The sequence below is a fragment of the Micromonospora sp. NPDC049049 genome (assembly GCF_040649115.1).
Classification (GTDB): domain Bacteria; phylum Actinomycetota; class Actinomycetes; order Mycobacteriales; family Micromonosporaceae; genus Micromonospora.
Window position 1 is genome coordinate 150576 of record NZ_JBEZEX010000002.1, and the last position, 54941, is coordinate 205516.

Below are 54941 nucleotides of genomic sequence, written 5' to 3' on the forward strand. Positions count from 1 at the left end.
GGGCGGTGAGGCTGCTTGAGCAGGCCCGATGGGGCAACACCGCCTGACGCGGCGGGGCGGCTCAGCCGGTGGGCTGGTCGTTACGGATCATCAGGGCACTGCGCAGGCCGGTGATGTCCAGTACGCGGATCAGGAAGTCGCCCACGTGCGTCAGCATCAGCAGGCTCTGCGCGTGGCTGGCTTTGCGGCTGAGCACGACAAGGGTGCCCAGGCCCTGCGAGTCGCAGAAGGTGACGCCGCCGAGGTCGAGGATGATCTTCGGGGGTGGGTCGGCCAGCACCTCGTTGACGACGGTGGAGAGCTGGGCCGCTGTGAGCATGTCGATCTCACCGGCCAGGCGCAAGACTGCTTCGTCGCCCGTCCGGTGTAGCGTGATGGACAGTTCGGCACGATCCACCCGGTCAGCCTAGCGCGATCCGACCGACCTGGCCTGTCGAGGCCGCGAGCCGTCACCGTCCAGGCCGCGAGGCCCCCCGTGTCCGCGCTGCTGACCGGCGCGGGTCACAGGTGAGCCGGGTAACCCCACCACGGGGTGGCTGCTGGTTGACCGTCCGGCGCTGTCACAATGGCGGCATCGTGACCGACATCTTCTCCGCCGGATCCGGCCGCTACCCAGCCGACGCGCCGGCCTCCGAGGCCCTGTTCGACCGCGCCCGCGCCATCGTGCCGGGCGGGGTGAACTCCCCTGTGCGCGCCTTCCAGGCGGTCGGCGGCACCCCGCGTTTCATGGTCCGTGGTGAGGGCCCGTGGCTGTACGACGCCGACGGTCGCCGCTACGTCGACCTGGTCTGCTCCTGGGGTCCGCTGATCCTCGGGCACGCCCACCCGGAGGTGGTGGAGGCCGTCCAGGCCGCCGCCGCCCGGGGCACCAGCTTCGGCACGCCCACCCCCGGTGAGGTGGAGCTGGCCGCCGAGATCGTCGCCCGGACCCCGGTCGAGCAGGTCCGCCTGGTCAACTCGGGCACCGAGGCGACAATGTCGGCGATCCGGCTGGCCCGCGGCTTCACCGGCCGCTCGAAGATCATCAAGTTCGCCGGTTGCTACCACGGCCACGTCGACGCGCTGCTCGCCGCCGCCGGCTCCGGCGTGGCCACCCTGGGCCTGCCCGACTCGCCCGGCGTGACCGGCGCGGCGGCCAGCGAGACGATAGTGCTTCCGTACAACGACATCCGGGCCGTCGAAGAGGCCTTCGCCGCCGAGGGCCCGCACATCGCCGCGGTGATCACCGAGGCCGCCGCCGGCAACATGGGTGTGGTGGCCCCCCGCGACGGCTTCAATCAGCAGCTCGCCCGGATCGCGCACGCCCACGGCGCCCTGCTGGTGGTGGACGAGGTGATGACCGGATTCCGGGTCTCCCGCGCCGGGTGGCACGGCCTCGACGCCTCCGACGCGGACCTGTGGACGTACGGCAAGGTCATGGGTGGCGGCCTGCCCGCCGCGGCGTTCGGCGGGCGCGCGGACATCATGGCGCGGCTCGCGCCGGCCGGCCCGGTCTACCAGGCCGGCACCCTCTCCGGTAACCCGCTGGCCTGCGCCGCCGGCCTGGCGACCCTGCGGCTCGCCGACGACGCGCTGTACCAGCGCCTCGACGAGACGGCCGCCGTGGTGGGCAAGCTCGCGTCCGACGCGTTGGCCGCCGCCGGGGTCCCGCACCAACTGTCGTACGCGGGCAGCATGTTCTCGATCTTCTTCACCGACGCCGACGTGGTCGACTACGACAGCGCGCGCACCCAGCAGGTGCCCGCGTTCAAGGCGTTCTTCCACGCGATGCTCGCCGCCGGCGTCTACCTGCCGCCGAGCGCGTTCGAGTCGTGGTTCGTCTCGGCGGCGCTCGACGACGCCGCTCTGGAGCACATCGCCGCCGCGCTGCCCGCCGCAGCGAACGCGGCGGCAGCGGCTGGTCACGGGGGGTAGACAACCTTGAGCAAGACTGTGGTTCACGTGCTGCGGCACGGCGAGGTGCACAACCCCGATCAGATCCTCTACGGCCGGCTGCCCGGTTTCCGCCTCTCCGAGCTGGGTGTGCAGATGGCCAAGGCCGCTGCGGAGGGCCTGGCCGAGCGGGAGATCGTGCACGTGGTGGCCAGCCCGCTGGAGCGCGCCCAGCAGACCGCCGAGCCGATCGCCGCCCAGTTCGGGCTGCCGGTCGGGGTGGACGAGCGGCTGATCGAGAGCGCCAACTGGTTCGAGGGCAAGAAGGTCTCTCCGGGTGACGGGTCGTTCCGCGACCCGCGCAACTGGTGGGTGCTGCGCGACCCGGTGACCCCCTCCTGGGGTGAGGCGTACCGGGTGATCGCCGAGCGGATGTTCGCCGCCGTGCACGCCGCCCGGGTCGCCGCCGAGGGACGCGAGGCGGTGCTGGTGTCGCACCAGCTCCCGATCTGGACGTTGCGCCGTCACGTAGAGCGCAAGCGGCTCTGGCACGACCCGCGCAAGCGGCAGTGCGGCCTGGCGAGTCTGACCTCGTTCCACTTCGACGGCGCGAAGGTGGCGGGCATCGGCTACAGCGAGCCGGCCGCGCACCTGATCGCCCTCTCCGCGACCGCCCGGACGGCCAAGGGGGCCTGATGAACGCCCGGAGGTGGACTGCCGGTCTGCTCGCCACCGTCGCCGCGGTGGCGCTGGTCGGCTGCACGTCCGGGGGCGGCGGGGAGAAGCAGTGCACCAGCGACGGCCTCACGATCACCTGTGCGCCGGACCAGCGGTCGAAGACGCCCAAGGTGGTCGGCGAACTGCTCACCGGTGGCCAGTACGACGTCTCCCAGGCACGCGGTCAGGTCGTCGTCGTCAACTTCTGGGGTTCCTGGTGCGCGCCCTGCCGCGCGGAGGCTGACGACCTGGAGGACACCTACCAGGCCACCAAGGCGTCCGGGGTGACCTTCCTGGGCATCAACGTGCAGGACAGCAAGGACAAGGCGATCGCCTTCGAGCGGGGGCGGGTCACCTACCCGAGCATCTTCGACCCGTCCAGCAGCCAGGCGCTGAACTTCGACATCCCGCCCAATTCCACGCCGGCGACGGTGGTCCTCGATCGCGACCGCCGGATCGCCGTGGTGATCCGTCGCGCCGTGACCAGGGACGAGCTACGGCCGATCGTCGAACGGGTCGCCGCCGAGAAGCCGGCGCCGAACTGATGGGCGAGACCTTCCGGGAGTTGGCCCTCAGCGGGCCGCTGCTGCTCGCCATCGGCGCGGCGGCGCTCGCCGGCCTGGTCAGCTTCCTCTCCCCGTGCGTCCTTCCGCTCGTCCCCGGCTACCTGTCGTACGTGACCGGTCTGGCCGGCGCGGACCTGGAGGGCCGGCGGCCGCAGGCCGATCCCGTGCCGGCCGGCGGGGGCGTCGCGGTCAAGGAACGGGTCGCGCGGGTCGGCGCGGTCAAGGGTCGGGTGCTCGCCGGGACGCTGCTCTTCATCGGCGGCTTCACAGTCGTCTTCGTGGCCACCGCGATCCTCTTCGCCAGCATCGGTCGGGTGTTCTTCGACTACAAGCGCGAGTTGCAGATCGGCGTTGGAGTGCTGGTCATCGTGGCGGGGTTGAGCTACCTCGGGATGATCCCGGCCCTGCAACGGGAGTTCCGGATCTCCCGGCTGCCGTCGGCGGGGCTGCTCGGCGCACCGGTCTTCGGGGCGGTCTTCGCGCTCAGCTGGGTGCCCTGCACCGGCCCCACCCTCGGCGCGGTGATGGGCATGGCCACCGCCAGCGGCCAGAGCGACCGGGCCGTGGTGCTCGCCGTGGCGTACTGCCTCGGGTTGGGGATACCGTTCATCGTCTTCGGGCTGGGTTTCGAACGCCTGCTCGGGGTCTTCCGCGCCGTCCGGCGCAACAGCCGCTGGGTCACCCGGGTCGGCGGCGCCCTGCTCATCCTGATCGGTCTGGCCCTGGTCACCGGCGGATGGCAGAGCTTCGTGATCTGGCTGCAAACCACCGTCGGGGTGGGCGAGGTGAGCATCTGATGACGGTCGTCGACGACCGACCGGAGACCGCGGCGCCCGCGCCACGCCGCCGGCCGAACCGGCTGCTGGCCCTGCTGCGCAACTCGTGGCGGCAGCTCACCAGCATGCGTACGGCGCTGATCCTGCTCTTCCTGCTCGCGATCGCCGCCATTCCCGGCTCGGTGCTGCCGCAGCGCGGAATCAGCCCGGAGAAGGTCAACGAGTACTTCGTCGACCACCCCGACTGGGCCCCCCGACTGGACCGGATCGGCGCGTTCGAGGTCTTCGGGTCGGTCTGGTTCTCCGCGATCTACCTGCTGCTGTTCACCTCCCTGATCGGCTGCATCACGCCCCGGCTGCGCGACCACGTCCGCACGCTGCGGTCCCGTCCGCCGGCCGCGCCGAAGCGGATGGCCCGACTGCCGCAGCACACAGTGCTGCCCGCCCCGCCCGGTGGGGCGGCGGCGATCGCGGAGGTGCTGCGCAAGCGGCGCTGGCGCGTCGAGGTGCGCGGCGACGAGGTCTCCGCCGAGAAGGGCTACCTCAAGGAGACCGGCAACCTGCTGTTCCACACCTCGCTGATCGCTGTGCTGATCGGGGTGGCGCTCGGTTCCTGGTACGGCTGGAGCGGCAACCGGCTGCTGGTGGCCGGCGCGGACAACGCGTTCTGCAACACCCGCCAGCAGTACGCCGAGGCGAAGCTCGGCCCCCAGGTGGACAGCGCCGACCTGCCCGGCTTCTGCCTGCGGCTGGACGACTTCCAGGCCCGGTTCCTGGCGTCCGGCCAGCCGGAGTTCTTCAACGCCAGGGTGACCGTCAACGGTCCGGACGAGCCGACCCGCAGCGCCGACTTCTCGGTGAACTCGCCGCTGCGCCTGAACGACGCGAGCGTCTACCTGCTCGGCCACGGGTACGCCCCGGTGATCCGCTACACCGACCGGTTCGGCAACAGCCAGATCAGTGACGAGCCGTTCCTGACCACCGGCGACATGGGCCTGACCAGCGAGGGGCTGGCGGCCTTCCCGGACGCGAACGTCGACCCGGCGACCGGCCAGCGCGCACCGGATCTGCAGATGGCGTTCACCGGCATCTACCTGCCTACCGCGCCCGAGCAGGCGCCGTTCGTCCGCTCGCAGTACCCGACCGAGCGCAACCCCGCGCTGAACCTGGTCGCCTACCGCGGCAACCTCGGGCTGGACGCCGGTATCCCCGGCTCGGTCTACCAGCTCGACCAGCGGCAGGTGCGGGCCGGCAAGGTCAAGGAAGTCGGCACCAAACTGCTCCGCAAGGGCGAGACCTGGAAGCTGGACGACGGCACGACAGTCGAGTTCCTGGGCACCGAGCGGTACGTCACCCTCTCCGTCCGGCACGATCCCGGCTCGACGATGCTGCTGGTCAGCTGCGGCGTCCTGCTGATCGGGCTGATGGGTTCGCTGTTCGGAAAGCGCCGCCGGGTGTTCTTCCGGGTGGTGCCGGCCGACCCCGGGGACGGATCTCCGACGAGCGGTAGTAGCTTGATGGAGGTCGGTGGGTTGCCGCGCACCGACTATCCAGGGTTTGCCGACGAGTTCACCCAGCTGGTCGCCGCCGTCAGCGGTGCCGAGCGGGCTGGTGCTGGCGCTGACTCCGCTGACCGGGCCGGCGTGCGAGAAGGAGCCGAGTGATGTCCGCACTCTCCGACAATCTGGTGACATTCGCGATCCTGGCGTACCTGGTCGCGATGATCGGCCACGCCGTCGAGTACGCGCTGGGCAACGCCCGTACCCGGGTCGCCACGGCGGCTCCGGTGCGCGAGTTGGTAGGTGCCGGTGGCGTCCCGACGCCGTCCGCGCCGGTCCCTTCGCCACCGACGGTCGACCGTTCGGCCGGGCGGGCCCGGCTCGCGGGCCTGATCGGGGTGGGCGCCACCGCGGTGGCCGCCGCGCTGCACCTGGGGGCACTGGTCACCCGTGGGCTCGCCGCGGACCGGATGCCGTGGGGCAACATGTACGAGTTCGTACTCACGGTGACGTTCATCGGGGTGGCCGCCTGGCTGGTGGTGCTCTGGAAGCGGCCGTCGCTGCGTAAGCTCGGGCTCTTCCTCACCCTGGTGATGGTGCTGCTGGTCGCCACCGCCGAGCTGGTGCTGTACGTGCCGATCGTGCCGCTGGTCCCGGCGCTGAACTCGTACTGGTTCATCATCCACGTCTCGACGATCGTCTTCGCGTCCGGCATCTTCCTGCTCGGCGTGGTGCCGGCGGTCGGCTTCCTGATGCGCAGCGGGTACGAGCAGGGCAAGCGGAGTTTCCCGTACATCCTGGCGAAGCGGCTGCCCGGTGCGGCCGGCCTGGAGCGGCTGACCTTCGCGCTGCACGCCTTCGCGTTCCCGATCTTCACCTTCGCGGTGATCGCCGGTGCCATCTGGGCCGAGGCGGCCTGGGGTCGGCCGTGGGGCTGGGACCCGAAGGAGACCTGGGCGTTCATCTCCTGGGTGGTCTACGCCGGCTACCTGCACGCCCGCGCGACGCCCAGCGTGAAGCGCAACGTGGCCACCTGGATCGCGGTGCTCGGCTTCCTCACCGTGCTGATGAACCTGTTCGGCGTGAACATCTTCTTCACCGGCCTGCACTCGTACGGCGGGCTGGACTGACCTGGACGTGGAGCGCGGGCCGGTCACGGATTCCGTCAGTGACCGGCCCGCGTCTACGGGGTGGGTCGCCAGGCCCGCATGGCCCGCTCGACCTGGACGGTGACCTGGTAGGACACCTCCGGTAGATCAGCCAACTCGATCCGCTCACCGCGCATCGCCAGTTGGGCGTGCAGCTCCCGGGCGACGGCGTCACGAAGCTCGACCAGCAGGGGCGACAACCCGTCCGGGTCGCCGACGACGTACGCGTCCGACATGAATCCACTCTGCTCCTGCGTCCCGCCGTTCGGCCAGGCACGGTGAGATGTGTCTGCCGGGCTTGACCCGGCCCTGGGCGGCGATATGGCGGTGTCCCGCGCGTGGTCGCCCGTTGATCCACTCGGCTTTCAGGAAGTCGGGGTGTCCTGCGGCCCGGGACGCCCCGACTTCGCGAAACCCGAGTAGATCTTGTCGTCGCCCGCCGCTCCCCGCGATCAGCCGCCGAACCAGCCGGGCACGTCGAGCCGGAACCAGTTGGCCGAGGCCATGGTGCCGAGGTCGTCTTCCATCGCGGTGACCCGTTCCGGGCCGAGCGTGTCCGCCCACTGTGCACGCAGCCGGTCGAAGATCTCGGCCGAGCGGCGTAGCCCGTCGGCGCCGCGCGGGGTCACCCGGACCAGCCGCCGTCGGGCGTCGGTGGGGTCGTCGACCCGCTCCAGGTAGCCGACGGCCACCAACCGGTCGACGGTCTTGCCGGCGGCCTGTTTGGAGATGCCCAGCCGTTGGCCCAGCTCGGTGGCGGTGGTGCCCTCCGCGCCGACCGCCTGGAGCACGAACCCGTGCAGCGGTCGCAGCTCCGGATGCCCCTCCCGGGCCAGCTCGGCGTGCAGATCGTCGATCAGCGTCCGGAAGCCGGCCAGCAGCAACAGCGGCAGCGCGAAGCCGGGGCGCGCGGGATCAGCGCTTGCCATGTTCGACAACCACGTTTACTATTTCGTCAACCACGTTGACCATCTTACGTCGTCCGATCCAAGCTCTGGAAAGTAGGCAGCTATGCCCGTCTTCACCGCTCACACCGCCGAGACCGCGCCCGCCGCCGCCCGACGAGCCATCGAGGGCGTACACGGCCGGTTCGGCTGGCTGCCCAGCGCGGTGGCGCTGATGGCCGAATCGCCGCAGTTGCTCACCGGCTTCCTCACCGCCAGCGCGGGCTTCGAACAGACCGACCTCGCCCCGCTGGAGCGGGAGGTGGTCATCCTGGCGGTCTCCACCAGTCACGAATGCCATTTTTGCGTCGCCCTGCACAGCGGCAAGCTCACCCAACTCGGCGCGACCGCCGAACTGATCACCGCGCTGCGTGCCGGCTCGGCGCTGCCCGAACCACGCCTGGAGGCGTTGCGTCGGTTCACACTGGCCGTGCTCGACCACCGGGGCGCAGTGCCGGACGACGAACTGGACGACTTCCTGGCCGCCGGCTACCAGCCCCGGCACGCGCTGGACGTGGTGCTCGGCGTCGGTGCGTACACCATGTCCACCTTCGCCAACCGGCTCACCCGGGCACCGCTCGACCCGCCACTGGCCGCCCACGCCTGGACGCCCGCCGCCTGACCGCTGACACCTGCGGCCCCCTGCTCAGGCCGCTTGGAGGAAGTCACGCAGCAGGGCGAGCATCTCGTCCGGACGCTCCTCGTACAGCCAGTGCCCGCAGTCCTCGATCACCTCGCCGCGGACCGTGTCGGCGTACCGGCGGACCTGCTCGGCGACCTGCCCGCCGAGGCTGGCCGCCGATCCGACGGCCAGCACCGGCATGGTCAGCTTCGTGCCCCGGTACGCAGCGTTGTCCGCGACGTCCTGCTCGAACGCCCGGAAGTAGGCGAAGCTGGCCCGCAGATGTGCCGGATCGCGCAGATGGCTTGCGAACTCCTCGATGTCGGGCGCGCTGATGCTGCCCTTGCGCACCATCAGCGCGTCGGTGAACCTGTCCACCCAGAGCGACTCCCGCCCGTCGACCAGTGCCTCCGGAAGCCCGTTGCCGAGAGAGAAGTAGCCGAAGTTCCACACCCCGGGCCCGGCCGAGGTGAGCGCGGGGAACGTGTAGATGCTCTCGTCGGGGATCGGCGCCTCGGTGAGCGCCAGTCGGCTCACCCGCTGCGGATGGGCGGCGGCGTACGCGTACGCCACCATGGTCCCCAGGTCGTGCCCGACCAGTCGAAGGTCACTGACCAGGCCGAGCTGGTCGAGTAGTCCGTGCAGGTCGGCGGCGACCGTCTTCTTGTCGTACCCGCCGTCCGGGGCGTCGCTGCCCCCGAAGCCGCGCAGGTCGGGCGCTACCACGTCGAAGGAGCGCCCCAACTCGGGCAGCAGGTGCCGCCACATGTACCAGCACTGCGGGTACCCGTGCAGCAGCACCAGCGGCGGGCCGGCACCCCCACGGACGTAGTTCATGGTGATCTGGCCGACCCGAGCCCGCTGCTCGGTGAACCCCGCCGGAACCCGTTCCACGCCCATCGCCGCCTCCGCCCGCCGTCCGTCTGCCCGGCTACCCGCTCAACCGCCCGCCATGCCCGCGAGGTTTGGGTTCTGCCGGTTGATCCACTCGCCTTCCTTGAAGTCGCGGTGTCTGGCGGCCTGGGACACCGCGACTTCCTGAAAGCCGAGTCGATCTAGGCGCGCCGCCCGCCGCCCGCCGCTGACAGGGGGGCGATCGCGAGCGTCACAGCACCCGGCTTGGGCCGTTCGGGAGCCCGTGCGGGAGACTGGGTGACATGGCGGCTCGTGGCTTCCCGTACACCGATCTCAAGGACTTCCTCGCGGCGCTGGAGCGCGCGGGGGAGTTGCGCCGGGTCGACGTCCCGGTCGATCCGACCCTGGAGATCAGCGAGGTGGTCACCCGGACGGTGCGGGCCGGCGGCCCGGCGCTGCTCTTCGAGCGTCCGACCCGGGGCGAGATGCCGGTGGCGATCAACCTGTTCGGCACCGAGAAGCGGATGGCGATGGCCCTCGGGGTGGAGAACCTCGACGAGATCGGCGCGCGGATCGGCGAGATGCTCAAGCCGGAGCTGCCGCAGGGCTTCTCGGGCATGATGGGCGGGCTCGGCAAGGTCATGCAGCTCAAGTCCATGCCGCCGAAGAAGGTCAAGACGGCCCCCTGCCAGCAGGTGGTCTACCGCGGCGACGACGTCGACCTCAACCGGTTGCCCGGGCTGCAGGTCTGGCCGGGCGACGGCGGGATCTTCCACAACTTCGGGCTGACCCACACCAAGCACCCCGAGACGGGCAAGCGCAACCTCGGGCTCTACCGCCTGCAGCAGCACTCGCACAACACCATCGGCATGCACTGGCAGATCCACAAGAACTCCACGGCGCACCACGCGGTCGCCGAGCGGCTCGGGCAGCGCCTGCCGGTCGCGATCGCCATCGGCGCCGACCCCGCGGTCGCCTACTCGGCCAGCGCGCCACTGCCAGCGGACATCGACGAGTACCTGTTCGCTGGTTTCCTGAGCGGCGAGCGGGTGGAGATGGTCGACTGCCTGACCGTGCCGCTACAGGTGCCGGCGCATGCGCAGATCGTGCTGGAGGGTTACATCGAGCCGGGCGAGCGACTGCCGGAAGGCCCGTTCGGCGACCACACCGGCTTCTACACGCCGGTCGAGCCGTTCCCGGTGATGCACATCGAAGCGATGACCATGCAGCGCAACCCCGTCTACCACTCGATCGTCACGTCGCAGCCACCGCAGGAGGACCACGGCCTCGGCAAGGCCACCGAGCGGATCTTCGCGCCACTGCTGCGCTTCCTGATCCCGGACATCGTCGATTACAACCTGCCCGCCGCCGGGGTCTTCCACAACTGCGCGATCGTGTCGATCCGTAAGCGCTACCCGAAGCACGCCCAGAAGGTGATGAACGCGATCTGGGGCGCGCACATGATGTCGCTGACCAAGCTGATCGTGATCGTCGACGAGGACTGCGACGTGCACGACTACAACGAGGTGGCCTTCCGCGCCTTCGGCAACGTCGACTACTCGCGCGACCTGCTGCTCACCGAGGGCCCGGTGGACCACCTCGACCACGCGTCGTACCAGCAGTTCTGGGGCGGCAAGGCGGGCGTCGACGCGACCCGCAAGCTACCCACCGAGGGCTACACCCGCGGCTGGCCGGAGGGGATGAGCATGAGTCCCGAGGTCACGTCCCTGGTCGACAAGCGCTGGAAGGAGTACGGAATCTGATGGCCGTCATCGACGCACCGGCGGCGAAGCCGGGCCGGACCAAGTCCTTCCTGAAGCTCGTCGCCGTCGAGCACTCCGTCTTCGCGCTGCCGTTCGCGTTCCTCTCCGCGCTGGCCGCCATGCAGATCAACGGCGGCCGGGTACGGTGGCTCGACCTGCTGCTGATCACCGTGGCGATGGTCGGGGCGCGGACGTTCGCGATGGCCGCCAACCGGATCCTCGATCGCAAGATCGACGCGCGGAACCCGCGTACCGCCGGTCGGGAACTGGTCACCGGAGCGGTGAGCGTGCGGACGGCCTGGACCGGCGCGGCCGTCGCACTCGTGGTCTTCCTCGTCGCCGCCGCCCTGCTCAACCCGCTCTGCCTGGTGCTCGCGCCGCTCGCCGTGGTGCCGCTGGTCGTCTACCCCTACGCCAAGCGGTTCACCAACTGGCCGCACGCCATCCTCGGTATCGCCCAGGCGGTCGGCCCGGTCGGCGCCTGGCTGGCGGTCACCGGCACCCTGGACGGGTCCGGGCCGGCCTGGCTGCTCGGCGCGGCGGTGGGGCTGTGGATCGGCGGCTTCGACCTGATCTACGCCTGCCAGGACTCCGAGATCGACCGGGAGATCGGCGTGCACAGCGTGCCCGCCCGGTACGGTCGGCGCTTCGCGCTGCACGCCTCCTCCGTCGCGCACGTGGTGACCTTCGCGCTGTTCGTCTGGTTCGGTGCGCTGATCGGTCTCGGCTGGCTCTGGTGGATCGGGCTGGCGTTGACCGCCGTGGCGTTCGCCTACCAGCACCTGGTGGTCACCCCGACCGATCTCAGCAAGGTCAACCGGGCGTTCTTCACCGCGAACGGGTTCGTCGGCATCGCGCTGTTCTTCTTCGCCCTGCTCGACCTGGTGATCCGGCTCGGCCTACGGCCCTGAGGTCGGCGGGCTGGTGCTGACCGGGTAGCGGGCGCTCTCGAAGGTCCAGTCGATGGTCCCGCGCACGGCGTTCGCGATCCCGTCGAGATGGTGGGCGACCGTCTCGTCCAACGCCGGGCCGAACGAGGGCACCGCGGCTCGCAACGCGACGAAGCGCCGCATCGCCTCCCGCCAGTGCTCGGCGGCCCGCTCGGCCGCCTCCGCCTCCGGAACGCCCAGTTCGGCCTCGATGGCGAGGACCAGATTGTGCCCGCCCGAGGTCGCCCGGTCCCGTTTCAGCGAGGCCAGGTCGTTGTACCAGGAGAGCAGGTCGTTGCCGGTGCGGGCGATCTGACGCAGCAGCGGGTGGTGGTAGACCGGGTCGGGCAACGGTCGGCCGCTGACGAACTCCACGAGCGGGTACGACACCTCCGCCGCCGAGGTCGACCGACGTAGCTCGACGTACTCGTCCACGCTCGGACGGCGGCCGGCCTCCTTGCTGACGGCTTCCTGCCAGGTGCCGTCGAGGTGCCGGGCCACCGCGTCGGCGAAACGCTGCCGCCACCGTGCCGGCATCCGGCGGCGCGGCTCCCGCCAGGCCAGCACCAGCAGTCGGCGCAGCGGGCCGGTCAGCCCGGCCTGCCGCAGCCGGGTGCCGTCGTGCAGGAGTGCCAGGGTGCCGTTGCGCAGCGCCCGGATCTGCTCCGGCGTCAACCGGTCCGGCCCGTCGCAGGCGTCATCGACCAGAAAGAACCAGGTGAACATCGCGGCCAGCACCCGCAGGTCGGCTTCGGTCGCCGCCGGGTAGAGCCGCGCGGCGTACCGGGCGAAGGCGCCCTGGGACAGCCGGCGCAGCGCGGTGTCGTCCAGTGGAAAGCCGAGCTCGGGCAGCAGATCGAGCAGCCAGTCCTGCACACGATCGACGTGTGGTGGTGGAAGCCGGGGCGGGATCGGACATTCGGCACGCAGCGCCCGGAGGATCTCGCCGGTCGTCACCGATGCCTCCTCCTCGAGATGGAGCCGGTGCGAATCGCCAGCGGCAGCATGTCAGATCGGCCGGTTGCGCCGGTGCCCCGCCCGACATGTCGGACCGGACCAACCACGGGGGTGCCCACCAGCGGACCAGCCGGACCAGGCAGGCTGGGGGCATGCGGGAACCATGGGTGGTCGGGGTCTCCGGTGCCTCCGGCACGCCGTACGCGGCGGCCGTCATCGGCGGACTGCTCGACGCGGGCGAACCGGTGGACCTGATCGTGTCCCGGGCGGCACGACTCACAGTGCTCGACGAGACCGGCCGCCCCTTCCGTGACGGGCACTGGGCCGAGGACCTCGCCGCCTGGCTGGATCGGGACCTGACCGCGGCGGATGTGCGGCACTGGCCGGCCGGCGACCTGGCCGCAGGGCCGAGCAGCGGCTCCTACCGGGTACGCGGAATGGCAGTGGTCCCGGCCAGCACTGCCGCCTGCGCGGGCATCGCGATCGGGCTCTCCAAGGACCTGTTGCAGCGTGCCGCTGAGGTCAACCTCAAGGAACGCCGTCCCGTGGTGCTGGTCCCCCGGGAGACACCGGTGACCCGCAGCCACCTGGAGCACCTCATCGCCCTGCACGACGCGGGCGCGGTGGTGCTGCCGGCCAGCCCCGGCTTCTACGGCGCCGGGGCGGCGGCCAGCGCGCAGCAACTGGTCGACTTCGTGGCCGGCAAGGTGCTGGACGCGCTCGGCGTCCCGCACACCCTGTTCCGGCGATGGTCCGGCCAGCTCGGCGCAGCCCGGAGCTGAGCCGTCCCGCGCGTGCTGGGCCGTCCCGCTCGCGCTGGGCATGGTTGTGCTGCTCAGCACGAGCGGTGTTGCCGCCCGGCGGTTGGCCGAAGCGGGACGCGGACCGGACTGGTGTCCGGTCCGCGTGGCGTTGTCCGCACCAGTTCAGTACATGCCGGCGTTGGCCGGACCCGGCCCCGTGGATGCTGCCGGCCCCACATTGCGTGGCTTACCGACCTCATCCACTTCGTCCAGCATGCCCTCCCCCTCAAGCAGGGCTCGCACCTCGGATTCCCGAAACCGGCGATGCCCGCCTGGAGTCCGGATGCTTCCTATCCGGCCGGCCGCCGCCCATCTCGTCACAGTTTTCGGGTCTACCCGAAACAGCGCGGCGACCTCACCCGGTGTCAGCAGGCGATCTCCAGTGTCCACAGCCCCCTCCTCGCGTCGACGAAGCCCCCGGCTGAACACACTGCCCCCGGCTGGTGCGTAGCCCAGAGCCGTCATGAGGGACGTATGGCAATTACAGCACCAGGGACATGGCCTGTCCGCCCAAACGCGAAAAATGCACTGAGTGGGGAGTTAGTAATGTTACTGGTGCTACCTCGGCCCTGACCGGCGGTTTATGAACAGTGACTCACCGCTCAGTCCAACGGGTGCCGAAGGCCGCACGTTACGCGTCAGCGGTTAAGGTGACTCTCTGTGGATGCCATCGACCTGAGCCTCGTCGACCTGCTGCGCGGCAACGCCCGCCTCTCGTACGCCGAGTTGGCCCGTCAGGTGGGTCTCTCGGCGCCGGCCGTGCACGAGCGGGTCGGCAAGCTGGAGAGCAGCGGCGTCGTCCGGGGTTACCGCGCGGATGTGGCCCCGGAGTCGATCGGGTTGGGTGTCACGGCGCTGATCGGCATCGTCGAGGACTCCGGCGCCGACAGCGACGACATGCTGGAGTCGCTGCGGGTGCTGCCCGAGATCGAGTCCTGCTACTTCATGGCCGGCGTAGAGTCGTTCCTGCTCAAGGCACGGGTCGGCACGATCGCCGAGCTGGAGCAGTTGATCGTGCGGTTGAACCGGACGCCGGGGGTGGCCTCCACCCGTACCGCCATCGCGCTCTCCACGAAGTGGGAGAACCGCCCCCAGCCGGTCGGGCCGCCCGCGGCCTGACCGCCGCGTACCCCTGGTGTCGCCCGGGCGGCCAGCGGTAGCGTGCGCCGATGACCCAGCCTGCGCGCCCCGTGGCCGTGGTGACCGGCGCTGCCGGCGGCCTGGGCCGTGCCATCGCCACCGCGCTGCACACCGACGGTTGGTCGGTGCTGCTCACCGACCTTGACCCGGTGGCGGTCCAGAGCGCCGCCGCGCCGCTCGGCGGCTGGTCGGCCGCCCTTGACGTCCGGGACGAGGCCGCCTGCGCCGCCGTCGCCGCGACCGCGGCAGGCCGGGGTGACCTCGCCCTCTGGGTCAACAACGCCGGCATCCTGGTCACCGGTGCGTCGTGGGAGCACGACGCCGCGACCCGCCGTCGGCTGCTCGACGTGAACACCCACGGGGCCATGAACGGCACCCTCGCCGCGCTGACCGTCATGCGCGCCCAGGGCCACGGCCACGTGCTCAACGTCGTCTCGCTGGCCGGGCTGATCGCCGCGCCCGGCGAGACGGTGTACGCGGCCAGCAAGCACGCCCTGCTGGCCTTCAGCCTCGGCACCCTGTCCGACCTGCGGATGGCCGGGTACCGGCGGGTGCACGTCTCCTGCCTCTGCCCGGACGGCATCTGGACCCCGATGCTGCACGACCGGCTGGACGACCCGGGGGCGGTGGCCTCGTTCACCGGATCGATGTTGACCGCGCAGCAGGTGGCGGCGCGGGCCGTCCGGCTGGCCCGCCGGCCACGTCCGGTGGTCAGCCTGCCCCGCTGGCGGGGAGCACAGGTGCGCCTGTTGGACGCACTGCCCAGGCTGGCCGTCGCACTCACCCCGATCGTCCGGGCCGCCGGCCGCGCCGGTCAGCGCCGCCAACGCCGCAGGTCAACGCCGCCGGACCCGCGCTGACCACCCCCGGCCCGCTTGCTAGGTTTCCGAGCGTGACTCATCTCGACCGGTGCGACGAATCCAGCCGAACCTGGGTGACCGAGGCGATCGCCGCCGTCGAGGCAGACGCCAACCGGTCCGCCGACACCCACCTGCTGCCGTTCCCGCTGCCCAGGGAATGGGGGATCGACCTCTACCTCAAGGACGAGTCGTCACACCCCACCGGCTCGCTGAAGCACCGGCTCGCCCGTTCACTGTTCCTCTACGGGCTCTGCAACGGCTGGATCGGGCCGCGCACCACGATCGTCGAGGCGTCGTCGGGTTCCACGGCGGTCTCCGAGGCGTACTTCGCCCGGATGCTGGGCCTGCCGTTCATCGCGGTGATGCCCTCCTCCACCTCGCCCGAGAAGATCACCCAGATCGAGTTCCAGGGCGGCCGGTGCCACCTGGTCGACGACCCGGCGAGCGTGGTGGTGGAGGCCCGGTGGCTCGCCGAGGACTCCGGCGGGCACTTCATGGACCAGTTCACCTACGCCGAGCGGGCGACCGACTGGCGGGGCAACAACAACATCGCCGAGTCGATCTACGCGCAGTTGGAGCTGGAGCGGCACCCGATCCCCGCCTGGGTCGTGGTGGGCGCCGGCACCGGGGGCACCAGCGCGACCATCGGCCGCTACGCCCGGTACCGCCGGCTCGCCACCAAGCTCTGCGTCGTCGACCCGGAGAACTCGGCGTTCTACCCGGCCTGGCTGGCCGCCGACTGGTCGGTACGCACCGGGAAGGGCTCCCGCATCGAGGGGATCGGCCGGCCCACCGTGGAGGCGTCGTTCCTGCCCTCGGTGGTGGACCGGATGGTCCAGGTGCCGGACGCGGCGTCCCTGGCCGCCATGCGCGCCGGCTCGGCGCTGCTCGGCCGACGGGTGGGCGGGTCCACCGGCACCAACCTGTGGGGCGCGTTCGGACTGATCGCCGCGATGCTCGCCGAGCGTCGGACCGGCTCGGTGGTCACCCTGATCTGCGACCCGGGTGACCGGTACGCCGACACGTACTACGCCGACGACTGGGTGGCCGCCCAGGGCCTCGACCTGGCTCCGCACCTGGCCACCATCGAACGCTTCCTGGCCAGCGGAACCTGGCCCGCCTGAAGCGGTCAGCGGAGCCCGGCCCGCCCGGGCCGTCAGCGGGGCCCGACCCACTCAGGGCCGATCGGCCGAGCCACTGGCCGTCACGAGGCTGATCAGCGCGGATCGATCCGTTCGGCCAGCCCGGGGTAGCGCACCACGTAGCCGCTGTCGTCCAGATCGATGTCGGCTGTGAAGGTGCCGCTGGCGAAGCGCACCCGACCGGGCCCGCGCCCGGTGTAGATCTGCTCGGCCGGCACCACCTCCAGGCCGGGCAGAAGCACCCAGGCGACTGTGATCCGGTGCGCCACATCGGCCGGCTCCGCCGCCATCCGAAGCCGGTGGACCGGCAGGGTGTTGAACAGCGGCGAACCGCTCAGGTCGACGTCGAGCGCGTCGGCCAGCCGGTCCGGGTCGTCCGTACCCGGCAGGCCGGCCCGGGGATGACCGGCCGCGACCAGGGCGGCGTCCAGGTCGCCCTGCTCGGCGGTGGTCACCCGCCAGCGGCCGGCGGGCCGCTCCAGGGTCACCCGGCGCAGCCAGCCGAGACCCTCTGCCTCGACCTCGACGCGGGTGGTGGCCCAGTCCGGCGTGGTGGTCAGCTGATAGCGGGCGGTCCACGGGATCGGGTCCACGGCGAGCAGAGTGCCGCGGGCCGTCAACCCGTGGCCGTCGTCGAGCAGTACCTGCTCGCTGCCGGCGGTGTCCGTACGGGACCAGAAGATCGACTTCGGCATGGTCGGCATGAGCCGGACGTTACGCGACCTGCTCGGTATCGGCAGGGCATGCGCGAACGCCGCCGCGAAGCCGGGGCTTCACGACGGCGTTCGGTGGATCAGTCAGTAGGTACGAGCTGCCGGTCGCCCGCCGAAACCGCGTCGGTCGTCACGCGGGCGGTCCTCGCGGGGCCGGTCGTCGCGGGGCCGGTCGTCCTGGACCCGGCTCTCCGGGCGGAACCCACCCCGAGTGTCCCGGTCGCCGAAGCGCCGTTCACCCTGCGGCCGGTCGCCGAAGCGCCGCTCGCCGGTCGGTCGGTCGCCCCGACCGTCGCGGTCACCGAACTGCGGCCGGTCGCCGAACCGGCGCTCGCCCTGCGGCCGGTCGCCGTACCCCCGGGTGTCCCGATCGGCGTAGCGCCGCTCGCCCTGCGGCCGGTCGCCGTAGCCCCGGTCACCCTGCGGGCGGTCGCTGTGCTGCCGGTCGCCGAAGCGCCGCTCGCCCTGCGGTCGGTCGCTGTAGCTCCGCTCACCCTGCGGGCGGCCGCCATAGCCCCGGTCACCCTGCGGGCGGTCACCGAAGCGGCGCTCGCCGGTGGGCCGGTCGCCATAGCGGCGCTCGCCCTGCGGTCGGTCGCTGTAGCTCCGGTCACCCTGCGGGCGGCCGCCGTAGCTCCGGTCACCCTGCGGGCGGTCACCGAAGCGGCGCTCGCCGGTGGGCCGGTCGCCGTAGCGGCGTTCGCCCTGCGGGCGGTCACCGAACCGGCGCGGTCCGCCCGAGCGGTCGCCGTAGCCCCGGGGCTCCGCCTCGACGCGGACCGGGACGCCACTGGGCTCGCGGGCGCCGACCAGCTCGGCCAACGCCGCGTCCCCGACCCGGACCCGGGTCTCGGCCGGCGCGACGCCGGCCTTCTCCATCATCGCCAGGGTGGTACGGCGCTGCTTGGGCAGCACCAGCGTGGCGACCGCGCCCGACTCGCCGGCCCGGGCGGTACGCCCCGCGCGGTGCAGGTAGTCCTTGGGGTCCTTCGGCGGGTCGACGTGCAGCACCAGGGTGACCCCGTCGACGTGGATGCCTCGCGCCGCCACGTCCGTGGCGACCAGCACGTTCATCCGGCCCTCACGGAACTCGGCGAGCGTCTTGGTGCGCATCCGCTGGGTCTTGCCGCCGTGCAGCCCACCGGCGCGTACGCCGACGGCCGCGAGCTGCTCGACCAGCCGGTCCACACCGAGCTGCGTGCGGGCGAAGACCATGGTCCGGCCGTCCCGGGCGGCGATCGAGGCCGCCACCGGGAACTTCTCGTGCGGCGGGATCAAGAGCATGTGGTGGTCCATGGTGGACACCGAGGCGGTGGAGGGCGCCGTGGAGTGGGTGACCGGGTCGGTCATGAACCGCTTGACCAACGCGTCGACGTCACCGTCCAAGGTGGCCGAGAAGAGCAGCCGCTGACCGCCCGCGGGCGTCTTCGCCAGCAGATCGGTCACCTCGGGCAGGAAGCCCATGTCGGCCATCTGGTCGGCCTCGTCGAGCACCGTCACCTCGACGTCGTCGAGCTGGCAGATGCCCCGCTCGATGAGGTCGCCGAGTCGGCCCGGGGTGGCCACGATGATCTCCACACCGCGGCGCAGCGCGTCGATCTGACGGTCGTACGGAACGCCGCCGACGGCGGTCTTGAGGAAGATGCCCACGGACTTGCCCAACGGCACCAGGGCGTCGTTGACCTGCATGGCCAGCTCGCGGGTGGGCACCAGGACCAGGGCGCGCGGACGCATCGGCCGGGCCCGGTTGCGGTTGGCCAGCCGGGCGATCATCGGCAGACCGAAGGCGAGCGTCTTGCCCGACCCGGTCTGCCCGCGGCCCAGCACGTCGCGGCCGGCGAGCGCGTCCGGAACGGTGGCCCGCTGGATCTCGAACGGGCTGGTGATGCCCTGCTGGGCCAGCGCGCGGACCAACTGCTCCGGAAGGCCGAGAGCGGCGAAGCTCATCGGCTCGGCGGTCTCGGTCTGAGCGGTCGCTACCGCAGGGGTGCCGGCCTCGCTCGGGGCGACGTCGAGCTGCTCCCGGGAGGCGACGGCCGCCGGGACTGAGTTGAAAACGGACGTAACGGTGCTGTGGTCAGCAGAGGTGGTCAACAAAAACCTTTCGAGCGGGGCGCATCTTCGCGATGGCCTGCCGCGGCTGTGCCGCCGGATCGCCCGCAAGATCGCCCAGGGGCGCACACCACGCGCGCCGGGTCAGTGATCTCAACCAGTGTACGGCGGTCTGGCGAAGCCGCCAGTCGGTTGACCGACCGTAGTGGGCGGACTCACCATCGCCGGCGCTCGCTGGCTCACCCGTTGAGCACGCTGCCCACCAGACCGTCCAGGGCGTCGCCGGCCAGCAGGACGACCATGACACTGATGGCGACCAGCAGCCCCAGAGCGGCGGCCAGGACGATCATCACCCGGGCGTTACTGGACCGTTCGGCCGGCGTGTCGGACCACCCCTGGGCCAGGATGTGCCCGGTCAGCGAGCCGGAGGTCTCCACCGCGTTGGCGGGTATCGCGACAGTGGTGAAGCCGGCGCCCTCGCCGTTGCCGTAGACGGTGCCAGCCAGGTCGGTGCGGTTGTCGCGCCGTCCACCACGGGCGGCGGCAGCGTCCCGTCCGGCGGAGCCAGCCGGCGGGCCGCTCGGCGGCGCGGTCACACGCGAGTTTCCGGCGTTCGCGGTCGACGAAGGTGCCCCGGCGGTGGACGGTGGCCAGCTCGGCAGTGCTGGTGCGGGCACCACCGGCGGCGCGGAGACGGCTGCACCGGCCCAGCCGGCACCGGACGTCGGGCGGGTCGCCCCAGCGGAGGACGACCACCCGGCCGGTGGTGCGGAGACCGAGGCGCTGCCCCGTACGCCGGGCGTGTCGATCATCGCGGGCGGCGGCGGAAACGGCGGTGCCGGCATCGGGCCGGGCGGGGCCGGCGGTGCCGGCACCGGCGGACCGGGTGGCGGCAGCGGCGGGCTCGGGACGGGCGGCGTCGGCGGACCGGGGATGGGCGGCATCGGCGAGGGCGGCGGGGACGGCGGGCCCGGAAGGGGTGGAACCGGACCGGGCGGCGGCGTCGGTCGGGGACCCGGCGTCGGCGCCGGACCGGGCGGGTACGGACCCGGGGCCGGCGCGGGTTCCGGTTCCGGTGGCGAGGGCTGGGTCGGCCCGGGGTCGGGTGGCGTGGGGTCCGGCTCCGGCTCCGGAGTCGACGGCGTCGGAGGTTGGGCCGGCTCGGCACCCACCGGCGCGGCTCGATAGACGGCGGGCGCGCTCTCGCGACGGTCCGGGGTGCCCAGGGCGCTGGCAGTGCCCCGGCTGCTGCTCGGGACCGTGGCGCTGGCCCGGGCCGGCGCGGAGGAATCGCTTCGCTGGCCCGGCAACGACACGTCGGCTGGGCTGGCCGAGCCGGTCGCACGGTAGGTGGTCGCGGTGACCGGAGCGCTGGCCGGCAGGTCACTGCGGAGAGCGCCGGCGGTCACGACGCTGGCACGTGCGCGTACCGGTGCCGCCGCCGGGCTCTGGCGCTCGTCGCCGGCCGCCGCGTCGTCATCGGCGTCGGTGGAGTCGTCAGCGATGACCGCTGCCGTGCCACCGCTGACCGCTGTGCCGCTGACCGCCGTGCCGCTGACCGCCGGGGCGGCGTCGCTGGCGGCGGAGCCGGCGTCCGTCGAGCTGGTGTCGCTGCCTGTCGAGCTGGTGGCAGCCGGGTTGGCGTCGCTGGCAGCCACCGGCTCGGCGGTGTCCGGCCCCGGTGGGCCGGCCTGGTCGACGGTGTCCGGCCCTGGTGGGCCGGCCTGGTCGACCACGGGGTCGACAGTCTCCGCCGGATCTCTCTGCTCGGCCATTTCCGCCCTCCGCGCCGTGCTCGCACCCGGACCCGTGACGTCGGGTCGGATGTGCCTGGTTGTCACGGTGCCACAGATCTTCCCGAGCGGACAGCCGGAGCCGGTCGTGGCGGATCAGCCCGTGGCGCTGGGGCTGCCCGTCGCGCTGCCACTGCTCGACGCGCTCGTGCTGGCCTTCGGCGTGGTCGTCGCTGGCGCGCTGGTCGTCGGAGGCGTGCTGGCCGGCGCGCTGGTCGTTGCCGGAGGCTGGGTCGTCGGAGGGTTGCTCGCAGTGCTCGACGGCTTCGGCGTGGTGCTGCCTGTCGGAGTGGGCGTCGGGGTGGTCGTCAGCGTCGGCGTCGGCGTGGGCGTCGCGCTCTCGGTGGGCTTCGGGGTGGTGGTCTTCGTCGGCGACGGTGTCGGCGTCGGCTTGGTGGTCTTCGTCGGCGACGGGGTGGGCTTCGGGGTCGAGACGGGCGGGGTCGGGTTGGTCACGACCGGTGCCGGCACCGCGCCGATCACCCGGGTGGCGGCGTACAGCCGGGACCAGCGGACGACCGAGATCTTGACGACGTCGCCAGTGGTGGGCGCCTGCACCATCTTGCCGTTGCCGATGTACATGCCGACGTGGTGGATCGTCGTCCAGCTGCTGCCCGAGGCGAAGAACAGCAGGTCGCCGGGGAGCAGCGCGCTCTGCGGGACGGTGCGGCCCCGGGTGGCGGCGTACTGGTCGCGGGAGACACGTGGCAGGTCGAAGTAGTCGGCGCCGGGGGACCGGTACGCCGCCCACATCAGGCCGGAGCAGTCGAACTGGTTCGGCCCCTCCTCGGACCATTTGTACGGGTCGCCGAGCTGGGCGAGCGCGTACCGGACCGCGGCCAGTGCCCGGGGGTGCGCGGCCATGCCGCTGATGCTCTGGTTGGAGACGTAGCCGGCACCGATCTGCTGCTCGGCGGCTTCCTGCTGACGTTCGATCTCGATCAGCGCGGCGGCGTTGTCCCGGCGCAGCTTGAGCAGGGTCGCCTCGGCGGTGCGCAGCGCCGTCTCACCGGCGGTGAACTCCGCCTCGGCGGCGGCAAGCAGATCCTTGGCCTGGCTGTGCTTCTGGTACGCGGCCTGCTCGCCCGCGCGGGCCCGGAACAGCTCCCCGGCCACGCCGGTGGTGCCGCCGTCGACCTTCTCGCCACGGGTGATCGCCTGGAGGCGGCTGAGCCCGCGGATGTCCTGGGCGAAGTCGCCCGGCGGCAACGCGGCGGCGGCCTTGACGGCCTCGGCGGCGGCGGTGTCGGCCGTCTGCTGGGCCCGGAGCAGGGCGTCCTGCGCGGTCGCCAGCGCCTTGCCGGCCGCGTCGAGCTGCGCCTGGGCGTCGACGCGTTTCTGCCGCCTCACCAGCAGATCCTCGCCGAGCGCGCCGACCTGGACCTCACCGGCGGAGATCGCGGTGGCCAGCGGACCGTTGCCGATGTTGACCACCGGAGGGGCGGGCACGCCGGCGACCGGCGCGCCGCCGGGCAGTTGGAGCGAGCCGGTGACCGCCGGGCGCGAACCCGTGTCCGGCACTGTGGTCGGCACGCCGGGCTCCGCGTACGCGGGGGTGGCCAGCACGGCTGCGGCGATCGCGCCGAGCAGGGCGGCCCAGAGCTTCGGACGCAGGACCGGCGAGATCACCGGGCTCCGTCGTCGCTGCCGTCGCCCGCGCCCGCTGTAGATCATGCCGCTCCCCGTCCAACCACTCGTCTCCGCGCTCGGTGGGCGCGACCGCCGGGACGGTACCAGTGTGTGTGTTCCGCCCCACGTTGTTACTACCGCACCGCGCCACTCATGTCGATGTGTTGTCGGGTTACGGGAGGCTGAGAGTCTGGTGAGGTGGGTCGCTGCCAGCGACCGTGCCGCCGGGCCCGTCGGTGTCGCGACGTACGCTCGATCCGGACCGCAGGTGGAAGGGACGTGCCATGGACGCCGGACTCAAGCGTGAGCTCGAAGCGAAGGTGTACGCCGGTGAACGGCTGACCCGGGAGGACGGGGTCGCCCTCTACGAGAGCGACGACCTGACCTGGCTGGGGCGGCTGGCGCACCACAAGCGCACCGAGCTGAACGGCGAGCGGGTGATGTTCAACGTCAACCGGCACCTCAACCTGACGAACGTCTGCTCGGCGTCCTGTGCGTACTGCTCGTTCCAGCGCAAGCCGGGCGAGAAGGACGCGTACACGATGCGCATCGACGAGGCGGTCCGCAAGGCCAAGGAGATGGAGGACGAGCAGCTCACCGAGTTGCACATCGTCAACGGCCTGCACCCCACGCTGCCCTGGCGCTACTACCCCAAGGTGCTGCGCGAGCTGAAGGCGGCGCTGCCGAACGTCAAGCTCAAGTGCTTCACGGCGACCGAGGTGCAGTGGTTCGAGAAGATCAGCGGCCTGAGCGCCGACGAGATCCTCGACGAGCTGATGGACGCCGGTCTGGAGTCGCTGACCGGTGGCGGCGCGGAGATCTTCGACTGGGAGGTCCGACAGCACATCGTCGACCACGCCTGCCACTGGGAAGACTGGTCGCGCATCCACGCCCTGGCGCACAGCAAGGGCATGAAGACCCCGGCGACGATGCTGTACGGCCACATCGAGGAGCCCCGGCACCGCGTCGACCACGTGCTGCGGCTGCGCGAGTTGCAGGACGAGACCGGCGGCTTCGCGGTCTTCATCCCGCTGCGCTACCAGCACGACTTCGTCGACTCGGCGGACGGCAAGATCCGCAATCGGATCCAGGCGCGCACCACGATGGCCTCGCCGGCCGAGTCGCTGAAGACGTTCGCCGTCTCCCGGCTGCTCTTCGACAACGTGCCGCACCTGAAGAACTTCTGGGTGATGCACGGGCTGTCGGTTGCCCAGCTCTCGCTGAACTTCGGCGTGGACGACCTGGACGGCTCCGTCGTCGAATACAAGATCACCCACGACGCCGACTCGTACGGCACCCCGAACACCATGCACCGGGACGACCTGCTGCACCTGATCTGGGACGCCGGCTTCCAGCCCGTCGAGCGGGACACCCGCTACAACGTGGTCCGGGAGTACGACAAGGCCCCGTCGCTGGCCGAGCGGCGCGCCGAGCCGCAGCAGGTCTGGGCCTGAGCCACCACGTACCCTCGCAGTCGATGACCGAGCAACGAGGACCTGAGCCGCAGAGCGGGTTTCCCCGCCGGGACGCCGAGGGCCGCATCCGTACCCTGGGCGATCTGCTCGGGGTGTGCCTGGCCGGCCTGGTCATCGGCGTGCTCGCGTTGGTGTTGTTCGACTGGGCGTTCGCCTCGATCGGCGCCGGCGACTTCGGGCACACGAACGGTTGGCTGGCGGTGATCCTGCCGGCCTGGCTGTTCTGGGACGACTTCCGGGCCTGGGAGTTCGGCGCGGCCCGGGTGGTGGCGGCGGTGGTCGCCGCTGCCGTCGGGGTGTTCGCCGGTTTGCTGATCGCCGGTCTGGGTTCGGGGTTGCCGCCGCTGCTCTCCGGGGCGTTGGCGGCGGCGGCGTTCACTGTGGCGTACGCGGCCCTCTGGTTCCCGGGTGTCCGCTGGCTGGCCCGCCGGACCGGCTGACCGCGACCGCCCGTCGGGCGGCTCGACCCTTCCGCCGGCAGTGGCGGGCGACGGAGAGAACGGAGTGGTGCGGGTGAGTGCCGCGCTCAAGTACACGCTGGGCCGGATCGGGCTGTTCGTCGCAGTGCTGGCGGGCCTCTGGCTGGTCGACATGAACGTGTTCCTGAAGCTGATGCTGGCGCTGGTGTTCTCCGCCGCGCTGTCCTTCTTCCTGCTGCGTGGTTGGCGGGACGAGATGGCCGGGGAGATCGCCGAAGCAGCCGAGCGCCGCCGCACCGAGAAGGAACGCCTCCGCTCCGCCCTGGCCGGCGAAGACCAAACCGCAACCCCCACCCCGGACCCCCCCACCCAAACCCCCGACTCCCAGCGTTGATCATGAAGTTATTGCCACGACACGCCGATCGGCCGGGCAATAACTTCATGATCAACCGCAGGTGACCCGCCGGCCGGAGCTGATCCCGGGCGCGGGGCAGAGGGTTACCAGTTGGTGGAGCCGGAGCGCTTGGGCCAGGGCTTTGAGATCGGCTTGATCAGGTACGCGATGCCGCCCGAGCCGCCGGAGACGCCGCCGCTGGCGTTGGTGCGCTTGGTGCGTAGCCAGATCTGCTCGAACTGCGCACGCTTGTAGACGTTGCGCACGACGTCGTTGCTGGACGAGGCCGGGTCGTTGACGATCACGTCGCCGTCGGCGGTGAAGCCGACCACCACGAAGAGGTGCCCGGAGGTGCCGTAGTTCGCCCCGTCCAGCTCACTGGCGAGGAATGACTGGCTGGTCACGACGGGGATGCCGGCGGCGATGAAACGCTCCAGCTCGTCCAGCGAGTGCAGCCGGGTCACCCGGCCCTCCAGCCCGGGGAAGCTGGCCGCGTACGCGGTGTTGAACGGCCAGTTGCCCGCGCCGTCGTACGCGTAGTCGTAGGTCATCCGGGCGGCGTGGTTGACGGTCGGGTCGGGGTAGGTGGGGTCCACCCAGGAGGTGTCGGCCGCCGACGGTCCACGACCCCAGTACTCGACGACCATCTCCGTCGAGGTGGGTGAGCACCACGCCTCGCCGCCGCCGTCGTACTCGGGGTAGTGCCCGGAGTGCACGTTCTGCGAGTAGCGCGGCACGGGCAGTTCCCGGCCCCAGGCGATGTGTCCGGCGCTCGGCGGCACCGTGAACCGGTCCGGCACCGTGGAACTCATCGCGCCGAGCATCCGGACCACCGGGGCGGCGCTCTGCCCGGGAGCGCGGTAGAGGGTCAGCTTGAGCTGGTACGACCGCAGCAGCACCCCGGCGGTGGCGTCGTCGATGCTGAAGGTGTCGGTCCAGATCGTCGACCAGGGGTCGCCCTGCCGGTTGACGCTGGTCCGCCGGATGTCGGTGTCGCCGGACGCCCAGCGACCCAGGACGTACCACGGGGTCTGGTCGCCGCTGGTGTAGCTGCCCTGCATCTCCACCTGGATCCAGGTGCCGGCGGGGGTCTCCGCGTTCCAGGATGCGATCAGTTCGGTGGCGTCGAACCCGACCCGGGTCACCGGCGAGGTCCAGGTGCCGTACTCCCAGGTGCGGGTGGTGCCGGTGTGCGGGTCCGCGTACTCGGTGGTGCCGGCCGGGCGGGCCAGGGTGACGCCCGATCGGGCGCCGGGCACGACGCGGGTGCCGGTCTGGCTGCCCCGGTGCCAGTCGGCGGGCCCGGACCAGTCCTGGTAGGTGATCTGCTCGTCGTGGGCGGGGGCGGGCGGGTGCGCCGCCAGCGCGGGTGTGGCGCTGGTGAGCAGGGTGAGCGTGGTGACGCCGGCGAGGGCGGCCGCGCGCAGGCGAGGTCTGGCCATGGGTGCTCCGCGGTGTCGAGGGGGCATCGTCGCTGGTCAGTTTTCCGCTTGGAGGGAAGTTTCGCCAGGTGTTGATAGGTGGAAAATCATTGCCGCCATGATGATCCGCCTGGGATGGCCAACACAACGATCAATGTTGATATGACCATGTGACAGGTGGTGAAGTGTCATTCACCGAGCGGGATCTCCCGCCCATCGAGGAGGTAGTCCATGGCCCTCCGCACGCCCATCTTCCTCCGCCGTGTCCTGGTGCTCGCTGTCGTCACCGGGCTGGGCATCGTCACCGTCGCCGCCGGACCGGTCGCCGCCCGACCGGCACCGGACCGCACCGCCGAGCAGGCCGCCGCCGGCTACCGGGTGCTCGGGCCCCGGACCCTCGCCGACCGCAACGCGGTGGCCCGCACCGGAGCCGCCATCGACTACTCCGAACACGGCGTGCTGCACATCTCGGCCACCGCGGCCGAGGCCGCCGCGATCGGCAAGCTCGGCTTCCGGTTGGAACCGCTCGCCCCGCCACCCAACGCCGAGCGCGGCGCCGGCGACTTCGGCGCGCTGGCCTTCCCGCCGGCCGACTCGAACTACCACGACTACGCGGAACTGACCGCCGTCGTGAACCAGGTCGTCGCCGACCACCCGGCGATCGCCCGCAAGATCAGCATCGGTTCGTCGTACGAGGGCCGCGACCTGATGGCCGTGAAGATCTCCGACAACGTCGGCACCGACGAGAACGAGCCGGAGATCCTGTTCAACTCCCAGCAGCACGCTCGTGAGCACCTGACCGTCGAAATGGCGATCTACCTGCTCAACCTCTTCACTGACAGCTACGGCAGCGACTCCCGGATCACCAACATCGTCAACGGCCGGGAGCTCTGGATCGTGCCGACGGTCAACCCGGACGGCAGCGAGTACGACATCGCCACCGGGTCATACCGGTCCTGGCGCAAGAACCGGCAACCCAACAGCGGCTCGTCCAACGTCGGCACCGACCTGAACCGCAACTGGTCCTACAACTGGGGATGCTGCGGCGGCTCGTCCGGCACCACCTCGTCGGAGACCTACCGGGGGCCGTCGGCGTTCTCCGCGCCCGAGACGCAGGCGCTGCGCAACTTCGTCAACGGCCGGGTCGTCGGCGGTGTGCAGCAGATCAAGGCCAACATCGACTTCCACACGTACTCGCAGCTGGTGCTCTGGCCGTATGGCTACACCACCGCGAACACCGCGACCGGGATGAACGCGGACCAGTACAACACCTTCGCCACCATCGGTCAGCAGATGGCGGCCACCAACGGCTACACCCCGGAACAGTCGAGCGATCTCTACATCACCGACGGAGACAGCCTCGACTGGATGTGGGCGACCCACAACATCTGGGCGTACACCTTCGAGATGTACCCGGGCTCGTCCGGCGGCGGCGGCTTCTACCCGCCCGACGAGGTGATCCCGGCGCAGACCTCGCGCAACCGGGAGGCGGTGCTGCTCCTCAGCGAGTACGCCGACTGCCCGTACCGGGCCATCGGCAAGCAGGCGCAGTACTGCGGCGGCGGTGGCGGCACCACTGTCTGGTCGGACACCTTCGAGACCGCCACCGGCTGGACCATCAACCCGTCCGGCACCGACACCGCCACCCTCGGCGCGTTCGAGCGGGGCGCCGCCCAGGCGACCACGTCCTCCGGAGCCAAGCAACTCACCCCGTACGCCGGGTCCAACGACCTGGTCACCGGCCGGCTTGCCGGCTCGGCGGCCGGTGACTACGACGTGGACGGCGGAGTGACCAGCGCCCGATCACCGGCGGTGACACTGCCGTCGTCCGGCACGCTGACCCTCTCACTCGCCTGGTACCTGGCGCACGGCTCGAACGCCTCGTCGGCGGACTACCTGCGGGTGAGCGTGGTGCACAACGGCGGCACCACAGCGCTGCTCACCCAGGCCGGCGCGGCCAGCAACCGTAACGGAACCTGGGCGGTAGCCAACCTCAACCTCACCCCGTACGCCGGCCAGTCGGTCCGCGTGCTCGTCGAGGCTGCGGACGCGTCCGGAGCCAGCCTCGTGGAGGCGGCTGTGGACAACGTCACCATCACGTCCTCCTGATCGGGTGGGGCCCCGTCCCGCCCCGGCGGGGCCCCACCACCCGCTCCTGAGCCTCCAGATCCGGGACAAACCCCTCGTGCGCCAAGGCTCGGCGATCGACCGATGCTGATCGGCCCTTGATCGATATGGCACGTCCCGGCGGTGCGCTACCGTCTTAGCGACCAGTCCGCAGCGAAGCCGGTGCTCATCCCGGCGCTGTCCCGCAACTGTGATGCCCCACCGGTCGGTGGGGACGAGCCAGGTCGCCTACGGATCGGTCGCGAAACGCGCTCTCGAGGAAGGGCGCCTCGTGGGCGGGCGTACGAAAGTCCCTGTCGGCGAAGCACCACACTCCTCGACCGACAGGAGGCCCCTATGAACAGACGTACCCCTCGGATCTTCGCGGCGACCCTCGCGGTCGCCGCGCTCGCCCTCGGCGCCTGCGCCGAGAAGGCCGATGACAAGCCGAGCGCCGGCACCGCTGCCGCCGCGTACCCGGTCACCGTCGGCGCGCTCACCCTCGACAAGCGCCCCGAGAAGATCGTCGTGCTGTCGCCCACCGCCACCGAGATGCTCTTCGCGATCGGTGCCGGCCCGCAGGTGACCGCCGTCGACGACCAGTCGAACTATCCGGCCGACGCGCCCAAGACCGACCTCTCCGCCTTCCAGCCCAACGCCGAGGCGATCGCCGGCAAGAACCCTGACCTGGTGGTTCTCTCCGACGACCGCAACAAGATCGTTGAGCAGCTCGGCAAGCTGAAGATTCCGGTGTACCAGACCCCGGCGGCGGTCACGCTCGACGACTCGTACCGGCAGATCACCGAGCTGGGCACGCTGACCGGTCACGCCGACCAGGCCACCGACGTCGCCACCCGGATGAAGGACGACATCGCCAAGCTGGTCAAGGACCTGCCGCAGCGCGCCGAGAAGCTCACCTACTTCCACGAGCTGGGCCCGGAGCTGTACAGCGCCACCAGCAAGACCTTCATCGGCTCGCTCTACAGCCAGGCCGGCCTGACCAACATCGCCGACCCGGCCGACGCGGACGGTAAGAACTTCGGCTACCCGCAGCTGTCCCAGGAGATCATCGTCAAGGCCGACCCGGACTTCGTCTTCCTGGCCGATGCCAAGTGCTGCCAGCAGAGCGCCGACACGGTCAAGGCGCGCAGTGGCTGGGCCGGCCTCACCGCGGTGAAGAACAATCAGGTCGTCGCCCTCGACGACGACATCGCCTCCCGCTGGGGCCCACGGGTAGTGGACCTGCTCCGGGTCATCGTCGACGCGGTCGCCAAGGTGCCCGCGTGACCGTCGTCCGTCGGTGACCGGGCCGCGACAGGTGTCCGATCCGGCACCAACCGGTCAGCCGACCGAGCCGCCGCCGTCATCCCCGCGGGCCGAGCCACGTTCTCCGGCCCGGCCCGCCGGGCTGCGGTCCACGGCCCGGCCCGCCGGGCTGCGGTCCACGGCCCGGCCCGCCGGGCTGCCGTCCGGGGCCCGGCCCGCCGGGCTGCGCATGCGGTGGCTGGTCGCGGGCCTGGTAGCGGTGCTCGTCGCGCTCGTCGTCGGGGTGTCGCTCGGCCCGGTGAGCCTGCCCCCGGGCAGCGTCGCCGCCGAGCTGCTCAACCTGCTTCCCGGGGTGCACCTCGACAGCGGGCTGACCGAACGTGAGATCGCGATCGTCACCGAGCTGCGCCTGCCCCGGGTGGTGCTGGGCCTGCTCGTCGGCGGTCTGCTCGCCCTCGCCGGTGGTTGCTACCAGGGCGTGTTCCGCAACCCGCTGGCCGACCCGTACCTGCTCGGTGTGGCCGCCGGCGCCGGCCTCGCGGTCACCGCGGCGATCGCCCTCGGCGGCGCCGGCCGGCAGGGCACGCTCTCCGGGTTGCCGATGACCATTCCGCTGGCCGCGTTCGCCGGTTCGCTGCTCGCCGTCACGATGACCTACGTGCTCGGCGCGGCCGGTGGGCGACGCGGCTCACCGGCCATGCTGATCCTGGCCGGGGTGGCGGTCTCCGCGTTCCTCTCCGCCGGGCAGACGTACCTCCTGCAACGCAACGCCGACACCATCCAGCCGGTGTACTCCTGGTTGCTCGGCCGGCTCGCCACCGCCGGTTGGCACGACGTGCTGCTGGTGCTGCCGTACGCCGCGCTGACCACCGTTGTGGTGCTGCTGCACCGCCGCGAGCTGGACGTCCTCGCGGTCGGCGACGACGAGGCGAGAAGTCTGGGCCTGCACCCGCAGCGCACCCGATACCTGTTGATCGCCGCCGCCTCGCTGGGCACCGCCGCGGCGGTCTCCGCGACCGGCCTGATCGGCTTCGTCGGCATCATCGTGCCGCACACCGTCCGGCTGCTCGCCGGGTCCAGCTACCGGGTGATCCTGCCGATGTCACTGCTGTTCGGCGGCGCGTTCCTGGCGCTGACCGATGTGGTGGCCCGCACCGCCGCCGCTCCGTCCGAGCTGCCCATCGGAGTGGTGACCGCCCTGCTGGGCGGCCCGTTCTTCGTCCTCGTGCTGCGAACCGCCCGGCGAGCGCTCACGTGAGCCACGAACCCGCCGCCGGCACGCCGGCCGTCGAGGTGCGCGAGTTGCACGTCGACCTCGGTGGCACGCCGATCCTGACCGGCGTCGACCTCACCGTCGCCGTCGGCGAGTGGGTCACCGTGATCGGCCCGAACGGCGCCGGCAAATCCACCCTGTTACGCGCCGTCGGCGGCCTGCTGCCCGCGCCGAAGGCGATCACTCTCTTCGGTACGCCGAGTGCCGCGCTGCGCCGTCGGGACCGCGCCCGGATAGTGGCCACTGTGGCGCAGTCCCCGGTGGTGCCGCCCGGCATGTCGGTGCTGGACTACGTGCTGCTCGGCCGCACCCCGTACATCCCGACCCTGGGCCGGGAGTCGACAGCCGACGTCGACGCCGTGCACGAGGTGCTGGGGCGGTTGGACCTCGCCGGCTTCCACCGTCGCGAACTGGCCACCCTCTCCGGCGGCGAACGGCAGCGGGTGTTCCTCGCCCGCGCGCTCGCCCAGGGCGCGACGCTGCTGCTGCTTGACGAGCCGACCAGCGCGCTCGACATCGGCCACCAGCAGGACGTGCTCGAAGTTGTCGACCACCTGCGCCGGGAGCACGGCCTGACCGTCCTGGCCACGATGCACGACCTCTCCCTGGCCGGGGAGTACGCCGACCGGATGGTGATGCTCGCCGCCGGTCAGGTGGTGGCCGCCGGAACTCCGACCGAGGTGCTGACCGAGGAGCTGCTCGCCACCCACTACCGGGCCAGCGTCCGGGTGGTCCCCGGCTCCCACGGCCCCCTGGTGGTCCCCGTCCGCCCCACCCGCCCCTGAGCACGCGCCACCCGGCCCTGAGCACGCGGGCGCTGGGTCAGGGGCCCAGGTCGATGACGGAGAAGAGGGCGCCCTGGGGGTCGCGGAGGGCGGCGAAGCGGCCCGCGGGGATGTCGCGGGGCGGGACCAGGATCGTTCCGCCCAGCTCGGCGGCGCGGGCCGCGGCGGCGTCCGCGTCGGCAACCGCGAAGTACACAGTCCAGTACGCGGGCAGGTCGGCCGGGAAGTCGTCGGCCAGCGGCGGCATCATCCCGGCGACGATCTGCGTCCCGAGCCGCCACCCGGTGTACGTCATCGCGCCCACCGCCTGGTCGTCGGGCTGCCAGCCGAACACCAGCTCGTAGAAGACCTTCGCGCCCTCGGGGTCGGGGGTGACCAGCTCGTTCCAGCTCATCGCGCCGGGCACGTTGAACACCTCGGCACCGGCCATGGTCAGCGGCTGCCAGACGCTGAACGTGGCACCGGCCGGGTCGGCGAAGACCGCCATCCAGCCCCTGTCGAAGACCTCGAACGGTGGGACGACGACCTGCCCGCCGGCCCGTTCGACCCGCCCGGCGACCAGCTCGGCGTCGTCGGTGGCGAGGTAGGTCGACCAGATCGGGATCTGGTCCGGGATCGCGGGCGGGCCGGCGCCGGCCACCGGCTTGCCGTCGAGCAGGAAGACCGTGTAGCCGCCCGCCTCGGGTTCCGGGGTGACCCGGCCGGTCCAACCGAACAGCTCCGGGTAGAAACGCCGCGCGTCGGTCAGGTCCGGGGTGGCCAGGTCGGCCCAGCAGGGCGTACCCGGCGGGACGGTGCTCACGTCAAGACCCCTTTCGGCCCGGCGGCCACGGCGGCCCCCTGCCGGAATCCTGGCACCGTCCCGCTGCAGCCCGGGGCGGAAACGGACGAATCGTCAGCTGAACCGGCGACCCTCGTCCCGTCGGTACGCCCAGCCGGCGAGCGCGGCGAGCAACACCACCCAGACACCGAGCATGATCAGTGCCAGCGGCTGCACGTCGTAGTCGGCCACCGACGCCCACATCAGTTCGGCAGCGCCCCGGGTCGGCAGGTACGGCGCGATCGTCTCGATGAACCCGGGCGCGTCGCCTGGCGCGGAGAGCAGGCCGCCACCGAACGCCAGCGGCAGGAAGACCACCTGCGCCACCACGATCGCCGCCTTGCTCGGCAGCGAGTAGCCGATGGCGAGCCCCATCAGCGTGAACGGCACCGAGATGACGGCCACGGTGCCGACGGTCAGCAGGAACGCCGCCGGGGTGATCTGGGCCGCGGTCAGCGTCGCGCCGATCACCACGACCGGGATCAGCGACAGGTAGGTCAGCGCCAGGCCGGCCAGCACGCGGCCCGCGAACCGGGGCGCCGGCCCGGCCGGCAACGTCCGGGTGTACGGGTTCCAGGGCTGGTCGCGGTCCTCGGCGACACCGACGCCGTACTGGAAGATGTTGGCGCTCATCACCGAGAAGGTGATCATCGACGCGGTGGCGTAGGTGGCACCGACCTGATCGTCACCGGCGAAGGGCACCACGAAGAAGATCATGGCGGCGGCCGGGAAGAAGGCGCTGCCGAAGACGGCCACCGGAATCCGGATGATCTCCAGGAGTTGGTAGCGGGCGTGGACCAGGGCGAGCTGCACGGTCGCCTCCTCAGACGGTGGTGGGTAGGCCGCCGGCAGCGGCGGTGGGTCGGCCGGCGCTGGTGGGCGCGTCCCCGGTGGGCGCGTCGCCGCCGGGCGCGGTCCCGGTGGGCGCGTCGCCGCTGGTGATGGCGAGGAACGCCTCCTCCAGCGAGGTCGGCCGTACCTCCAGGTCGGTGAACGGGGTCCGGGCCGTGACAAGCGCTCGGACCAGTTCGTCGGCGTCGGTGGTGAGCAGGTGCAGCCGACCGTCGACCCGTTCGGTGCGCACCACCCCGGGCAGGTCGGGCAGGTGGTCGGCGACCAGGCTGACCCGCCGTACGCCGACGATGCCGCGCACCGCGTCCACCGTGTCGTCGGCGAGCACCCGGCCCTGCCCGATGACCACCACCCGGTGCGCGAGCGCCTCCACCTCCTCCAGGTAGTGGCTGCTCAACAGCACTGTGCCGCCGTCGGCGTGAAAAGCCCGGATCGCTTCCCACAGGGTGTGCCGGGCGGCCACGTCCAGGCCCGTGGTCGGTTCGTCGAGCAGCACCAACCGGGGTCGGCCGACGAACGCCAACGCCACCGCCAACCGCCGACGCTGCCCCCCGGAGAGGCCCCCGGTCTGCCGTCGGGCGAGGTCACCCAGGCCGAACTGGTCGAGCAGTTCACCGCGGGGCACCGGGTCCGGGTAGTGCGCGGAGACGAAGTCGACGACCTCTCCGACGCGGAGCGTGCCGGGCAGGCCGGTCTCCTGCGGGGTGACCCCGATCTGCCGCCGGCTCGCCGGGTCGCGGGGGTCGCCACCGAACAGCTCGACCCGCCCCGAGCTGGGACGGCGCAGGCCCACCAGCAGGTTCATCAGGGTGCTCTTGCCGGCGCCGTTCGGCCCGAGCAGGCCGACCAGCTCACCGGCCTTGACTTCCAGGTCGACGCGGTCGAGCGCGAGAACGTCGCCGTACCGGCGGCTGGCCTGGTCGGCGCGGGCGAGGGTCATGACTGCTCCTTCGACGGGGTGGGGTCGAGCAGGGCACGAATCGACTCGGTGTACTCCTCGAACGCCAGCCGGCCTCGCCGGCTGAGCCGGACCAGGGTCGCGGGGGTGCGTCCACGGTGGGTCTTGCTGATCTCCACGTAGCCGGCGTCCTCGAGCTTGCGCAGATGCACCGAGAGGTTGCCGGCGGTCATCGCGAGCAGCTCCTGCAAGCGCGGGAACGCGATCTTGTCGCCGTCGTTGAGGGCGGAGAGGCTTGCCACCACCCGCAGCCGGGCCTGTGCGTGAATGACCGGATCCAGCTCGGTCACGGCTGCTGTCGCTGTCGCTGCCGCCGCCGGGCGAGCGCGCCGGCCACCAGCATTCCGCCACCGCCGGCCAGCGCCACGATGAGCGGGTGCCAGCCCGGCCCGGCGAACGCCCCGACCAGGTTGATCACGCTGATCCAGACGCCCAGCCGGAACAGGTCCTGGTCCAGCCAGACCGCCCCGCCGGCCATGTGCAGCGCACCGGTCAGCCCGACGGCGGTCGCGGACCAGAGCAGCGCCGCCAGGTCGTGCGGCAGGTGTTCGGAGATCCGGCCCAGCCCTGCGTAGACGCTGACCGTTCCGAGCGCCCAGGCGTACCCGTACCACTTGCCGCGCCGGGCGGAGTCGCCGGTCACCTGGCCGTAGGCCCGCATGCTGACCACCGCCTGGGTTGCTCCGGCGGCCGCGAGCAGTACGAAGAGGACGGTCAGCGGCAGCCAGCTCGGCAGTGCTACCAGCGCCCGGTCACCCGGGGGGAATCGCAGGAAGAACAGCCCGAAACCGACAAGCCAGGCGACACCCCACGGCCAGTAGAGCAGGCGGGCGTCGGGGTCGAGCTGGCGTGCCGTCGCTGACCGCTGGTCCTGGATCAGCCGGAGCGCCGCCGCGGCGTCAGTGGGTGGTGAATCATCGTCGAGGTCCACGCAAACTACTTTACGACACAAAGTCGAGCGGGGTGACCCCGTCATCGCCGACGGGACCCCCCGATGCCGGCGAGCATTGCCTATGGTGGTTCAGTCGTGACGACTGATCCGTCGCACAGGCCACAGGGGAGGGTTCGTGTCAAGCCCGAGCAATGAGCTGGAGGTCCAGCCGGAGGCTCTGACGGCGTTCGCCGCCGGGTCCAAGGATCGGGCGGCCCGTTTCCGCGAACTGCACCGCGCCTTCGGCGACGGGCACGTGCCACGGCACGCCTTCGGGGTGATGCCGGCGTCCTTCAACCTCGCGGCGACGTACGCCGAGCAGTTCGAGGCGTGCCTTCAAGGGCTGGCCGACGGCGCCGAGATGATGGCGGACATCGCCGAAGGGCTCACCGACACCGCCGCTGCCTACACCGGCACCGACGTGGCCAACACCGACCTCTTCGTGCCCGGCCGCCCGCCCGCTCCCGACCTCATCGCACCCGGCCCCTGGTCGGGTGGCAACGGCGCTCCGACCGGTTCGGTGCCGGCGTGAGCACCGAGGCGTTGCAGCGCAACAAGACCTACTTCGAGCAAATCGTCTCGGGCACGCCCGAGCCCTTCAAACCGCTCTCCAACGCGGTGCTCTGGCCGTTCGAGCAGCTGTTGGAGTTGGTCGCCGGCGAACCGGACGACCTGATGCGGGCCGCGCAGCTCTGCCTGGACACCGGCGCGGCGGTACGGGAAATCGCCGGTGACCAGATCGCCGACCGGGCCCGCCTGCGCGGCGCCTGGTCGGGCGACGCGGCCGAGGGCTTCCACGCCTCCATGGAGTCGGTCGAGGCGGCGATCGAGGAGCTGGCCCAGGGGCTCGACGGCACCAAGGACGTGCTGGTCGAGGCGGCGAACGCGGCGGTGGACGCGTTCAATCTGCTGGTCGAGCTGATCCTTGAGTTCCTGCTCTGGTTCCTCACCGAGGTGATCATTGCGGCGGTGGCCGCGGCGCTGAGCGCCGGCGTCTCGTTGGCCGCCACGGTGGTCCGGGTGCTGGCCCGGCTGGCCACCACGGTGGGTCGGATGGTCAAGATCGTCGCTCGGTTCGCCGAGGTGCTCACCCGCCTCGCCGCCCGGCTGGGCAAGGTCGCCGGGCAGCTCCGCAAGTACGCGGAGACCGTCATGGAGATCAAGAAGCGAAAGAAGCAGTACAAGCTGCTCAGCAAGGGCGGCTGGACGCCCGAGGGGCGTGCCTTCCAGGTCGAGAAGTTCAAGACCCTCTTCCCGGGCAAGTTCGTCATCAACCAGGTCTCGCCGGTCAACATCCCCGGGTTCGGCGGCGCTCTGCTGGACACCGGCGTGGGCCTGCACGACATCTCCGACGGGCAGAAGGACCGCAACTACCTGGTGGACGGCACGTACAGCGAGGACCTGGGCCCGTATACAGCGGGTGTGCAGAATGTCTTCGACTCCATCGTGAACTGAAAGGCAGCCATGACCTTCCCCGCCCTGGACCGCATTGAGGCGCTGGCTCGCAACCTCGACGGATGGCAGCGGCAACTCGCCGATCGGATGGCGGAGCTGGAGCAGACCAGCGCCGAGGGTGTGAGCGACTCCGGTCTGGTGCGGGTCACCGCCGCGGCCGACGGCAAGATCCTTTCTTCGGAGCTGAACGCGCGGGCGATGCGACTGGACTCCTACAGCCTGGCCGAGGAGTTCACCGCAGCCGCCAACCGGGCGCAGGAAGCCGCCGCGGCCCGCGTCCGGGAGTTGGTCGGGGAGGTCATCGGCGACGCAGGCGCCGGTCCGCGCCGGTCCGCCGACTACGAGGGACACTGATGACGACCGACGGGAGCCAGGCACGGTACGTCGAGGGGATCACCCGACTGCTGGCGGCCGGGGAGCAGGTGCGCGCGGTGGCCCAGGTGCGAACGGGCGGCGGGCTGACGCCGGCGCCTCCTTCGCAGCCGTCGACACCACCCGCCACGGGTGGGCCGGGCTTCCTGGGTGTCCTGCTCAACGTGCTGTCCCCGAACTTCACCTTCGGCCGGGCAGACAACGCCGTCGACTGGCTCTTCTTCGGGGTCGGAGGTCGAGGTGACCCGGATTCCCAGGCATCCGTGCTGCACCACGCCCTGACCGCGGCGGCGAAGGGCCCCGGCCTCCGGACCCTCGTGCTGGGGGTCACCGACCAGCGGCTGCTGCTCGGCGCGACAGCACCCGTCGGCCTGCTCTCCAGCTCGACGGCGGACGAACAGGCGCAGGCCGACATCGAACTGCTCGGGTCCGTCCCGCGCGCGACCGTCGCCGCCCGGGTCGGCAGGTACCGGTTGAACTGGAAACGGCTGCGGATCGACTTTGCCGACGGGTCGTGGCTGTCGTTCCACGTGCCGCTGGCCGACTCCAGCCGCCCGCTGCGGGAGGTCGCGGCAGCCCTGTCAGCTGGCTGAGCCACCGTCGAGCGGGGCGGGCAGCGGCGCAACGTGCAGCACCGCCAGCCGGGACACCGCCCGGGTGAGCACCACGTACAACCGGTGCAGCCCGCGCGGCTCGGCCGCGACGATGGCGGCCGGCTCGACCACCACCACATGGTCGTACTCCAGGCCCTTGACCAGCGTCGCCGGCACCACCGTAACCCGCTCCGCGGCCGCCACGTCGTCGGCGGTCGCGGTCTCGACACCGGCCTCTGCCAGCGCCGCGCGCAGGCCGTCGACCGCGTCGTCCGCGGCGATCACCCCGACCGATCCGTCGTGCGCGAGCGCCGCGCGCACCTCGGCCACCGTCGCCGAGGTCAGGTCGGTCACCGTACGCACGTCCAGGCCGCCGTCGTGGCGCAGCGACTCAGCCGGCGGTACGTCCACCGCGAGCGCCGGGAGCAGCAGGTTCGCGAATGCGACGACTGCGGCCGGCACCCGGAACCCGATGGTCAACGGGACCACCACCGCGTCCGGCTTGCCCAGATGGGCGAGAGATTCCCTCCAGTCCGTCGCCGCCCACGGCGCGGTGCCCTGGGCGAGGTCACCGAGGAGCGTGACCGAGCCGTGCTCACTGCGCCGAGCGATGGCCCGACACTGCATCGGGGAGAGGTCCTGAGCCTCGTCCACCACCACGTGCCCGAACCCGGAGAGCCGTTCCAGCAGCCCGGTCGCCTCGTCGATCAGCACCGCGTCGGCAGCGGTCCAACGGGTCGCCTTCGGCGTGCGGGCCGGCTTCACCCACGTCAACTGCGCCTGCTCAGCGTCGCTGAGCAGCCCGTCCGCTGCGGCGGCGAGCCGGTCCGGATCGGAGAACAGGCCGTGCACCAGCCCTTCCGGGGTGAGTGACGGCCAGACCGCGTCCAGGAAGTCGAGCACCGGCCGGCAGCGGCTCATCCGGCGCAGCCAGGCATCGCTGGGCGACTCCGCACGCCGCGCCTCGGCCTGCCGTTGCAGCAGACTCACCACCCGCGCCTGGACACGTTCCCGACCCGTGCCGTACGGCAGCCCCTCCCGGCGGGTCTCCTCGACGATCCGGTGCAACGGCTCCACCCCGATGCGCCAGCGGAACGAGCTGTCCGACACGGTGATCGACTCGGTCGGAGTGCCGATCTGCGCCTGCACGGCGCGTCGCAGCACGCTCGCCATCCGTACGTCGTGTTTGAGCGCGGCCACCTCCGGCGCCTCGACCGCCCGAACCGCCACTCGGGAAATCAACTCCTCCACGGTGGCCTGCTCGACCTCGACCTCACCGAGCGCCGGCAGCACCGCCGCGATGTACGACAGGAACGCCCGGTTCGGCCCGACGATCAACACACCCGCCCGCCGCAACCGCTCCCGGTGCAGGTAGAGCAGGTACGCGGCCCGGTGCAGACCGACAGCCGTCTTCCCCGTACCCGGCGCGCCCTGCACGCAGATCGAGTCGGCGAGATCAGCCCGGACCAGCTCGTCCTGCTCCGGCTGGATCGTGGCGACGATGTCCCGCATCGGCCCGACGCGTGGACGCTCGATCTCGGCGGTGAGGATCCGACTGGTCGTACCGAGCTCTTCGCCCCGATCCAGCCGCTCATCCTCGAAGCTCGTCAGCACACCATTGCTGAACCCGAACCGTCGCCGAACCGCCACCCCCTGCGGATCCCGCACACTGGCCCGGTAGAACGACCGGGAGACCGGTGCCCGCCAGTCCAGCACCAACGGCTCACCACGATCATCGGTGACATGCCGCCGCCCCACGTGATACCGCCGACCGTGATGATCGCCGCTGGCGTCAGGTGCGGCCGGCTCGTCGGCGAAGTCGAGGCGGCCGAAGAAGAGCGGGGTGGTCGGGTCGTCGGCCAGCTCGGCGACCCGGCGGGCCAGGGTGCGGCCGAGCGTCTCGGCCGCGTACGCGTCGCCGGCCACCTGGTCACCGGTGGCGAAGAGAGACTCGGCCCGCTCCCGCATCCGACCCAGTGCCGCCCGCGAGGTGCTGAGGTGTGCGCGTTCGGCGGCCAGGTCCGCGTCGAGGCCGGTATCGGTGTCGGTGTCAAGTGCGGGCATGCTGACGTCCCATCGTTCACATCTGCTGCGCGCTCGCGTGTCCGGGGGCGGATGGCCGCCCGCCCGGCGCGAAGACGTCCGTTCCGGTGCAGCTCACCTCGGCCGTCAAGCGGCCTGCAACCCTACGCTTCCCAACCCGCCACAGCCATCGAATTACCGACGCGACCACCCGTCCGAGACGGCGTGTCGCCCGGTCGGCTGTCGCTGGGCGATCACGCCCCGCCCCGCGCTTCTCATGCGTTGACCGCCGCCACGCCGGTGATCGACTCGGCTTTCAGGAAGTCGCGGTCTCTGGGCTGGTGCAACGCCCCGGTTTTAAGGAAGCCGAGTCGATCACGGGGACACGCGGCTTGCTGCGTCAGAGACGGCAGGGACGGCGTGGCCGACGCACGGTGGCCCGGGCGGGACGCGGGGGTGATGGCAGGTTGGGGAGGCTGCCGGGATCATGGGGGTATGACCGAGGCCCGCTCCGATTCGCGCCGGATGACGATCAGCGACCCCCAGGTGATGCGGGCGATGGCCCATCCGGCCCGGATCGCGATCATGGAGTACCTGAACAGTCGCGAGAGTGGTGGGACTGCCACCGAATGTGCCGAGATCGTCGGGCTGTCGCCGAGCGCGACCAGCTACCACCTGCGGGCGCTGGCGAAGTTCGGCCTGGTTGAGCAGGCGCCGAGCCGGGGGGACGCGCGCGAGCGTTTGTGGCGTGTGCCGAGCGTGAGTGTGCTGGTCGAGGCGGGTCGTGATGCCGGGCCTGAGGCGCGTGCGGCTGAGCAGGCGCTGGTGGAGGCGCATGCGGTCCGGGCCATGGAGCGGACTCGGGACTGGTTGCGGCGTGCCGGGGACGAGCCGGCCGAGTGGTACGACAAGGCTCTGTTCACCGACACGCTGGTGCTGCTCACCGCCGACGAGTTGGCCGAGTTGAACGATGCGGTGCTGGCGCTGCTCCGGCCGTATCACCCGCGGCGGCGGCAGGGTGGCGCACCGCCGGGGGCGCGCACTGTCGCGGTGCAGTACCGGACGGTCCCGTTGGCATAGCCGGGCTTGCATGAATCAGTTGTGAAGGATTATTTTCGAAGTATGTCCTTCACAACTGATGAGTCGCGCTGGTCGGACGTCTGGCTCGCCGCCGCCGCTCGGGGCACCACGATCTGCGGCGACTTCCTCGCCGCGACCGCGCTGGCGCTGGCGCTGCAGGGTGCCGGTGCCGGTGGGCTGGCCGTGTCGGGGCTGCTGCTGGCCGCCACCCTGCCCCTGGTGGTGCTCGCCCCACTCGCGGGCAGACTCGCCGACCGGACGGACAGCCGTACCCTGCTGGTGACCATCGGGTTCGGCCAGGCCGCAATCTGCGCGCTCCTTGCCGTCGTCGAGCAACCGGTCCTGGTGGTAGGGCTCGTCGCCCTGCTGGCCTGCGGGCTCGCGGTCACCCAACCCTGCCTGGCCGCGCTGCTTCCGGCGATGGTCCGCCCGGCTGACCTGCCGCGAGCCAGCGCGATCAGCCAGACCGCCGTATCGCTCGGTGCGCTCGGCGGCCCGGTGCTGGCCGGCCTGCTGGTGGGACAGTTCGGCACTCGCGTACCGCTGCTTCTCGATGCCGCGACCTACCTGGCGCTCGTGGTCGCGGGCCTCCTCCTGCGGACCCGACGCGGCGGCCAGCGGTCCGCCACCGCAGCCAGCAAGGCCGTGGCGAGCGAGACCGCAGCCAGCAAGGCCGTCGTGAGCAGCGAGACCGCCGCCAGTCGGGCCGCCGCCGTCAGCAGCCCGGCCGTTTCGGGCGGTGTGCCAACCCCGGGGGGTACGGAGGTCGGCTGGCGGCTGCGCCGCGATCCGTTGATGCTCGTCATGGTGGTGAGCACTGCCGTCGTGATCGCGGCGATCGGCGGCATCAACGTGATCGAGGTCTTCTTCATCCGCGAGACCCTGGGAGGCTCGGCGACCACGTACGGCCTGGTCAGCGCCGCATGGATGGCCGGCATGCTGCCGGGGACCTGGCTCGCCGTACGACTTGCCAGGCGGCTCGACGACGACGGCGCGTTGGTACGGGGGGTGCTGGCCACTCTGGCCGTGTGCAGCCTGATGGTGTTGCTGGCGGCGACGGTGCCGGCGGCAGGTGTGCTGGTGCCGCTCTGGGTGGTGGGTGGTGCGGCCAACGGTGGCGAGAACGTCTTCGCCAACCTGCTCACCGCTCGGCGGGTACCGGAGGCGATGCGCGCGCGGGCGTACGCCAGCTACGGCGCGGCGGTGCAGGGTGGCTCGATGGCGGGCTTTCTGATCGGCGGGGCGTTGCTCGCGGTCGTTCCGCCTCGGCCGCTGATCGCCGGTGCCGGTGTGGTCGGGCTGCTGGTGGTGCTGGCCTTCGTGCCGGTCTTAGCCGGGGCGGCACGACGGTCGTCAAGTGCGGGCTTGGCCACTCCGGGCCGGCCCGCCGAGCCGGAGCCGGCGGCCGGGGATACGGTCGGGCCATGGCTGAGCGCATCGCACGCCCGCGGGTCGGGCACATCCAGTTCCTGAACTGCCTGCCGATCTACTGGGGTCTGATGCGCTCCGGTGCCCTGCTCGACGTCGACCTGCACAAGGACTCGCCGGACCGGTTGAGCGCGGCGCTGGTCGCCGGCGACCTCGACATCGGCCCGATCACGCTGTTGGAGTATCTGAAGCACGCCGACGAGTTGCTGCTCCTGCCGGACCTGGCGGTGGGCAGTGACGGGCCGGTGCTCTCGGTCAACATGGTCTCCACCCGGCCGCTCGCCGAGCTGGACGGCGCCCGGGTGGCGCTCGGCTCGACATCGCGGACCGGGGTGATGACGGCCCAGCTGCTACTCGCCGAGCAGTACAACGTGCGACCCGAGTACTTCCGCTGCCCGCCGGACCTGACCCAGATGCTGCTGGAGGCCGACGCCGCCGTGCTGATCGGGGACGTGGCGCTGCGGGCGTACTACGAGGCACCGCAGAAGGGCCTCACTGTCACCGACCTCGGGCAGGCGTGGCGGGAATGGACCGGGCTGCCGATGGTCTTCGCCGTCTGGGCGGTCCGCCGCGACTTCGCCGCCGCCCACCCGGGCCTGGTGAAGGAGGTGCACGAGGCCTTCCTGCGCTCGCGGGATCTCTGCCTGGCCGAGTTGGACCAGGTCGCCGAGGCGGCTGCCCGCTGGGAGGCCTTCGACGCGGAGACGCTGGCCACGTACTTCCGGACTCTCGACTTTTCCCTCGGCGAGCGGCAGGTCACCGGGCTGCGCGAGTGGGCCCGTCGGGCCGCCGCCATCGGCGAGGCCCCGGCGCTGCCGGACGGCGGCCCGGATTTCTTCGCCGGCTGACCGCCGCCAAGCCGGGCCCGGCAGAGCGCCGAGCTGCCAGCCGGCCGGGCAAAGCGGCGAGCTGCCAGGCAGCTCAGGTGCCGGGGCGGAGCAGCGCCTCGGTGATCTTCTCGCAGTTCTTCATGCCGTAGTCGTAGCCCATGTTGATCGGGTATTTGACCATCACGCCCATCGTCCAGGTGTCACCGATGGCCAGGCAGTTGATGTGCATCTCCTGCTCCTTGGTCCGGTCGATCCACCCGTTCTTGATGGCGATCTTCTTCTGCTCGGAGGCCGGGAAGGCCTTGCGGATGCCGAAGTCGCCGGCTCCGCGAACCAGTTTCATCTCGTTGAGCAGCCACTTGGTCCACTTCGGCCCGGCGGCCGTGCCGGTGACGATGCAGTTGCCCATCCGAGCGGTGTCCCGGGGGGAGAGCGCCGTCCGGCTCCAACCCTTGTCGGGGGCGACGCTGCTGTCGGTCAACTTGCACATGGAGATGAGCCGCTTGATCGACGCTTCCCGGTCGACCTGGTTGTAGAACTGTTCGGCCCGGGTGTTGTCGCTGTCCCGGATGATCCGCGTCGCGTCGGCGAGCTTCGCGTCGCTCGGGGTCTGGCCGGCGTCGGCCGCGCGACGTAGGTAGTCAGCGACGATCCAGGCCTTGATCATCGAGGCGGTCGTGCTGGTCTCGCCCATGTTCTTCGAACCGATGATCTTTCCGGTTCGGCGGTCGAGGACGCTCCAGGAATACCAGCCCTCGATGTTCAGGTCGAGGTCCTTGGCAACGAACGGCAGCGGCTCCAGCGACGGGCTGGGCTTCGGCGACGGCGAGGACGGCTGGCGGGCGCTGCGGTCGGTGCCGGAGCCGGTGGGGCGGTCGCTGGTGCCGGAGCCCGCGTCGCCCCACTGGGCCGCGGCGGACGACTCGAACGGCGACCCGGGCAGCAGTCGCAGCGACACCAGGACCAGCCCGATGAGGATGACCGCGACGGCGATCAGCCGAACCGGGGAGGCCTCGCCGCCGTTGCGGCGGTCGACTCGGCGGTTGCCGGCCATCAGAGCTTTCCGACCGGCTGCTGCGGCACCTTGAGCGCGGCGCCCGGCTGCGGGGTGACCAGTTGGGTGGCCACACTGGCGCAGACCTTCGCGCCGTAGTCCAGACCGGTCCTGATCGGGTAGCGCAGCATCACCGCGAGGCTCCACTTGCTGGTGACGGCGAGGCAGTTGACGTGCCAGTCGCCGTCGCCGTAGATGGGGGTCCAGCCGTTCTTGATGCTGACCGGGCCCTGGGAGGTGATCGACTTGGGTAGACCGTCGATGATCCCCCAGCGGCCACCACCGGACGAGGGTTTCTGGTCCTTGGCCGCGGTGGTACCCCTCACCTTGCTCATCTGGTCCAACACCCACTTGGTCCACTTCGGGCCGGCAGCCTTACCGTCGGCGATGCAGTCGCCGACGCGAGCCGCGTCGCGGGGGGACATCCGGGTGAAACTCCAGAAGCCGGTGTACGGCTTGACGTTGCCGCGCTTGGTGTCGGTCAGCCCACAGATCTTGATCGCCCGCTGGATCACCGCGTCGGGGACGCTGCTGGACGAGGGCTTGTAGGAGCCACCCGCAGCGGCGTGGACCTTGTTGGCCGCTCCGTCGTTGCTGTCGATGATGGCGAGTCGAGCCGCCTCCTTCAACGCTGCGGGCGGCTCCCTGTCGCCGAGCTGTCGCAGGTAGTCGGAGACGATCCACGCCTTGATCATCGACTCGGTGGAGCTGGTCGCGGTCATGTTCGGCGACCCGGAGATCTTGCCCGTCTTCCGGTCCAGCAGGGCCCACGAGAAGAACTCACCCTTGAAGCTCACCGACACCGGGCCGGCGGCCAGGGTGGGCGGCGGTGGTGGAGTGGGCGCGGGCGCGGCCACGCTCGACGTGCCGCCTCCACCGCCTCCGCCGCTGTTGTCGCTGGCGAGCCGGGCGTACGCGGTGGGGACCAGTAGGACGCCGCCGAGCACGACCGCCGTGATGGCGAGCACCAGGGTCACGCGAGATCGCATGAGTGGGTGAACTCCAGGTGTCAGGGCCGGGGGGACCGGCTTGTCGTCGGGACGAGTCGGGTGCGATCGCCGAGGCCGGGGGAGGTGGCCTCTGTGGAGATGTCGACGTCGGCAGCCGATCGGTTGTCCGGCAGAAGTCTACGTCCGGACCGACGGACCGCCAGGGTTCGACACTAGGCAACCTGGGATAAAGGCGGGATATGGGGCCGGTATGAGGTTTTTGCAGTGATTCATCTTTGTTTCGTGGCCTAGGTCACGGCGACGCAGCGGTCCCCAGGTAGCGCAAAGCGCTCATCCGCTCACAGATGGGATGCCCGGATTCCTGTTACACCCCCTGGTGCAACGAGGCGCAAGCTGTAACACTTAGCCTCATGTATGGCAACGACTTCTCCGCCCCGGACGGCGCCACCGACGAGGCGCCCGGCGGCCTGCTGGGCGAGGTCGAGGCCGCCGAGGCCGAGCTGCGCGCAGCGGCGGCGCGCGGGCGGCGTGGCGGACCCGCGCCGGACGAGGACCTGGCGGCGTACTTCGCGGAGGTCGTCGACGCCGAGCAGAAGGTCGAGCCCCGCGACTGGATGCCCGACGCGTACCGGCGGACGCTGATCCGGCAGATCGCCCAGCACGCCCACTCCGAGATCATCGGCATGCAGCCGGAGGGCAACTGGATCAGTCGGGCGCCGTCGCTCAAGCGCAAGGCGATCCTGCTGGCCAAGGTGCAGGACGAGGCGGGTCACGGCCTCTACCTCTACGCCGCCGCCGAGACCCTCGGCATCAGCCGCGACGAGCTGGTCCAGCTGCTGCTCGACGGCCGCCAGAAGTACAGCTCGATCTTCAACTACCCCACTCTGAGCTGGGCCGACGTGGGCGCCATCGGGTGGTTGGTGGACGGCGCGGCGATCGTCAACCAGGTCCCGCTCTGCCGCTGCTCCTACGGCCCGTACGCCCGCGCGATGATCCGGGTCTGCAAGGAGGAGTCGTTCCACCAGCGGCAGGGCTACGAGATCCTGCACACCCTGGCGCACGGCACCCCCGCGCAGCAGGCGATGGCCCAGGACGCGGTGGACCGTTGGTGGTACCCGTCGCTGGCCATGTTCGGCCCGCCGGACGGCGACTCCACGCACTCCGCCCAGTCGATGGCCTGGAAGATCAAGCGCTTCTCGAACGACGATCTGCGCCAACGCTTCGTCGACATGTGCGTCCAGCAGGCCGAGATCCTCGGGCTGCGCATCCCCGATGCTGACCTGCGCTGGAACGACGAGCGGCAGGCGTACGACTACACCCAGCCGGACTATGACGAGCTGAAGCAGGTGATCTCGGGCGACGGGCCGTGCAACCGGGAGCGGATGGCCCACCGCCGGGCCGCGCACGCCGACGGCTCCTGGGTACGCGAGGCCGCCGCGGCGTACGCCGCGAAGCGGGCGGGACAGAAGGAGACGGTGGCCGCGTGAGCGAGCGTAGCGAGCAAGCCGGACAACCCGGCATGACGAGTCATTCGCCTTTGTGGGAGGTCTTCGTGCGGGCCCGGCGTGGGCTGTCGCACACGCACGTCGGCAGCCTGCACGCGCCCGACGCCGAGCTTGCCCTGCGCAACGCCCGGGACCTCTACACCCGCCGCCAGGAGGGTGTGTCGATCTGGGTGGTGCCGGCCGGTGCGATCACCGCGTCCAGCCCGGACGAGAAGGACGCCTTCTTCGACCCGGCCGCCGACAAGGTCTACCGCCATCCCACCTTCTACGAGGTGCCGGACGGGGTGGCCCACCTGTGAGCGAGCGGAGCGAGCGAACCAGCCAGCACAGCAACGTGGCGCTTCGCGTCGTCGCCGAGCGCAGCGAGGTGACGGCGTGAACGGGCCCTTCGACTTCACCCTCTCGCTCGCCGACGACGCGTTGATCGCGGCCCAGCGGCTGGCCGAGTGGACCACCCGCGCGCCGGAGATGGAAGAGGACATCGCGCTCGCGAACATCGCCCTCGACCAGCTCGGGGCGGCGCGGCTGCTGCTGTCGTACGCCGGCGAGTTGGAGGGCGCCGGCCGCGACGAGGACGCGCTGGCGTACCTGCGCGACGACCGCGAGTTCCGCAACGCGCTACTGGTCGAGCTGCCCAACGACGACTTCGCGGTGACGATGGCGAAGCTGTTCTTCCTGGCGGCGTACCAACTGCCGTTGTACACGGCGCTGGCCGGCTGCGCGGACGAGCGGCTGGCCGCGATCGGCGCGAAGGCGCGCAAGGAGTCGGCGTACCACCTGGACCACGGCGCGCTGTGGGTGAAGCGGCTCGGTGACGGCACCGAGGAGTCGCATCGTCGGATGCAGGCTGCCGTCGACCAGGTGTGGCCGTACACCCATGAGCTGTTCGCCGCGGACCCGGCGGCTCCGGTGGATCCGGCCACCCTGCGGTCCTCGTTCGACGAGGTCGTCGGCCCGGTGCTGGCCGAGGCGACGCTCACCCAGCCGGGCGGTTCCTGGGCCCCGGCCGGTGGGCGGGCCGGTGTGCACACCGAGCACCTGGCCTACCTGCTCGCCGAGATGCAGGTGTTGCACCGCGCCCACCCGGGAGCGAAGTGGTGAGCGCGCCGAGCGCGAGCCCGGCTATCGCTGACCGCGCCGGCAGGGCGAGCGCACGGGAGGCCGCCGCCAGCGTCGTGGACCCGGAGATCCGGGTCATCACCATCGACGAGCTGGGCATCCTGCGGGCGGTCGAGGAGGATCCGGCCAGTGGCCGGGTGATCGTCACCATCACCCCGACCTACACCGGCTGCCCGGCGATGGACGTGATCCGGGCCGACATCCGCCGCGCGCTCGCCGCCGCCGGCCACCCGGACGCGCAGGTCCAGACCGTCTACAGCCCACCGTGGAGCACCGACTGGATCTCCGAGGGTGGGCGGGCCAAGCTCGCCGCCGCCGGGATCGCCCCGCCGGCCCCGGTGCCCGCCGCCGGCGTCGTGTCCCTGACGCTCGCGGTCCGCTGCCCGCAGTGCGGTTCACCCGAGACCGAGCAGGTCAGCCGGTTCGGTTCCACAGCGTGCAAGGCGTTGTGGCGGTGCCGTTCCTGCTCCGAACCCTTCGACCACCTGAAGGCGCTGTGACTGTCACCATCACCCGCCCGGTTCGCCGCCGGCCGGTCTTCCACCCGTTGTCCGTCGCCGCCGTCGACCGGCTCACCGACGACTCCGTGGCGGTGACCTTCGCCGTACCCGAAGAACTGCGGGAAACCTTCGCGTTCCGCGCCGGCCAGCACCTCACCGTGCGGCGAGCCGCAGAGGACGGCACGGACGTGCGCCGGTCGTACTCGATCTGCTCCACCCCCGACGACCTCGCCCGGCACGGCCGGTTGCGGATCGGGGTGCGGGAGATCCCCGGCGGCGCCTTCTCGGCGTTCGCGTGCGGGGCGCTGCGCGGCGGCGACACCGTGGAGGTGCTGCCGCCGCTGGGCACCTTCACCACGGCGTTCGCGCCGGACCGAGCGCGGCACTACGGCGCGGTCGTCGCCGGCTCCGGCATCACCCCGGTGCTCGGGCTGGTCGCGACCGCCCTGGCCGTCGAGCCGGCCAGCACCTTCACCCTGGTGTACGGCAACCGCACGGCGAACACCGTGATGTTCGCCGAGGAACTGGCCGACCTGAAGGACCGTTACCCCACCCGGCTGCACCTGGTGCACGTCCTCTCCCGGGAACAGGGCGAGTCGCCGCTGCTCTCCGGTCGGATCGACGCCGAGCGGCTGGGCCGGTTGCTGGGCACCATCGTGCCGGGCGACCTGATCGAGGAGTGGTTCCTCTGCGGCCCGTACGGCATGGTGGTCGACGTCCGGGACGTGCTGACCGCACGCGGGCTGCCCGAGTCGGCGGTGCACACCGAGCTGTTCCACGTCGACACGCCACCGGAGCCGGTGCGCCGACCGGTCGACCAGGCGGGCGCCGGGGCCGAGGTGACCATCGTGCTGGACGGCCGGTCGTCGAGCTTCACCATGGGCCGCGAGGAACGGGTGCTGGACGCCGCGCTGAAGGTGCGAGGTGAGCTGCCGTACGCCTGCAAGGGTGGCGTCTGCTCGACCTGCAAGGCGAAGGTCGTGGACGGCGCGGTCACGATGGCCCGCAACTACGCACTGGAGCCCGACGAACTGGCCGCCGGCTACGTGCTGACCTGCCAGTCCAGCCCGACCACCGACAGGCTCACTGTCGACTACGACGCCTGAGAGTGCTTCAGAGAGAGCTGCCTGAGCGGGTGGACAGCCTCTCTTGTGAGACTCGCCGTTGGGTGTTCCACGGAACGGCCCAATTCCTTGCCCGTCGGAGACGGGCAGAGGTAGCCTGCTACTGCCAGGAGCATTAGCTCCTTGGAAGTGGACCCGGCAGCCTTCCGGACGGTGGGTGGGCCGGGTCTCGCGTTTTTGGGCGTTGTCAGACCTGCCGAGACTCACTGACGATCCGTTGCACGGATGTCTTCCATCGGCCACCCTTGGCCCAGCACCAGGCTAGTGCGTCGGGAATGGCCAGCAGGCACTCCTCGTGCGCTCGCAGGTGGTTGTAACGAAGGGTCCCCGAGATTCCCGACTTTCTCACCTGCTCGAAGAGCAGACGCTGGTCGGCTTGCAACGTCGAATCATCACGTTCCAGAACAAGGCGTCCAGCGCCTATCTTCGCTGCGTGCTCCACGAGCTCGATGAGGCAGGCCTCGCGTGCCGCCCTCGGGTCACGGTGTCTCTTCGCATCGAAGATCACCGCATAAGCAGACAGCGTGACGACAGCAGCAACTATCTGCCGGCGTCGATCGTCTCTCTCCTTGTGGAAGTGGATTCGGCGCTGACCCGGGAGAATCAGGTCGCGGATGGTCCGCCGGGCAGCAGCCAGGTCAGCCGGCAGTACGACCGCAGCCGCGACGAGAAGCCCTCGCTCCTTGGTTTCGTCCACGAAGACATGCGCGTTCATCGCGCGCGGTCCCTTCCTCTGGCGGCCAAAGGGCTCGGGTCAGGCGTTGACGATGTCCCGGATCCGGTCAAGCCTCTGTTGGGGACTCAGCGCTTCGAGGTGCTTGGTGTCGATGGCGTCGAGTTCTGCCCGAACGTCGCAGCTGTCAGGCTGAAGCACAGCGTCGATCACCCGTGCCCGGGATCCCCCGTCTCGAACGTAGATCCACACCGTCTGCGACTGGCGTGGCTCAGTGTTGAGTTCGGCGTCGAGACGTTCCGGAGGGAAGAAGCCCAGGCCGGTCGCCCTGAGCCTGTCGGCGATCTCCACCAGGACCCAACGGCCCAGCTTGCGGTAGCCCAACTCTCCCCGTAACTCGCCGAGGGTTGCTTCCGTTAGCCCGCCGTCGGCCCGGCATCGGGCGGCAATGCCCGGAGCGGTATCCATCTCGCTCATGTCGCACCTCTCCCGCACGTCGATGCCGTGGAGAGAATGTTCGCGTTCGACAGAACATCTTGTCAAGGCTGTATCAGCAAGTTATAGATGATCTCGAAATATAATAGGGACCCAGCTTGGGTCACATCCATGTCACCGGGCCGAGAGGTAGGCGAGGGGGCGACGTAGGCTCGGGGTGTGACGGTGAGCCGGGAGATCGACGACATCCTGCAGCGCGGCGCGGACGGCGGGCGGATCACGCCCGAGGAGGCGCTGCTGCTCTACACCGAGGCGCCCTTCCACGCGTTGGGCGAGGCGGCGGACGCGGTGCGCCGGCGGCGCTACCCGGACAACGTCGTCACCTACCTGATCGACCGCAACATCAACTACACGAACGTCTGCGTGACGGCGTGCAAGTTCTGCGCGTTCTACCGGGCGCCCAAGCACAAGGAAGGGTGGACCCACCCGACCGAGGAGATCCTGCGCCGCTGCGGCGAGGCGGTCGAGCTGGGCGCCACCCAGGTGATGCTCCAGGGCGGGCACCACCCGGACTACGGCGTGGAGTACTACGAGGAGCTGTTCTCCTCGGTCAAGCAGGCGTACCCGCAGCTGGTCATCCACTCGATCGGCCCCAGCGAGATCCTGCACATGGCCAAGGTCTCCGGAGTGAGCCTGGACGAGGCCATCGCCCGGATCAAGACCGCCGGCCTGGACTCGATCGCCGGCGCCGGCGCGGAGATGCTGCCCGAGCGGCCCCGCAAGGCGATCGCCCCCCTCAAGGAGTCGGGCGAGCGCTGGCTGGAGGTCATGGAGCTGGCCCACCGGCAGGGCATCGAGTCGACCGCCACCATGATGATGGGCACCGGCGAGACGCACGCCGAGCGGATCGAGCACCTGCGCATGATCCGTGACGTGCAGGACCGCACCGGCGGTTTCCGGTCGTTCATCCCGTGGACGTACCAGCCGGAGAACAACCACCTGAAGGGCCGTACCCAGGCGACCACCCTGGAATACCTGCGGCTGGTCGCGGTGGCCCGGCTCTTCTTCGAGACCGTGCCGCACCTGCAGGCGTCCTGGTTGACCACCGGCAAGGACGTCGGGCAGCTTTCGCTGCACATGGGCGTGGACGACCTCGGGTCGATCATGCTGGAGGAGAACGTCATCTCCTCCGCCGGTGCCCGGCACCGCTCCAATCTGCACGAGCTGATCGGCATGATCCGCTCGGCGGACCGGATCCCCGCGCAGCGCGACACCCTCTACAACCGGCTCGCCGTGCACCACACGCCGGCCGACGACCCGACCGACGAGCGGGTGGTCTCGCACTTCTCCTCGATCGCGCTGCCCGGCGGAGGCGCGGGCCGATCCCTGCCGCTGGTGGACGTCAGCTGACGGTCTACACCCGGCCGTTCGGCTGATCGACGCTCATGCTCCCGCCGGGTCACCCCGGCGGTACGGGTGGTCCCCGCCGCCGCAGCGTCAGCCTCTCCGGTCTGGGGCTGGTGGAGATGATCGTCGGCGGCTAGCGTCCCGGCTCATATTCGTCGCCACCGTCGACGGAAGAGGCTGTCCTCCATCGGCCCGCTGCGGGTCGTTCATATAACGCACGGCAGTACGGGCGGGATGGGTGACCATCCCGCCCGTACTGTCTGCGCAGCTTGGGCCGGACGGACGAAAACGGCTCCGCCCGCTGGCGTGGAAGATCGGCCTCCGATAGCGTCCGCTCGTTCCGCAACCATTCTTCCTTCCCTACCCCCGGGGGACTGATGACAGCGTTCCACCGCTCGACGCTGGTGCGCGCCAGCGTCGTGGCGCTGCTCGCGGCCGGCGGCATCGCCGCCGTGGCCGCCCCAGTGCTGGCGGCCGAGCAGGCCGATCTGGCTCTGGTGCCGCTCAGCTACAACCTGGCCAAGGGTGTCACGGAGGCCAAGAGCAAGCCGTTCAAGTTCTCCGTCGACAACAGCCGGAGCGAGGAAGACGCCAAGGGTGTCAGTTACACGGTAGACACCAGCAAGCTGAAGACGAACAAGGTCCGGGTCGTGGTGCCCGACGGCTGTCGGGTGAACGGCAAGAAGTTCACCTGCCGCCTCGGCGACCTGGCCGCCGGCACCAGCGAGGACTTCGGTATCCCGATCTTCTCCACCGGTGGCAAGGGCGCCGCGGGCACCCTGGTGGTCACCATCCGCTCGGCCACCGAGGACCCCAACAAGGAAGACAACAAGGTCGAGCACGACATCACCGTCACCGAGCCCGGGTACGACCTGACCAGTTGGGTGCAGGACGTCAACGCCAACGTCGTGCTGAACGGCGTCAACGGCGATGACCCCGACCTTCGGCCGGTGCGGCCGGGCGAGACGGTGCCGGTCGACTGGGCCGTCTACAACGACGGCAGCCGCAAGGCCACCGGTCTCGCCTACGTGCTGACCCTGCCGGCGGGCGTCACCTTCGACACCCTGCCCGACACGTGCACCACTCAGACGTTCGGTGTCGTTCAGGCGCTCTGCCAGGACGACGGCGCGGTGATCCGCCCCGGTGACTACTACACCGCGGACATCAAGGTGACAGTCGGCAAGGACGTCACCGAGCCCGTGCTGCGGGTCGGCGAGCTCGTGGCGCACGGCCTGGACGCGGCAGCGGGCAAGCCCGAGGAGCAGCCACGACGGGCCAGCACCGCCCAGCGGAAGGCCTTCACCGAGGTCGACGAGGGCGACAACCAGGCGATCTTCGACGTCTTCGTCGACCAGACCGTCGACCCGACGCCGACGGCCACCCCGACCGAGTCGCCGACGCCGACGCCGACGGTCACCCCGACGGAGACGCCGACCCCGACTCCGACCGTCACCCCGACGGAGACGCCGACCCCGACGGAGACGCCGACGGAGACGCCGACGCCGACTCCGACCGTCACCCCGACGGAGACGCCGACCCCGACGGAGACGCCGACGCCGACGGTCACTCCGACCGAGTCGCCGACGCCGACGGAGACGCCGACGCCGACGGTCACCCCGACCGAGACGCCGACGGCGCCGCCGACCCCGACGCCGACGGTCACCCCCACGGCGACGCCGACCCCGACGGTCACCCCGACCGAGACGCCCACGGTTAGGCCGACCCCGACCGCAACGCAGACGCCGACGGCCACTCCGACCGCGACGGTGACCCCGACGGCGACTGCCACTCCTACGCCGATCCCCAGCGGTACGACGACGCCGGGCACGACCGTCTCGCCGGGTGCCGGTGATGGTTCCACCGGTGGTGGCTCGGGCGGTGGCGGCCTGCCGGTGACCGGTGTGCAGGTTGGCCTGATCGGCGGCATCGGCGTGATCATCCTGCTGGTGGGTGGGGCGCTGCTGGTGCTCACGCGTCGCCGCAAGGTGGTCCTGGTCTCGCCGACGGACGAGAAGTCGACCGACTGACCCCGGTGTCCTGACCAGCGGCGCGCACGAGCGGCGCGACCGCGACGGGTGCGATGGCGACAGGCGTTCTGACCGAGGTGTCACGGACGCGGGTACGACGCGAGGGCGGGGTGGGCGACCACCCCGCCCTTTCGCGTACGGGGTGCGGGCCGCCCACCCAGCGAACGTCGGTTGGCGGGCGGCTGGCAGAGTGAGGGGGTGAGCCGTACCCCGCAGGGCCAGCGCGCCAGTCTGGACAAGCAGCCGCACGAGGTCGCCGCGATGTTCGACGGCGTGGCAGAGCGTTACGACCTGACCAACACGGTGATCTCGCTGGGCCAGGATCGCTCCTGGCGGCGGGCCACCCGGGCGGCGCTCGGGCTGCGGCCGGGCGAGCGGGTGCTGGACGTGGGCGCGGGCACCGGCGTCTCGACGCGCGAGCTGGCCCAGTCCGGGGCGTACGCGGTCGGGGTCGACCTGTCCCTGGGCATGTTGCACACCGGCAAGCGGGCCCGGCCCGAGGTGCCGCTGCTGGCGGGCGACGCGCTGCGGCTGCCGTTCGCCGACGCGAGCTTCGACGCGGTGACCATCTCCTTCGCGCTGCGCAACGTCAACGACACCGACGCGGCGCTGCGCGAGCTGGCCCGGGTGACCCGGCCGGGCGGCCGGCTGGTGGTCTGCGAGTTCAGCACCCCGGTCAATCCGGTCTTCCGGACGGTCTACCTGTCGTACCTGATGCGGTCGCTGCCGGCGGTGGCCCGCACGGTGTCGAGCAACCCCGAGGCGTACGTCTATCTCGCCGAGTCGGTCCGCGCCTGGCCGGCGCAGTCCGCGCTGGCCGGCCGGGTGGCCGCGGCCGGGTGGGGGCGCGTGGCGTGGCGCAACCTGACCGGTGGCGTGGTGGCCCT

At 71.1% G+C, this 54941-nt stretch carries 56 protein-coding genes and 1 pseudogene (2 of these 57 cut by a window edge); 36 read left to right on the plus strand and 21 right to left on the minus strand.

Going from position 1 to position 54941, the window contains the following annotated elements:
• On the plus strand, positions 1 to 47 hold the end of the coding sequence (locus AB0B68_RS03090) for a response regulator (protein WP_357197877.1). It extends 508 nt beyond the left edge of the window; 47 of the gene's 555 nt are visible here — the last part of the coding sequence; the start codon falls outside the window, past its left edge; it ends in the stop codon at positions 45 to 47.
• Positions 48 to 61: 14 nt separating this feature from the next.
• Here the strand turns inward: AB0B68_RS03090 and AB0B68_RS03095 are convergent, their stop codons facing one another.
• On the minus strand, positions 62 to 397 hold the full coding sequence (locus AB0B68_RS03095; RefSeq protein WP_355004798.1) for an STAS domain-containing protein: 336 nt from the start codon (positions 395 to 397) through the stop codon (positions 62 to 64).
• A 179-nt stretch (positions 398 to 576) separates the two neighbouring features.
• Here AB0B68_RS03095 and hemL point away from each other — a divergent pair, with 179 nt between their 5' ends.
• The 6 genes from hemL to ccsB are packed head-to-tail and all read left to right on the plus strand — an operon-like array spanning position 577 to position 6560.
• Positions 577 to 1914 carry a glutamate-1-semialdehyde 2,1-aminomutase gene (gene hemL / locus AB0B68_RS03100; protein WP_357257621.1) on the plus strand — a complete coding sequence of 446 codons (1338 nt, stop codon included), beginning with the start codon at positions 577 to 579 and terminating at the stop codon, positions 1912 to 1914.
• Positions 1915 to 1920: 6 nt separating this feature from the next.
• The gene (locus tag AB0B68_RS03105) at positions 1921 to 2568 is read left to right on the plus strand and encodes a histidine phosphatase family protein (RefSeq protein ID WP_355004800.1); all 648 of its coding nucleotides are present in this window, start codon (positions 1921 to 1923) and stop codon (positions 2566 to 2568) included.
• Entirely contained in the window at positions 2568 to 3134 is a 567-nt protein-coding gene (locus AB0B68_RS03110) for a TlpA disulfide reductase family protein (RefSeq protein WP_357257623.1), read from the plus strand. Before AB0B68_RS03105 ends, AB0B68_RS03110 begins: the two co-directional genes overlap by 1 nt.
• Positions 3134 to 3952, plus strand: a complete 819-nt coding sequence (locus tag AB0B68_RS03115) for a cytochrome c biogenesis protein CcdA (RefSeq protein WP_357226303.1) — start codon at positions 3134 to 3136, stop codon at positions 3950 to 3952. The genes AB0B68_RS03110 and AB0B68_RS03115 overlap by 1 nt, the downstream gene beginning before the upstream one ends.
• Positions 3952 to 5595 carry a cytochrome c biogenesis protein ResB gene (locus tag AB0B68_RS03120; RefSeq protein WP_357197890.1) on the plus strand — a complete coding sequence of 548 codons (1644 nt, stop codon included), beginning with the start codon at positions 3952 to 3954 and terminating at the stop codon, positions 5593 to 5595. Before AB0B68_RS03115 ends, AB0B68_RS03120 begins: the two co-directional genes overlap by 1 nt.
• Positions 5595 to 6560, plus strand: a complete 966-nt coding sequence (ccsB, locus tag AB0B68_RS03125; RefSeq protein WP_355004804.1) for a c-type cytochrome biogenesis protein CcsB — start codon at positions 5595 to 5597, stop codon at positions 6558 to 6560. The genes AB0B68_RS03120 and ccsB overlap by 1 nt, the downstream gene beginning before the upstream one ends.
• Before the next feature lie 53 nt (positions 6561 to 6613).
• Here ccsB and AB0B68_RS03130 read toward each other — a convergent pair whose 3' ends face one another.
• Entirely contained in the window at positions 6614 to 6814 is a 201-nt protein-coding gene (locus tag AB0B68_RS03130; RefSeq protein ID WP_357197894.1) for a hypothetical protein, read from the minus strand.
• Positions 6815 to 7030: 216 nt separating this feature from the next.
• A complete protein-coding gene (locus AB0B68_RS03135; protein WP_357197902.1) occupies positions 7031 to 7507 on the minus strand; it encodes a MarR family transcriptional regulator in 477 nt (158 codons plus the stop codon).
• Between the two features lie 82 nt (positions 7508 to 7589).
• Here AB0B68_RS03135 and AB0B68_RS03140 point away from each other — a divergent pair, with 82 nt between their 5' ends.
• Positions 7590 to 8144, plus strand: a complete 555-nt coding sequence (locus AB0B68_RS03140; protein ID WP_357257625.1) for a carboxymuconolactone decarboxylase family protein — start codon at positions 7590 to 7592, stop codon at positions 8142 to 8144.
• 24 nt (positions 8145 to 8168) lie between these two features.
• Here the strand turns inward: AB0B68_RS03140 and AB0B68_RS03145 are convergent, their stop codons facing one another.
• On the minus strand, positions 8169 to 9044 hold the full coding sequence (locus AB0B68_RS03145; protein WP_357257627.1) for an alpha/beta hydrolase: 876 nt from the start codon (positions 9042 to 9044) through the stop codon (positions 8169 to 8171).
• A 257-nt stretch (positions 9045 to 9301) separates the two neighbouring features.
• On the opposite strand from AB0B68_RS03145, the gene AB0B68_RS03150 reads away from it, so the two are divergent.
• Together AB0B68_RS03150 and mqnP are read left to right on the plus strand one after the other, a co-directional pair.
• Positions 9302 to 10762: a menaquinone biosynthesis decarboxylase gene (locus AB0B68_RS03150; RefSeq protein WP_124854289.1), complete on the plus strand. Its 1461-nt coding sequence runs from the start codon at positions 9302 to 9304 to the stop codon at positions 10760 to 10762.
• On the plus strand, positions 10762 to 11673 hold the full coding sequence (mqnP, locus tag AB0B68_RS03155) for a menaquinone biosynthesis prenyltransferase MqnP (protein WP_357257629.1): 912 nt from the start codon (positions 10762 to 10764) through the stop codon (positions 11671 to 11673). The genes AB0B68_RS03150 and mqnP overlap by 1 nt, the downstream gene beginning before the upstream one ends.
• Here the strand turns inward: mqnP and AB0B68_RS03160 are convergent.
• Positions 11662 to 12648, minus strand: coding sequence for a terpene synthase family protein (locus AB0B68_RS03160; RefSeq protein ID WP_357257631.1), 987 nt, complete (start codon positions 12646 to 12648; stop codon positions 11662 to 11664). The two genes, mqnP and AB0B68_RS03160, sit on opposite strands and share 12 nt — an antisense overlap.
• Positions 12649 to 12800: 152 nt before the next feature.
• On the opposite strand from AB0B68_RS03160, the gene AB0B68_RS03165 reads away from it, so the two are divergent.
• Entirely contained in the window at positions 12801 to 13430 is a 630-nt protein-coding gene (locus AB0B68_RS03165) for a UbiX family flavin prenyltransferase (RefSeq protein WP_355004816.1), read from the plus strand.
• A 144-nt stretch (positions 13431 to 13574) separates the two neighbouring features.
• Here the strand turns inward: AB0B68_RS03165 and AB0B68_RS03170 are convergent, their stop codons facing one another.
• Entirely contained in the window at positions 13575 to 13841 is a 267-nt protein-coding gene (locus tag AB0B68_RS03170) for a BldC family transcriptional regulator (RefSeq protein WP_007454516.1), read from the minus strand.
• A 270-nt stretch (positions 13842 to 14111) separates the two neighbouring features.
• On the opposite strand from AB0B68_RS03170, the gene AB0B68_RS03175 reads away from it, so the two are divergent.
• The 3 genes from AB0B68_RS03175 to AB0B68_RS03185 are packed head-to-tail and all read left to right on the plus strand — an operon-like array spanning position 14112 to position 16575.
• Positions 14112 to 14570, plus strand: coding sequence for an Lrp/AsnC family transcriptional regulator (locus AB0B68_RS03175; RefSeq protein ID WP_091395696.1), 459 nt, complete (start codon positions 14112 to 14114; stop codon positions 14568 to 14570).
• Between the two features lie 50 nt (positions 14571 to 14620).
• The gene (locus tag AB0B68_RS03180; RefSeq protein ID WP_357197918.1) at positions 14621 to 15451 is read left to right on the plus strand and encodes an SDR family NAD(P)-dependent oxidoreductase; all 831 of its coding nucleotides are present in this window, start codon (positions 14621 to 14623) and stop codon (positions 15449 to 15451) included.
• Positions 15452 to 15483: 32 nt separating this feature from the next.
• Positions 15484 to 16575: a PLP-dependent cysteine synthase family protein gene (locus tag AB0B68_RS03185; protein ID WP_357197921.1), complete on the plus strand. Its 1092-nt coding sequence runs from the start codon at positions 15484 to 15486 to the stop codon at positions 16573 to 16575.
• Between the two features lie 92 nt (positions 16576 to 16667).
• Here the strand turns inward: AB0B68_RS03185 and AB0B68_RS03190 are convergent, their stop codons facing one another.
• The 4 genes from AB0B68_RS03190 to AB0B68_RS03205 all read right to left on the minus strand — a co-directional run bounded on the left by AB0B68_RS03190 (position 16668) and on the right by AB0B68_RS03205 (position 22825).
• Positions 16668 to 17288: a putative glycolipid-binding domain-containing protein gene (locus AB0B68_RS03190; RefSeq protein ID WP_357257753.1), complete on the minus strand. Its 621-nt coding sequence runs from the start codon at positions 17286 to 17288 to the stop codon at positions 16668 to 16670.
• A 102-nt stretch (positions 17289 to 17390) separates the two neighbouring features.
• Positions 17391 to 19253, minus strand: coding sequence for a DEAD/DEAH box helicase (locus AB0B68_RS03195; RefSeq protein WP_357257755.1), 1863 nt, complete (start codon positions 19251 to 19253; stop codon positions 17391 to 17393).
• Between the two features lie 344 nt (positions 19254 to 19597).
• The gene (locus tag AB0B68_RS03200; RefSeq protein WP_357257633.1) at positions 19598 to 21133 is read right to left on the minus strand and encodes a hypothetical protein; all 1536 of its coding nucleotides are present in this window, start codon (positions 21131 to 21133) and stop codon (positions 19598 to 19600) included.
• A gap of 114 nt (positions 21134 to 21247) precedes the next feature.
• Positions 21248 to 22825 carry a C40 family peptidase gene (locus tag AB0B68_RS03205; protein ID WP_357257635.1) on the minus strand — a complete coding sequence of 526 codons (1578 nt, stop codon included), beginning with the start codon at positions 22823 to 22825 and terminating at the stop codon, positions 21248 to 21250.
• A 239-nt stretch (positions 22826 to 23064) separates the two neighbouring features.
• Here AB0B68_RS03205 and mqnE point away from each other — a divergent pair, with 239 nt between their 5' ends.
• The 3 genes from mqnE (at position 23065) to AB0B68_RS03220 (ending at position 25068) form a co-directional block, all read left to right on the plus strand.
• Complete coding sequence (mqnE, locus tag AB0B68_RS03210) at positions 23065 to 24234, plus strand: aminofutalosine synthase MqnE (RefSeq protein WP_091395685.1); 1170 nt, start codon at positions 23065 to 23067, stop codon at positions 24232 to 24234.
• A gap of 23 nt (positions 24235 to 24257) precedes the next feature.
• Positions 24258 to 24695: a hypothetical protein gene (locus tag AB0B68_RS03215; protein WP_357197930.1), complete on the plus strand. Its 438-nt coding sequence runs from the start codon at positions 24258 to 24260 to the stop codon at positions 24693 to 24695.
• Between the two features lie 73 nt (positions 24696 to 24768).
• The gene (locus AB0B68_RS03220; RefSeq protein ID WP_357257636.1) at positions 24769 to 25068 is read left to right on the plus strand and encodes a DUF4229 domain-containing protein; all 300 of its coding nucleotides are present in this window, start codon (positions 24769 to 24771) and stop codon (positions 25066 to 25068) included.
• A gap of 104 nt (positions 25069 to 25172) precedes the next feature.
• Here the strand turns inward: AB0B68_RS03220 and AB0B68_RS03225 are convergent, their stop codons facing one another.
• Entirely contained in the window at positions 25173 to 26510 is a 1338-nt protein-coding gene (locus AB0B68_RS03225; RefSeq protein WP_357208289.1) for a C39 family peptidase, read from the minus strand.
• 210 nt (positions 26511 to 26720) lie between these two features.
• On the opposite strand from AB0B68_RS03225, the gene AB0B68_RS03230 reads away from it, so the two are divergent.
• The 4 genes from AB0B68_RS03230 to AB0B68_RS03245 all read left to right on the plus strand — a co-directional run bounded on the left by AB0B68_RS03230 (position 26721) and on the right by AB0B68_RS03245 (position 31919).
• A complete protein-coding gene (locus AB0B68_RS03230) occupies positions 26721 to 28598 on the plus strand; it encodes a M14 family metallopeptidase (RefSeq protein ID WP_357257638.1) in 1878 nt (625 codons plus the stop codon).
• Between the two features lie 354 nt (positions 28599 to 28952).
• The gene (locus tag AB0B68_RS03235) at positions 28953 to 29882 is read left to right on the plus strand and encodes an ABC transporter substrate-binding protein (RefSeq protein WP_357257640.1); all 930 of its coding nucleotides are present in this window, start codon (positions 28953 to 28955) and stop codon (positions 29880 to 29882) included.
• Positions 29883 to 30090: 208 nt separating this feature from the next.
• Positions 30091 to 31119: an iron ABC transporter permease gene (locus tag AB0B68_RS03240; RefSeq protein ID WP_357196635.1), complete on the plus strand. Its 1029-nt coding sequence runs from the start codon at positions 30091 to 30093 to the stop codon at positions 31117 to 31119.
• Positions 31116 to 31919: an ABC transporter ATP-binding protein gene (locus tag AB0B68_RS03245; protein WP_357257642.1), complete on the plus strand. Its 804-nt coding sequence runs from the start codon at positions 31116 to 31118 to the stop codon at positions 31917 to 31919. The genes AB0B68_RS03240 and AB0B68_RS03245 overlap by 4 nt, the downstream gene beginning before the upstream one ends.
• 37 nt (positions 31920 to 31956) lie before the next feature.
• Here the strand turns inward: AB0B68_RS03245 and AB0B68_RS03250 are convergent, their stop codons facing one another.
• The 5 genes from AB0B68_RS03250 to AB0B68_RS03270 form a co-directional block, all read right to left on the minus strand.
• Positions 31957 to 32721, minus strand: a complete 765-nt coding sequence (locus tag AB0B68_RS03250; RefSeq protein ID WP_357196629.1) for a VOC family protein — start codon at positions 32719 to 32721, stop codon at positions 31957 to 31959.
• A 93-nt stretch (positions 32722 to 32814) separates the two neighbouring features.
• Entirely contained in the window at positions 32815 to 33552 is a 738-nt protein-coding gene (locus tag AB0B68_RS03255) for an ABC transporter permease (protein WP_357196626.1), read from the minus strand.
• A gap of 10 nt (positions 33553 to 33562) precedes the next feature.
• A complete protein-coding gene (locus AB0B68_RS03260) occupies positions 33563 to 34531 on the minus strand; it encodes an ABC transporter ATP-binding protein (protein ID WP_357196623.1) in 969 nt (322 codons plus the stop codon).
• Positions 34528 to 34839, minus strand: coding sequence for a transcriptional regulator (locus AB0B68_RS03265; RefSeq protein WP_357196620.1), 312 nt, complete (start codon positions 34837 to 34839; stop codon positions 34528 to 34530). The genes AB0B68_RS03260 and AB0B68_RS03265 overlap by 4 nt, the downstream gene beginning before the upstream one ends.
• Complete coding sequence (locus AB0B68_RS03270) at positions 34836 to 35480, minus strand: transporter (RefSeq protein ID WP_357196617.1); 645 nt, start codon at positions 35478 to 35480, stop codon at positions 34836 to 34838. The genes AB0B68_RS03265 and AB0B68_RS03270 overlap by 4 nt, the downstream gene beginning before the upstream one ends.
• A gap of 136 nt (positions 35481 to 35616) precedes the next feature.
• Between AB0B68_RS03270 and AB0B68_RS03275 the strand changes: the two genes are divergently transcribed.
• Genes AB0B68_RS03275 through AB0B68_RS03290 form a run of 4 tightly spaced genes read left to right on the plus strand, consistent with a single transcriptional unit; the run spans position 35617 to position 37900 of the window.
• Entirely contained in the window at positions 35617 to 36012 is a 396-nt protein-coding gene (locus tag AB0B68_RS03275) for a type VII secretion target (protein ID WP_357196614.1), read from the plus strand.
• A complete protein-coding gene (locus tag AB0B68_RS03280) occupies positions 36009 to 36935 on the plus strand; it encodes a WXG100 family type VII secretion target (protein WP_357196611.1) in 927 nt (308 codons plus the stop codon). The genes AB0B68_RS03275 and AB0B68_RS03280 overlap by 4 nt, the downstream gene beginning before the upstream one ends.
• 9 nt (positions 36936 to 36944) lie before the next feature.
• Complete coding sequence (locus AB0B68_RS03285) at positions 36945 to 37289, plus strand: YbaB/EbfC family nucleoid-associated protein (protein ID WP_355004833.1); 345 nt, start codon at positions 36945 to 36947, stop codon at positions 37287 to 37289.
• On the plus strand, positions 37289 to 37900 hold the full coding sequence (locus tag AB0B68_RS03290; protein ID WP_357257644.1) for a hypothetical protein: 612 nt from the start codon (positions 37289 to 37291) through the stop codon (positions 37898 to 37900). The genes AB0B68_RS03285 and AB0B68_RS03290 overlap by 1 nt, the downstream gene beginning before the upstream one ends.
• Here the strand turns inward: AB0B68_RS03290 and AB0B68_RS03295 are convergent.
• Positions 37889 to 39964, minus strand: coding sequence for an AAA family ATPase (locus AB0B68_RS03295; RefSeq protein ID WP_357257646.1), 2076 nt, complete (start codon positions 39962 to 39964; stop codon positions 37889 to 37891). The genes AB0B68_RS03290 and AB0B68_RS03295 overlap by 12 nt on opposite strands.
• Positions 39965 to 40417: 453 nt before the next feature.
• On the opposite strand from AB0B68_RS03295, the gene AB0B68_RS03300 reads away from it, so the two are divergent.
• The 3 genes from AB0B68_RS03300 to AB0B68_RS03310 are packed head-to-tail and all read left to right on the plus strand — an operon-like array spanning position 40418 to position 43278.
• The gene (locus tag AB0B68_RS03300) at positions 40418 to 41002 is read left to right on the plus strand and encodes a winged helix-turn-helix domain-containing protein (RefSeq protein WP_357257648.1); all 585 of its coding nucleotides are present in this window, start codon (positions 40418 to 40420) and stop codon (positions 41000 to 41002) included.
• Positions 41003 to 41044: 42 nt separating this feature from the next.
• Positions 41045 to 42475, plus strand: a complete 1431-nt coding sequence (locus AB0B68_RS03305; protein WP_357257650.1) for an MFS transporter — start codon at positions 41045 to 41047, stop codon at positions 42473 to 42475.
• Complete coding sequence (locus AB0B68_RS03310; protein WP_357257652.1) at positions 42427 to 43278, plus strand: menaquinone biosynthesis protein; 852 nt, start codon at positions 42427 to 42429, stop codon at positions 43276 to 43278. The genes AB0B68_RS03305 and AB0B68_RS03310 overlap by 49 nt, the downstream gene beginning before the upstream one ends.
• Before the next feature lie 73 nt (positions 43279 to 43351).
• Here AB0B68_RS03310 and AB0B68_RS03315 read toward each other — a convergent pair whose 3' ends face one another.
• Both AB0B68_RS03315 and AB0B68_RS03320 read right to left on the minus strand, forming a co-directional pair.
• Positions 43352 to 44314, minus strand: coding sequence for a hypothetical protein (locus AB0B68_RS03315; protein WP_357196594.1), 963 nt, complete (start codon positions 44312 to 44314; stop codon positions 43352 to 43354).
• Positions 44314 to 45303: a hypothetical protein gene (locus tag AB0B68_RS03320; protein WP_357257654.1), complete on the minus strand. Its 990-nt coding sequence runs from the start codon at positions 45301 to 45303 to the stop codon at positions 44314 to 44316. Before AB0B68_RS03320 ends, AB0B68_RS03315 begins: the two co-directional genes overlap by 1 nt.
• A 371-nt stretch (positions 45304 to 45674) precedes the next feature.
• Here AB0B68_RS03320 and paaA point away from each other — a divergent pair, with 371 nt between their 5' ends.
• The 5 genes from paaA (at position 45675) to paaE (ending at position 49494) form a co-directional block, all read left to right on the plus strand.
• Positions 45675 to 46751, plus strand: coding sequence for a 1,2-phenylacetyl-CoA epoxidase subunit PaaA (gene paaA / locus AB0B68_RS03325; protein ID WP_357196590.1), 1077 nt, complete (start codon positions 45675 to 45677; stop codon positions 46749 to 46751).
• A 32-nt stretch (positions 46752 to 46783) separates the two neighbouring features.
• On the plus strand, positions 46784 to 47068 hold the full coding sequence (gene paaB / locus AB0B68_RS03330) for a 1,2-phenylacetyl-CoA epoxidase subunit PaaB (RefSeq protein WP_238668904.1): 285 nt from the start codon (positions 46784 to 46786) through the stop codon (positions 47066 to 47068).
• Positions 47069 to 47144: 76 nt separating this feature from the next.
• Positions 47145 to 47870, plus strand: coding sequence for a 1,2-phenylacetyl-CoA epoxidase subunit PaaC (paaC, locus tag AB0B68_RS03335; protein WP_357231662.1), 726 nt, complete (start codon positions 47145 to 47147; stop codon positions 47868 to 47870).
• Positions 47871 to 47893: 23 nt separating this feature from the next.
• Complete coding sequence (paaD, locus tag AB0B68_RS03340; RefSeq protein WP_357196641.1) at positions 47894 to 48388, plus strand: 1,2-phenylacetyl-CoA epoxidase subunit PaaD; 495 nt, start codon at positions 47894 to 47896, stop codon at positions 48386 to 48388.
• Positions 48385 to 49494 (plus strand): 1,2-phenylacetyl-CoA epoxidase subunit PaaE, encoded by a 1110-nt coding sequence (gene paaE / locus AB0B68_RS03345; RefSeq protein WP_355004842.1) that lies wholly within the window; start codon positions 48385 to 48387, stop codon positions 49492 to 49494. Before paaD ends, paaE begins: the two co-directional genes overlap by 4 nt.
• 205 nt (positions 49495 to 49699) lie before the next feature.
• On the opposite strand, the gene AB0B68_RS03350 is transcribed toward paaE, so the two are convergent.
• Together AB0B68_RS03350 and AB0B68_RS03355 are read right to left on the minus strand one after the other, a co-directional pair.
• Positions 49700 to 50227: a hypothetical protein gene (locus AB0B68_RS03350; protein ID WP_357257657.1), complete on the minus strand. Its 528-nt coding sequence runs from the start codon at positions 50225 to 50227 to the stop codon at positions 49700 to 49702.
• A 39-nt stretch (positions 50228 to 50266) separates the two neighbouring features.
• Positions 50267 to 50662: a hypothetical protein gene (locus tag AB0B68_RS03355; protein WP_357257659.1), complete on the minus strand. Its 396-nt coding sequence runs from the start codon at positions 50660 to 50662 to the stop codon at positions 50267 to 50269.
• A 177-nt stretch (positions 50663 to 50839) separates the two neighbouring features.
• Here AB0B68_RS03355 and mqnC point away from each other — a divergent pair, with 177 nt between their 5' ends.
• From mqnC to AB0B68_RS03370, 3 genes and pseudogenes are all read left to right on the plus strand, one after another.
• Positions 50840 to 52030 carry a cyclic dehypoxanthinyl futalosine synthase gene (mqnC, locus tag AB0B68_RS03360; RefSeq protein WP_355004843.1) on the plus strand — a complete coding sequence of 397 codons (1191 nt, stop codon included), beginning with the start codon at positions 50840 to 50842 and terminating at the stop codon, positions 52028 to 52030.
• 374 nt (positions 52031 to 52404) lie between these two features.
• A pseudogene (locus AB0B68_RS03365) lies at positions 52405 to 53484 on the plus strand (cell wall anchor protein); the annotation flags it as partial.
• 768 nt (positions 53485 to 54252) lie between these two features.
• A protein-coding gene (locus AB0B68_RS03370; protein ID WP_196920656.1) for a demethylmenaquinone methyltransferase crosses the window boundary here: on the plus strand, positions 54253 to 54941 show its 5' portion. 22 nt of this gene lie beyond the right edge of the window; 689 of the gene's 711 nt are visible here — the first part of the coding sequence; its start codon is at positions 54253 to 54255; the stop codon falls past the right edge of the window.

Coding starts and splice junctions, on each gene's coding strand:
- AB0B68_RS03110 (WP_357257623.1), top strand. CDS start 2,568: ATGAACGCCCGGAGGTGGACTGCCGGTCTGCTCGCCACCGTCGCCGCG.
- AB0B68_RS03115 (WP_357226303.1), top strand. CDS start 3,134: ATGGGCGAGACCTTCCGGGAGTTGGCCCTCAGCGGGCCGCTGCTGCTC.
- AB0B68_RS03120 (WP_357197890.1), top strand. CDS start 3,952: ATGACGGTCGTCGACGACCGACCGGAGACCGCGGCGCCCGCGCCACGC.
- ccsB (WP_355004804.1), top strand. CDS start 5,595: ATGTCCGCACTCTCCGACAATCTGGTGACATTCGCGATCCTGGCGTAC.
- AB0B68_RS03130 (WP_357197894.1), bottom strand. CDS start 6,814: ATGTCGGACGCGTACGTCGTCGGCGACCCGGACGGGTTGTCGCCCCTG.
- AB0B68_RS03135 (WP_357197902.1), bottom strand. CDS start 7,507: ATGGCAAGCGCTGATCCCGCGCGCCCCGGCTTCGCGCTGCCGCTGTTG.
- AB0B68_RS03140 (WP_357257625.1), top strand. CDS start 7,590: ATGCCCGTCTTCACCGCTCACACCGCCGAGACCGCGCCCGCCGCCGCC.
- AB0B68_RS03145 (WP_357257627.1), bottom strand. CDS start 9,044: ATGGGCGTGGAACGGGTTCCGGCGGGGTTCACCGAGCAGCGGGCTCGG.
- AB0B68_RS03150 (WP_124854289.1), top strand. CDS start 9,302: ATGGCGGCTCGTGGCTTCCCGTACACCGATCTCAAGGACTTCCTCGCG.
- mqnP (WP_357257629.1), top strand. CDS start 10,762: ATGGCCGTCATCGACGCACCGGCGGCGAAGCCGGGCCGGACCAAGTCC.
- AB0B68_RS03165 (WP_355004816.1), top strand. CDS start 12,801: ATGCGGGAACCATGGGTGGTCGGGGTCTCCGGTGCCTCCGGCACGCCG.
- AB0B68_RS03180 (WP_357197918.1), top strand. CDS start 14,621: ATGACCCAGCCTGCGCGCCCCGTGGCCGTGGTGACCGGCGCTGCCGGC.
- AB0B68_RS03190 (WP_357257753.1), bottom strand. CDS start 17,288: ATGCCGAAGTCGATCTTCTGGTCCCGTACGGACACCGCCGGCAGCGAG.
- AB0B68_RS03195 (WP_357257755.1), bottom strand. CDS start 19,253: ATGAGCTTCGCCGCTCTCGGCCTTCCGGAGCAGTTGGTCCGCGCGCTG.
- AB0B68_RS03200 (WP_357257633.1), bottom strand. CDS start 21,133: ATGGCCGAGCAGAGAGATCCGGCGGAGACTGTCGACCCCGTGGTCGAC.
- AB0B68_RS03205 (WP_357257635.1), bottom strand. CDS start 22,825: ATGATCTACAGCGGGCGCGGGCGACGGCAGCGACGACGGAGCCCGGTG.
- mqnE (WP_091395685.1), top strand. CDS start 23,065: ATGGACGCCGGACTCAAGCGTGAGCTCGAAGCGAAGGTGTACGCCGGT.
- AB0B68_RS03215 (WP_357197930.1), top strand. CDS start 24,258: ATGACCGAGCAACGAGGACCTGAGCCGCAGAGCGGGTTTCCCCGCCGG.
- AB0B68_RS03225 (WP_357208289.1), bottom strand. CDS start 26,510: ATGGCCAGACCTCGCCTGCGCGCGGCCGCCCTCGCCGGCGTCACCACG.
- AB0B68_RS03230 (WP_357257638.1), top strand. CDS start 26,721: ATGGCCCTCCGCACGCCCATCTTCCTCCGCCGTGTCCTGGTGCTCGCT.
- AB0B68_RS03235 (WP_357257640.1), top strand. CDS start 28,953: ATGAACAGACGTACCCCTCGGATCTTCGCGGCGACCCTCGCGGTCGCC.
- AB0B68_RS03240 (WP_357196635.1), top strand. CDS start 30,091: ATGCGGTGGCTGGTCGCGGGCCTGGTAGCGGTGCTCGTCGCGCTCGTC.
- AB0B68_RS03260 (WP_357196623.1), bottom strand. CDS start 34,531: ATGACCCTCGCCCGCGCCGACCAGGCCAGCCGCCGGTACGGCGACGTT.
- AB0B68_RS03285 (WP_355004833.1), top strand. CDS start 36,945: ATGACCTTCCCCGCCCTGGACCGCATTGAGGCGCTGGCTCGCAACCTC.
- AB0B68_RS03290 (WP_357257644.1), top strand. CDS start 37,289: ATGACGACCGACGGGAGCCAGGCACGGTACGTCGAGGGGATCACCCGA.
- AB0B68_RS03295 (WP_357257646.1), bottom strand. CDS start 39,964: ATGCCCGCACTTGACACCGACACCGATACCGGCCTCGACGCGGACCTG.
- AB0B68_RS03300 (WP_357257648.1), top strand. CDS start 40,418: ATGACCGAGGCCCGCTCCGATTCGCGCCGGATGACGATCAGCGACCCC.
- AB0B68_RS03305 (WP_357257650.1), top strand. CDS start 41,045: ATGTCCTTCACAACTGATGAGTCGCGCTGGTCGGACGTCTGGCTCGCC.
- AB0B68_RS03310 (WP_357257652.1), top strand. CDS start 42,427: ATGGCTGAGCGCATCGCACGCCCGCGGGTCGGGCACATCCAGTTCCTG.
- AB0B68_RS03315 (WP_357196594.1), bottom strand. CDS start 44,314: ATGGCCGGCAACCGCCGAGTCGACCGCCGCAACGGCGGCGAGGCCTCC.
- AB0B68_RS03320 (WP_357257654.1), bottom strand. CDS start 45,303: ATGCGATCTCGCGTGACCCTGGTGCTCGCCATCACGGCGGTCGTGCTC.
- paaA (WP_357196590.1), top strand. CDS start 45,675: ATGTATGGCAACGACTTCTCCGCCCCGGACGGCGCCACCGACGAGGCG.
- paaB (WP_238668904.1), top strand. CDS start 46,784: ATGACGAGTCATTCGCCTTTGTGGGAGGTCTTCGTGCGGGCCCGGCGT.
- AB0B68_RS03350 (WP_357257657.1), bottom strand. CDS start 50,227: ATGAACGCGCATGTCTTCGTGGACGAAACCAAGGAGCGAGGGCTTCTC.
- AB0B68_RS03355 (WP_357257659.1), bottom strand. CDS start 50,662: ATGAGCGAGATGGATACCGCTCCGGGCATTGCCGCCCGATGCCGGGCC.